49 protein-coding genes, 3 tRNA genes and 2 pseudogenes (2 of these 54 only partly in view) are annotated in these 57,671 nt (G+C 40.2%); 27 read left to right on the forward strand and 27 right to left on the reverse strand.

All coding sequences use genetic code 11. The features are described 5' to 3' along the window. Together clpA and N5852_RS07740 are read left to right on the forward strand one after the other, a co-directional pair. On the forward strand, positions 1-688 hold the 3' end of the coding sequence (gene clpA / locus N5852_RS07735) for an ATP-dependent Clp protease ATP-binding subunit ClpA (protein ID WP_262097257.1). It extends 1,673 nt beyond the left edge of the window; the window shows 688 of its 2,361 coding nt (coding positions 1,674-2,361); its start codon lies beyond the left edge, outside the window; the stop codon is at positions 686-688. A gap of 145 nt (positions 689-833) precedes the next feature. Continuing rightward, positions 834-2,231, forward strand: coding sequence for an FAD-binding oxidoreductase (locus tag N5852_RS07740; protein WP_262097259.1), 1,398 nt, complete (start codon positions 834-836; stop codon positions 2,229-2,231). Positions 2,232-2,379: 148 nt separating this feature from the next. Here the strand turns inward: N5852_RS07740 and N5852_RS07745 are convergent, their stop codons facing one another. The 8 genes from N5852_RS07745 to cobU all read right to left on the reverse strand — a co-directional run bounded on the left by N5852_RS07745 (position 2,380) and on the right by cobU (position 11,588). Beyond that, entirely contained in the window at positions 2,380-2,919 is a 540-nt protein-coding gene (locus tag N5852_RS07745) for a GNAT family N-acetyltransferase (RefSeq protein WP_262097260.1), read from the reverse strand. A gap of 15 nt (positions 2,920-2,934) precedes the next feature. Further along, positions 2,935-3,783, reverse strand: coding sequence for a 3-mercaptopyruvate sulfurtransferase (gene sseA, locus N5852_RS07750; protein ID WP_262097261.1), 849 nt, complete (start codon positions 3,781-3,783; stop codon positions 2,935-2,937). 133 nt (positions 3,784-3,916) lie between these two features. Further along, positions 3,917-4,945: a cysteine synthase A gene (locus N5852_RS07755; RefSeq protein ID WP_262097262.1), complete on the reverse strand. Its 1,029-nt coding sequence runs from the start codon at positions 4,943-4,945 to the stop codon at positions 3,917-3,919. A gap of 256 nt (positions 4,946-5,201) precedes the next feature. Continuing rightward, positions 5,202-5,630: an EamA family transporter gene (locus N5852_RS07760; protein ID WP_262097263.1), complete on the reverse strand. Its 429-nt coding sequence runs from the start codon at positions 5,628-5,630 to the stop codon at positions 5,202-5,204. A 1-nt stretch (position 5,631) separates the two neighbouring features. Next, positions 5,632-6,255 (reverse strand): cob(I)yrinic acid a,c-diamide adenosyltransferase, encoded by a 624-nt coding sequence (cobO, locus tag N5852_RS07765; RefSeq protein ID WP_262080459.1) that lies wholly within the window; start codon positions 6,253-6,255, stop codon positions 5,632-5,634. A gap of 1 nt (position 6,256) precedes the next feature. After that, positions 6,257-10,003, reverse strand: coding sequence for a cobaltochelatase subunit CobN (gene cobN / locus N5852_RS07770; protein ID WP_262097264.1), 3,747 nt, complete (start codon positions 10,001-10,003; stop codon positions 6,257-6,259). 2 nt (positions 10,004-10,005) lie between these two features. Next, complete coding sequence (cobW, locus tag N5852_RS07775) at positions 10,006-11,070, reverse strand: cobalamin biosynthesis protein CobW (RefSeq protein ID WP_262097265.1); 1,065 nt, start codon at positions 11,068-11,070, stop codon at positions 10,006-10,008. 2 nt (positions 11,071-11,072) lie between these two features. Then, positions 11,073-11,588 carry a bifunctional adenosylcobinamide kinase/adenosylcobinamide-phosphate guanylyltransferase gene (gene cobU / locus N5852_RS07780; RefSeq protein ID WP_262097266.1) on the reverse strand — a complete coding sequence of 172 codons (516 nt, stop codon included), beginning with the start codon at positions 11,586-11,588 and terminating at the stop codon, positions 11,073-11,075. Between the two features lie 217 nt (positions 11,589-11,805). Here cobU and N5852_RS07785 point away from each other — a divergent pair, with 217 nt between their 5' ends. Both N5852_RS07785 and glpD read left to right on the forward strand, forming a co-directional pair. After that, a complete protein-coding gene (locus N5852_RS07785; RefSeq protein ID WP_262097267.1) occupies positions 11,806-12,351 on the forward strand; it encodes a flavin reductase family protein in 546 nt (181 codons plus the stop codon). Between the two features lie 574 nt (positions 12,352-12,925). Beyond that, positions 12,926-14,413 (forward strand): glycerol-3-phosphate dehydrogenase, encoded by a 1,488-nt coding sequence (gene glpD, locus N5852_RS07790; RefSeq protein ID WP_262097268.1) that lies wholly within the window; start codon positions 12,926-12,928, stop codon positions 14,411-14,413. A 105-nt stretch (positions 14,414-14,518) separates the two neighbouring features. On the opposite strand, the gene gltA is transcribed toward glpD, so the two are convergent. Together gltA and gltX are read right to left on the reverse strand one after the other, a co-directional pair. Then, positions 14,519-15,808, reverse strand: coding sequence for a citrate synthase (gene gltA, locus N5852_RS07795; protein WP_262097270.1), 1,290 nt, complete (start codon positions 15,806-15,808; stop codon positions 14,519-14,521). A 589-nt stretch (positions 15,809-16,397) separates the two neighbouring features. Then, positions 16,398-17,816, reverse strand: coding sequence for a glutamate--tRNA ligase (gltX, locus tag N5852_RS07800; RefSeq protein ID WP_262097271.1), 1,419 nt, complete (start codon positions 17,814-17,816; stop codon positions 16,398-16,400). A 363-nt stretch (positions 17,817-18,179) separates the two neighbouring features. Between gltX and N5852_RS07805 the strand changes: the two genes are divergently transcribed. The 10 genes and pseudogenes from N5852_RS07805 to N5852_RS07850 all read left to right on the forward strand — a co-directional run. Further along, positions 18,180-18,255: transfer RNA gene (locus N5852_RS07805), tRNA-Thr, on the forward strand. 100 nt (positions 18,256-18,355) lie between these two features. Further along, positions 18,356-19,738, forward strand: a complete 1,383-nt coding sequence (locus N5852_RS07810) for a site-specific integrase (RefSeq protein ID WP_262097272.1) — start codon at positions 18,356-18,358, stop codon at positions 19,736-19,738. Between the two features lie 65 nt (positions 19,739-19,803). Next, positions 19,804-20,403, forward strand: a pseudogene (locus N5852_RS07815) (terminase gpA endonuclease subunit); the annotation flags it as partial. Positions 20,404-20,415: 12 nt separating this feature from the next. After that, positions 20,416-20,811, forward strand: coding sequence for a phage portal protein (locus N5852_RS07820; RefSeq protein WP_262097274.1), 396 nt, complete (start codon positions 20,416-20,418; stop codon positions 20,809-20,811). Next, positions 20,768-21,994 (forward strand): phage portal protein, encoded by a 1,227-nt coding sequence (locus tag N5852_RS07825; protein ID WP_262097275.1) that lies wholly within the window; start codon positions 20,768-20,770, stop codon positions 21,992-21,994. The genes N5852_RS07820 and N5852_RS07825 overlap by 44 nt, the downstream gene beginning before the upstream one ends. Before the next feature lie 2 nt (positions 21,995-21,996). Beyond that, positions 21,997-22,251 carry a gpW family head-tail joining protein gene (locus N5852_RS07830; RefSeq protein ID WP_262097276.1) on the forward strand — a complete coding sequence of 85 codons (255 nt, stop codon included), beginning with the start codon at positions 21,997-21,999 and terminating at the stop codon, positions 22,249-22,251. Between the two features lie 9 nt (positions 22,252-22,260). Continuing rightward, on the forward strand, positions 22,261-23,580 hold the full coding sequence (locus tag N5852_RS07835; RefSeq protein WP_262097277.1) for a S49 family peptidase: 1,320 nt from the start codon (positions 22,261-22,263) through the stop codon (positions 23,578-23,580). Next, positions 23,573-23,797: a hypothetical protein gene (locus N5852_RS07840; protein WP_262097279.1), complete on the forward strand. Its 225-nt coding sequence runs from the start codon at positions 23,573-23,575 to the stop codon at positions 23,795-23,797. The genes N5852_RS07835 and N5852_RS07840 overlap by 8 nt, the downstream gene beginning before the upstream one ends. Positions 23,798-24,087: 290 nt before the next feature. Continuing rightward, positions 24,088-24,450 carry a major capsid protein gene (locus tag N5852_RS07845; RefSeq protein WP_262097280.1) on the forward strand — a complete coding sequence of 121 codons (363 nt, stop codon included), beginning with the start codon at positions 24,088-24,090 and terminating at the stop codon, positions 24,448-24,450. 522 nt (positions 24,451-24,972) lie between these two features. Beyond that, positions 24,973-25,252, forward strand: a pseudogene (locus tag N5852_RS07850) (transposase); the annotation flags it as partial. Positions 25,253-25,664: 412 nt separating this feature from the next. On the opposite strand, the gene N5852_RS07855 reads toward N5852_RS07850, so the two are convergent. From N5852_RS07855 to N5852_RS07885, 7 genes are all read right to left on the reverse strand, one after another. Beyond that, positions 25,665-26,798 (reverse strand): porin, encoded by a 1,134-nt coding sequence (locus tag N5852_RS07855; protein WP_262097282.1) that lies wholly within the window; start codon positions 26,796-26,798, stop codon positions 25,665-25,667. Between the two features lie 632 nt (positions 26,799-27,430). After that, the gene (locus N5852_RS07860) at positions 27,431-28,438 is read right to left on the reverse strand and encodes an ABC transporter permease (protein WP_262097283.1); all 1,008 of its coding nucleotides are present in this window, start codon (positions 28,436-28,438) and stop codon (positions 27,431-27,433) included. Further along, positions 28,438-29,424: an ABC transporter permease gene (locus N5852_RS07865; RefSeq protein ID WP_262097284.1), complete on the reverse strand. Its 987-nt coding sequence runs from the start codon at positions 29,422-29,424 to the stop codon at positions 28,438-28,440. Before N5852_RS07865 ends, N5852_RS07860 begins: the two co-directional genes overlap by 1 nt. Next, on the reverse strand, positions 29,417-30,931 hold the full coding sequence (locus N5852_RS07870; protein WP_262097285.1) for a sugar ABC transporter ATP-binding protein: 1,515 nt from the start codon (positions 30,929-30,931) through the stop codon (positions 29,417-29,419). Before N5852_RS07870 ends, N5852_RS07865 begins: the two co-directional genes overlap by 8 nt. Before the next feature lie 40 nt (positions 30,932-30,971). Continuing rightward, positions 30,972-31,523, reverse strand: a complete 552-nt coding sequence (gene hxlB, locus N5852_RS07875; RefSeq protein WP_262097286.1) for a 6-phospho-3-hexuloisomerase — start codon at positions 31,521-31,523, stop codon at positions 30,972-30,974. A 101-nt stretch (positions 31,524-31,624) separates the two neighbouring features. Beyond that, the gene (locus N5852_RS07880) at positions 31,625-32,614 is read right to left on the reverse strand and encodes a substrate-binding domain-containing protein (RefSeq protein WP_262097288.1); all 990 of its coding nucleotides are present in this window, start codon (positions 32,612-32,614) and stop codon (positions 31,625-31,627) included. A 1,092-nt stretch (positions 32,615-33,706) separates the two neighbouring features. Further along, positions 33,707-33,783, reverse strand: a tRNA-Ile gene (locus N5852_RS07885). 364 nt (positions 33,784-34,147) lie between these two features. On the opposite strand from N5852_RS07885, the gene N5852_RS07890 reads away from it, so the two are divergent. Beyond that, positions 34,148-34,224, forward strand: a tRNA-Arg gene (locus N5852_RS07890). Between the two features lie 212 nt (positions 34,225-34,436). Here N5852_RS07890 and N5852_RS07895 read toward each other — a convergent pair. Continuing rightward, positions 34,437-37,202, reverse strand: a complete 2,766-nt coding sequence (locus N5852_RS07895; protein ID WP_262097289.1) for a [protein-PII] uridylyltransferase — start codon at positions 37,200-37,202, stop codon at positions 34,437-34,439. 420 nt (positions 37,203-37,622) lie between these two features. Here N5852_RS07895 and N5852_RS07900 point away from each other — a divergent pair, with 420 nt between their 5' ends. The 8 genes from N5852_RS07900 to lpxB all read left to right on the forward strand — a co-directional run bounded on the left by N5852_RS07900 (position 37,623) and on the right by lpxB (position 44,993). Next, the gene (locus N5852_RS07900; protein ID WP_262097290.1) at positions 37,623-38,480 is read left to right on the forward strand and encodes a 23S rRNA (adenine(2030)-N(6))-methyltransferase RlmJ; all 858 of its coding nucleotides are present in this window, start codon (positions 37,623-37,625) and stop codon (positions 38,478-38,480) included. 664 nt (positions 38,481-39,144) lie between these two features. Next, positions 39,145-39,528, forward strand: coding sequence for a hypothetical protein (locus N5852_RS07905; protein ID WP_262097292.1), 384 nt, complete (start codon positions 39,145-39,147; stop codon positions 39,526-39,528). A gap of 331 nt (positions 39,529-39,859) precedes the next feature. Beyond that, the gene (pyrH, locus tag N5852_RS07910) at positions 39,860-40,585 is read left to right on the forward strand and encodes a UMP kinase (protein ID WP_262097293.1); all 726 of its coding nucleotides are present in this window, start codon (positions 39,860-39,862) and stop codon (positions 40,583-40,585) included. A gap of 30 nt (positions 40,586-40,615) precedes the next feature. After that, positions 40,616-41,176, forward strand: a complete 561-nt coding sequence (gene frr, locus N5852_RS07915; RefSeq protein ID WP_262097294.1) for a ribosome recycling factor — start codon at positions 40,616-40,618, stop codon at positions 41,174-41,176. A 483-nt stretch (positions 41,177-41,659) separates the two neighbouring features. Then, positions 41,660-42,379 carry an isoprenyl transferase gene (locus N5852_RS07920; RefSeq protein WP_262097295.1) on the forward strand — a complete coding sequence of 240 codons (720 nt, stop codon included), beginning with the start codon at positions 41,660-41,662 and terminating at the stop codon, positions 42,377-42,379. A 165-nt stretch (positions 42,380-42,544) separates the two neighbouring features. Then, positions 42,545-43,378 carry a phosphatidate cytidylyltransferase gene (locus N5852_RS07925; RefSeq protein WP_262097296.1) on the forward strand — a complete coding sequence of 278 codons (834 nt, stop codon included), beginning with the start codon at positions 42,545-42,547 and terminating at the stop codon, positions 43,376-43,378. 74 nt (positions 43,379-43,452) lie between these two features. After that, positions 43,453-43,695, forward strand: a complete 243-nt coding sequence (locus N5852_RS07930; RefSeq protein ID WP_262097297.1) for a hypothetical protein — start codon at positions 43,453-43,455, stop codon at positions 43,693-43,695. Positions 43,696-43,829: 134 nt separating this feature from the next. Next, positions 43,830-44,993, forward strand: a complete 1,164-nt coding sequence (gene lpxB / locus N5852_RS07935) for a lipid-A-disaccharide synthase (protein ID WP_262097298.1) — start codon at positions 43,830-43,832, stop codon at positions 44,991-44,993. Positions 44,994-45,334: 341 nt separating this feature from the next. Here the strand turns inward: lpxB and N5852_RS07940 are convergent, their stop codons facing one another. The 6 genes from N5852_RS07940 to N5852_RS07965 form a co-directional block, all read right to left on the reverse strand. Then, entirely contained in the window at positions 45,335-46,027 is a 693-nt protein-coding gene (locus N5852_RS07940) for a uracil-DNA glycosylase family protein (RefSeq protein ID WP_262097299.1), read from the reverse strand. Positions 46,028-46,043: 16 nt separating this feature from the next. After that, positions 46,044-46,610, reverse strand: coding sequence for a thermonuclease family protein (locus N5852_RS07945; protein ID WP_262097300.1), 567 nt, complete (start codon positions 46,608-46,610; stop codon positions 46,044-46,046). Between the two features lie 46 nt (positions 46,611-46,656). Continuing rightward, positions 46,657-47,280: a glutathione S-transferase family protein gene (locus N5852_RS07950; protein WP_262097301.1), complete on the reverse strand. Its 624-nt coding sequence runs from the start codon at positions 47,278-47,280 to the stop codon at positions 46,657-46,659. A gap of 1 nt (position 47,281) precedes the next feature. Next, positions 47,282-47,806, reverse strand: a complete 525-nt coding sequence (mobB, locus tag N5852_RS07955) for a molybdopterin-guanine dinucleotide biosynthesis protein B (protein WP_262097302.1) — start codon at positions 47,804-47,806, stop codon at positions 47,282-47,284. A gap of 15 nt (positions 47,807-47,821) precedes the next feature. Next, the gene (locus N5852_RS07960) at positions 47,822-48,463 is read right to left on the reverse strand and encodes a molybdenum cofactor guanylyltransferase (RefSeq protein ID WP_262097303.1); all 642 of its coding nucleotides are present in this window, start codon (positions 48,461-48,463) and stop codon (positions 47,822-47,824) included. A 119-nt stretch (positions 48,464-48,582) separates the two neighbouring features. Beyond that, positions 48,583-49,449 (reverse strand): ATP-binding protein, encoded by an 867-nt coding sequence (locus N5852_RS07965; RefSeq protein ID WP_262097304.1) that lies wholly within the window; start codon positions 49,447-49,449, stop codon positions 48,583-48,585. A gap of 172 nt (positions 49,450-49,621) precedes the next feature. Between N5852_RS07965 and yajC the strand changes: the two genes are divergently transcribed. The 4 genes from yajC to N5852_RS07985 all read left to right on the forward strand — a co-directional run bounded on the left by yajC (position 49,622) and on the right by N5852_RS07985 (position 53,742). Further along, the gene (yajC, locus tag N5852_RS07970) at positions 49,622-50,077 is read left to right on the forward strand and encodes a preprotein translocase subunit YajC (RefSeq protein WP_262097305.1); all 456 of its coding nucleotides are present in this window, start codon (positions 49,622-49,624) and stop codon (positions 50,075-50,077) included. 116 nt (positions 50,078-50,193) lie between these two features. Further along, the gene (gene secD / locus N5852_RS07975; RefSeq protein ID WP_262097306.1) at positions 50,194-52,452 is read left to right on the forward strand and encodes a protein translocase subunit SecD; all 2,259 of its coding nucleotides are present in this window, start codon (positions 50,194-50,196) and stop codon (positions 52,450-52,452) included. 55 nt (positions 52,453-52,507) lie between these two features. Further along, on the forward strand, positions 52,508-52,894 hold the full coding sequence (locus N5852_RS07980; RefSeq protein WP_262097307.1) for an Mth938-like domain-containing protein: 387 nt from the start codon (positions 52,508-52,510) through the stop codon (positions 52,892-52,894). Beyond that, positions 52,894-53,742 (forward strand): phytoene/squalene synthase family protein, encoded by an 849-nt coding sequence (locus tag N5852_RS07985; protein WP_262097308.1) that lies wholly within the window; start codon positions 52,894-52,896, stop codon positions 53,740-53,742. The genes N5852_RS07980 and N5852_RS07985 overlap by 1 nt, the downstream gene beginning before the upstream one ends. Positions 53,743-54,066: 324 nt before the next feature. Here the strand turns inward: N5852_RS07985 and N5852_RS07990 are convergent, their stop codons facing one another. The 3 genes from N5852_RS07990 to N5852_RS08000 form a co-directional block, all read right to left on the reverse strand. Next, positions 54,067-55,467, reverse strand: coding sequence for a sensor histidine kinase (locus tag N5852_RS07990; RefSeq protein WP_262099728.1), 1,401 nt, complete (start codon positions 55,465-55,467; stop codon positions 54,067-54,069). Positions 55,468-55,475: 8 nt separating this feature from the next. Further along, the gene (locus N5852_RS07995) at positions 55,476-56,150 is read right to left on the reverse strand and encodes a response regulator transcription factor (RefSeq protein WP_262097309.1); all 675 of its coding nucleotides are present in this window, start codon (positions 56,148-56,150) and stop codon (positions 55,476-55,478) included. Positions 56,151-56,520: 370 nt separating this feature from the next. Beyond that, positions 56,521-57,671: the 3' portion of a Do family serine endopeptidase gene (locus N5852_RS08000; RefSeq protein ID WP_262097310.1), read on the reverse strand. It continues 397 nt past the right edge of the window; 1,151 of the gene's 1,548 nt are visible here — the last part of the coding sequence; the start codon falls outside the window, past its right edge; its stop codon occupies positions 56,521-56,523.

The following is a 57,671-nucleotide window of genomic DNA, read 5'->3' on the forward strand; positions in this document are numbered from 1 at the left end:
TGCCGTTGATCAGCACCGTCATGCGGTTTTGCTGCTTGATGAAATTGAAAAAGCTCATCCCGATGTCTACAATGTGCTATTGCAGGTAATGGATAATGGCAAGCTTACTGATCATAATGGCAAGCAAATTGATTTTCGCAACATCATTTTGATCATGACCACTAATGCTGGCGCATCAGACCTTGAAAAGGCAGCTATTGGTTTTGGCGATACGAAACGCACCGGCGATGATATTGAAGCAATTAACCGGCAATTCACACCAGAATTTCGTAATCGCCTTGATGCGATCATTCCATTTGGCCCCTTGGCAATGCCGGTCATTTACCAAGTAGTTCAAAAATTTGTTATTCAACTTGAAGCACAACTTGCCGATCGTGGTATTACCTTTGACCTCACTGATGGCGCAATTAAATGGCTGGCTGAAAAAGGTTATGACTCTCGAATGGGCGCACGCCCTTTGGCTCGTATCATACAAGAACACATTAAAAAACCGCTTGCAGATGAAATTCTTTTTGGAAAGTTACGCAAAGGTGGTACCGTTCGCGTTGCGCTTAATAAGAATAATAACGGTATTGCACTTGATATCTTACCAGCTGACACACCTATTCGTGCCCCAAAGACAAATGATAAAAAGAATGAGGATGCCTATCTTGGTGATATATCAGATGAAAGCGAAAGCAGCATTTAATATGTGAGCTTAGATCATGGATAAAAACCAAAAGTTTTATTAAAAATTTATTACTAAAGCTGTGAGGTAAGTTAACATATAACTTTTAACTTACTGTAAATTTATCTTTTTTTAAAAAATATATTGATAATACGGGGCAATAGCAATGCGTGTAAAGATAATGGATGCCAACCTTGAAAAAGGTCTTAAAGCACTGTCGGACAAATTTGGCGTGAATTTTAGTAATAATGAATCAATACGCGCAAGTCATACTCACACAATTAGCACCCTTGAACATCAGCTTCCCGACTGTGTCATTTATGTTGAAAATGCTAGTGATGTACAAAGCTTAGTGTTGATTGCGCAGGAATATAATTTACCCATCATCGCTTTTAGTGCAGGCACGTCTTTAGAAGGCCAGTTAAACGCACCTTTTGGTGGCATCAGCGTTGATTTTTCTCGCATGAATAAAGTTATTGAGTTTAATCCTGACGACATGACGATAACTGTTGAACCGGGTATAACGCGAGAGGTATTAAACAGCTGGTTACGTGATAGCGGCCTGTTTTTCCCTGTTGATCCTGGTGCGAATGCCTCGATTGGTGGCATGGCATCAACTAGGGCATCCGGCACAAATGCAGTACGCTATGGCACGATGAAAGACTTGGTATTAAGTGCTGAAGCTGTTATGGCTGATGGTAGACTTATTCGAACCGCAAGCAAAGCTAAAAAAAGTGCAGCGGGCTATGATTTAACCCACTTACTTGTTGGCTCTGAAGGAACCTTAGGCCTATTCACCGCAATTACGTTAAAATTGCAACCAATTCCAGAGGTTATTGCCAGTGGGGTTTGCACATTTGAAAGCGTTAAGCATGCATGTGACGCAGTTATCGAAATGATCCAATGCGCCGTGCCGATTGCACGTGTTGAATTGATGGATCAAGTTCAGGTCGCTGCCTGTAATGCCTATTCAGGCTTGGATCTTGAAGCACGTCCAACTCTTTGCTTGGAATTTCATGGTGATAGTACGAGCGTGGATACGCAGATTGCCATATTTGATGAAATTGCCAAATCCCATGGCAGTTTAGATTTCACCTATTCACGTGATGCTGATCAGCGTGCCAAGCTTTGGAAGGCGCGCCATAACGCTTTTTGGGCAGGTGAAGCCTTAATGAAAAATTGTGAAATTTTCTCAACTGATGTCTGTGTGCCTATTTCAAAACTTGCAATTTGTGTGGAGGAAACACAAAAAGACCTGCAAGAAACAGGTTTAATGGGGCCAATTGTTGGCCATGTTGGTGATGGAAATTTTCATCTTCTGCTTGGATATGAAAAAGGAAATCCAAATGAAAGAGCCAAAGCTATGGCGTTTTCTGCCCGATTAAGCGAAAGAGCAATTTATTTTGATGGTACCTGTACGGGTGAACATGGCATTGGAGAGCGTAAAGCACCTTATTTGCGTAAGGAATTTGGGGATGGTGTGGATTTTATGCAAGTGATTAAACAAGCGCTGGATCCGAAAAATATTTTAAACCCTGGAAAATATGGTTTTGATAATTATTAAAACTAAATTTTGTGAGTGCCCTGTCTCGAATTATTTAGCTTTGAATGTTTTTATAAAATGCCGATAATATTTATTATTAATCGGCATTTTAAGTTAAAACCTCTATTTAAAGTTTCCCACTAATTCATTATAAAAGAACAAAATTCTATCAATCGTCCTTCCATGCCTCAATCATCACATCGCTGGTTGAAACGGGTTCAAAACCTAGTTTTTGATAAAGTTGCAAAGCGCGCGGGCTATCAAGTGTATTTGTCTGAATGATGAGTTTTTTTGGGTCTAAATCCCAAGCTGAAGATAGGACTTCATTTAGAAAAAATCGCGATAATCCGCGTCCTTGGTACTCCTTAATCAAGCCAAAATATAACACTTCGGCAATAGGCATATTACGCAGATTAAGCTCCGCAAAACCTGCAGGACAACCACTTATATATAAAATATAAATTACGGTTTGATCAGATTGGATAATATCCTTTATTTGTTGATCTTTTAACTTGCGTCGTACAGACCAGTGATGTTCTTTACCAATTTCACGATATAAATAACGATAAAAATGAGGAGGACATAGCTCAGCTTTCATTATAGCAAGCGCCATACCTATCGGCAATGGCACTTGATTATTGTTGCGTGCTTGCATTTCAAGGTGAGTAACACGAGCGGCGAGATATTGAGGTGATTTTTTGAAGCCCATTAAACGCATCTCCAATTATTCATCCGAAACAACAACAGTATCACTTAATGAGCCCCACTCGCTCCATGAACCGTCATAAAGTCGCACATTCTCATTTCCCAAGCCCTGCAAAGCCAACGTCAAAACAGCCGCAGTTACTCCAGAACCACAAGTCGTTACGATCGGGACCAGCGGATCGATGGAAGCATTTTTAAAAATCCCTATAATTTCTTCATTCGATTTGAATTTTCCATTATCAGCAAGCAGGGCATAGGGAATATTATGAGCATTCGGCATATGGCCAGAGCGCACACCTGCCCGCGGTTCCTTTTCTTCGCCAGAAAATCGTTTTTTTCCACGTGCATCAGCGATGGAAATGTCACCCCTAACAACGATATCGCGCATTTCATCAATAAAAACGACTTTGCTTAGATCAGCATTCGCGTTAAATATTTTTGGAGCAATAATTGTATCATTACTGGTTACAGGACGCCCTTCCTGTTGCCAAAATTTAAAGCCGCCATCAAGCACATAAACTTTTTCTGCGCCCATCAAGCGCAACAACCACCATGCACGCGGTGCAGAAAAGAGACCATCACCATCGTAAACAACTATGGTATTTTTTTCACTAACACCAAGTGCACCTAGTCCTTTTGCGAAATATTCGGCATCGGGCAATGTATGAGGTAGGGAAGACTGTGGGTCACTTAATAGATCATGGTCAAAAAACACAGCTTCTGGTATGTGCGACTTGCTATATTCTAAACGACCATTTCTATTGGCTTTTGGTAAATACCAAGATGCATCAATAATATGTATATCACTTGCACCTAATTGGCTTTCCAACCAGTCTGCAGACACGATAAAAGGATTGTTGTGAGACATTGCGTTTCCTTCCCTATTTATCCCTATATTACGCCTTTCTTGTTAAAAATCGAGAACAATTTAAGTGAGAATATGCAATTCATTCCCCCATTAATAAGGAAAGAGAAAAAACCTCGTATTATGATTTGAGAGATTATACAAAGGGAATATCATAATGTTGCGTTTTATCTAGCCATTGCGGGATTGGCAATGATTTTTCGCGCAAAAATTGTGGGTTATAGAGTTTTGATAGGTAGCGGTTACCATAATCACAAAGCATGGTAACAATGGTTTTTCCCTTCCCCAACTCGCGTGCTAAAGAAATAGCACCGGCAATATTTATACCCGATGACCCGCCAAGGCATAGGCCTTCATATTGAGCAAGATGAAACAACTCAATTAGCGCATCACTGTCACTTACCTGATAAGAAAAATCAGGCTGCAAACCATCAAGATTGGCGGTTATACGCCCTTGTCCTATCCCTTCAGTAATTGAGCTTCCTTGAGATTGCAATTGACCATTGGTGTAATAAGAATAAAGGGCTGCGCCAAAAGGATCGGCAAGACCGATTTTAATCGCTTTATTATGCTCTTTTAACCCAATAGCCGTACCAGCCAAAGTTCCGCCAGAGCCGACAGAGCAAATAAACCCATCAATATTGCCTTGTGTATCGCGCCAAATTTCTTTGGCTGTTGTCTTTATATGGGCTTCACGATTAGCAACATTATCAAATTGGTTAGCCCATAAGACGCCATTTTCAGTGGTCTTTTTCAAACTTTCGGCAAGGCGGCCTGATAATTTAACATAATTATTGTCATCACGATAAGGCACTGCTGGCACTTCAATAAGCTCGGCCCCCTGCAAGCGCAGCGCGTCTTTTTTTTCCTGTGATTGGGTGTTTGGAATAACGATAATTGTTTTATAGCCTAAAACCGCCCCCACAAGTGCAAGACCAATGCCGGTATTACCTGCTGTTCCTTCAACAATAATACCACCCTTCTTAAGTTCGCCCTTGCGTTCTACATCACGAATAATCGATAGAGCAGCCCGATCTTTAACCGATTGACCAGGGTTTAAAAATTCTGCTTTACCCCAAATTTCGCACCCAGTTAGCTCACTTGCGCGATTTAAACGGATAAGTGGCGTATTTCCAATCAGATCAAGCACAGATGTATCAGCCATGTTTTTTTCCTTTAATGTTGAGTTTTAAACATTTTGGCGACACAAATTTGCAACAGCGATTTATGTCTCTTTGGTAAACCCTGCCAACAATAAAAAGAAAACCTTACGCAATCAAAGAAAATTATACCTCTGATATATCAATATTTGATAAATTTCATTAAATATAGCGATCAATTAAAAATCTATTCTATTTAAAAAAGGGCATATCAATACCCTTTGTGAATTACGAATATCGCAAGTTATGAATTTAAAAAACTCATAACTTTAAAGATAACAATATGACGCCGCCAGCAATTAAAACAACGCCAAGCCAATTAATGCCAGATAGTTTTTCACCGAGAAACGCAACGCCAAAAATTGCGACTAAAATAACCGATAATTTATCAACCGGTGCAACTCTTGAAGCATCGCCAATTTGCAAAGCTCTAAAATAAGCAAGCCATGACGCCCCCGTTGCAAGCCCTGATAAAACGAGGAATAGCCAAGATTTAGCCGATACTTCACTTGGCTTATGCCATTGATCGGTAAGGGTTAAAAAAAGGCAGAGTGCTGCCACAATAACCAGCGTGCGTATAAACGTAGCAAAATCAGAATTAATGCCATGAATACCGACTTTTGCAAAAATTGCGGTTAATGCTGCAAAAACTGCTGATAAAACTGCCCAAAACTGCCAAGAAGCTGCCATTTTAAAACTCAACTCCCTTTTGTCCTTTTATGCCTGAGCGAAATGGATGCTTGATGAGTTCCATTTCAGTAACAAGGTCAGCTTCATCAATAAGCTCTTGCTTAGCATTGCGGCCAGTAATAATAACATGCTTCATGAATGGGCGTTCACGCACGGTTTCAAGCACTTCTTCCAAAGGCAAATAGTCATAACGCAGAACGATATTTAACTCGTCACAAAGCACCATATCGTAACTTTCATCCAAAATCATTGACTTGGCAACTTCCCAAGCTTCCCGTGCCATAGCAATGTCTTTTTCACGGTCTTGCGTTTCCCAAGTGAAGCCCTCGCCTGCCGCAAAAACGGTTACTTGATCACCAAATTTATCCAAGGCCAGACGCTCGCCAGTTGCGCGTGAACCTTTAACAAATTGAACAACACCAATTTTCATATTATGGCCAAGGGCACGAAAAACCATTCCAAAGCCAGCGGTTGATTTGCCCTTACCTTTACCGGTATTAACAATCAAAAGTCCTTTTTCACCGGTTTTTCCCTCATTCATTCGATCACGGGCGGCTTTTTTCTTCTTCATTTTTTCCGCGTGGCGGGCATTGATTTCCTCAGTTGTCATTGTGGTTTTATCCATGTCACTCACCCTTATTTTGTAATTCTTCCAGTTGAAATGCAGCTGAATTGGAGCGCCCAATCCAAAGACCACGATCTAAAGCCTCATTTAGCTTTTGTGCTATCTCACGCAGTGCTGCCGGATTTTGCTCAGTTAAAAATGATCGAACCATATCATCATTAATATAGGCATTATAAATTGCTTCAAAATGTTCGCTACGCACGGCATTTGTAGTTGCTGCAAACGCAAAAAGATAGTCAACACTCGCTGCCATTTCTACGCCCCCTTTAAAACCATGTCGCATGGCACTTGCAATCCATTTGGGATTGATAGCACGGCCACGCAATGTGCGGGCAATTTCTTCCTCCAAGGTTTTGATAAGGGGGCGTTCTGGCCTTGATAAATCATTATGATAAATTTGCGGCCATAGCCCTGATTGTGTTGCCGCTGCAGCAGCCATACCACCTTCAAAAGCATAATATTCACCAGAATCTAGTAAATCATGCTCTCTATTATCCTGATTTTGTACCACCAACTGCAAGGCAACCATTCTGGCATTTAATTCTGCGCTTGCCGTTTCCCCCTCACCTATGCCATAGGCATGATCAGAATTAGCAAGCCATGCTTTTCCAAGATCATCTCGCTTATCCCACTCGCCAGAATCAAGAAGCTCTTGTAACCCTGTGCCATAATGACCCGGTTTTGCACCAAAAATACGATAGCCCGCCTTTTGGATCGCTTGTTGATAGGTTAATCCATAACCTTCTTCCATGAAATGCGCTATATCTCCCTTCATATTAGCGGCGATCGGATTATAGGCCTCTTCTTCATCAAGCGCACCAACGGCTCTTATGGCTTGGTCAAGCAAAACCAATTGGTCAGGAAATGCGTCACGGAAAAAACCTGATATACGCAATGTGACATCAACACGCGGACGACATAATTTTTCTAAAGGTATAATTTCATATCCCGTCACCCGTCGTGATGCCATATCCCATAAAGGCTTAACGCCGATTAGGGCTAAAGCCTGCGCAATATCATCGCCACCCGTGCGCATATTGGACGTACCCCATACAGTAAGCCCTAAAGCTTTTGGCCATTCACCATGATCTTGAACATAGCGTTTTATCAACAATTCGGCAGAGCGAAAACCCAAATCCCATGCAGCAGGGGTTGGCACGGCGCGGTTATCAACTGAGTAAAAATTACGTCCCGTCGGTAAAACATCAAGTCGCCCCCGCGTTGGCGCTCCGGATGGCCCGGGGGCAACAAATTTGCCATTTAGTGCGGTAAGCAAAGCTTGCATTTCTGCATTACCGCAGCTTTCGACTAAAGGGCGCAAAAACGTATCAATTTTTTTTAAGATTATTTGAGTTTGAGGGAGCCAAGCTGGACAAATAATGGTTTTATCAACAAGACTTGCCGCTAATAATTCGATACGCTCAACACTATCACCAAAACTACGCCAAGGATCAACAGTCACATCTGCAAGGATTTGAGGCCGTTTACCTTGCCAAGGCGCTGCCATATCGCAATTTAACGGATCAAAACCTAATTCAAGATCATTAGCGATCGCACGATGCAAGCTACCATCTTCATTTTGACCACGCGGAACACGTACCAAAGCGACTAACAGATCCGTTAATTGCTTGCCCGTTGGCGCCGCACCAAAAACATGCAAACCATCTCTAATTTGCAATTCTTTCAAATCACATAAAAAAGCATCAAGTTTTTGCAAGGCAAGATCCTCATCATCTTGCCCTTTAATTCCTGCGTCACTGCCAATACCTGTTATGTCAACCAGTTGTAAAATTTGGTCTTTTAGCTTCAATAAGCGGCGGGGATCAACTCCAGATGCCTCATAATATTCATCCACCAAGATTTCTAAATCTTTAAGCGGCCCATAACTTTCAGCGCGGGTTAATGGCGGTGTCATGTGATCGATTATCACCGCACTTGATCGGCGTTTAGCTTGTGTCCCCTCACCTGGATCATTGACGATAAAGGGATAAATATGCGGTGTTGCACCAAGTGCTAATTCTGGATAACAATTGTGCGATAGTGCTAATGCTTTACCTGGTAACCATTCCAAATTGCCATGCTTACCCATATGCACAATGGCATCTGCCCCATAGACATGGCGCAGCCAAAAATAAAATGCCATATAGTGATGTGATGGCGCAATATCAGGGGCATGGTAAACTTGTTTGGCATCCATACCAAAAGCTCGCTCAGGCTGTAATGCAACCACTATTTTACCAAAGAACAGGACGGGAAGCGCAAAAGCATCATCAACAATAAATGCATCCCCCTGCGGGTCCCCCCAGCGCTCATTCATTTCAGCTTGTGTGTTCTGCGGTAATTGTGCAAATAATTGGCGATAATTCTCAAGAGACAGGGACACACAAATAATGCGGGCCTTTACGCCTTCATTGGTTGGCCCTTTGATCAGCTTTTCCATAAGAGCAAGTGGTGTTTCAGGAATATTTTCAACATCATAGCCATTATTTTGTAGAGCATTCAATACAAGATGGGTGGCTGCAGGTGTATCAAGACCAACGCCATGTCCCAAACGGCCATCCCCCCCCGGATAATTGGCCATAACTAATGCAATTTTTCGCTCAATTGGCGTTTTTTTGCCAAGTTTGATCCAATTTTTTGCTAAATCAGCAACAAAATCAACGCGATTCTGCTGTATCTGGTGGCGAATAATATTAGCTTCCACCTCTTCGTCGAAAAACTCTGCCGCTTTAAAGGATATAGCACGGGTTAAAACACGGCCGTCAACTTCCGGCAAAGAGACATTCATGGCAATGTCTCGTGCTGGCAAACCACGAGTTGATGATTGCCAAGTCGCCTTATCACTACCTGATAAAACCACTTGCAATACCATATTATGATATTTATCAAGCACTGTACCGGTTGCGTCGCCATTTAATGACGAAACTGCAAAACCCGTTGTATTGAGAATAAGCGCTGGTGGGCACTGGCTTAACAATTCTTCAAGGATAGCAACGCTTAAACTGTCTTTTAAACTGCTTAAAAAAAGTGGCAACGGTGCAACACCGCGCTGCTGTAAAGCTTCCACTATTGCTGCAATAGGCTCAGTTTGTCCACTTTGAACAAGAGCGCGGTAAAAAGTTATTGGCACAATAGGACTATTGGCAACTAACCCATTTCCTTGCCAATTTTTTTGAATTTCTGTCAAGCTAGGATTAGCAAGATTGGGCCACCAAAGTCCCGCTTTCATTAAAGGTTTTGCGTCAATTGGACGTTCATTTTTTCCTAATATAAAACCACAATATTTGAGAAAATTCTGGGCATTAAAGCTGCCACCTTCAATCAAATACTGCCATAAGGCATCGCAATCTTGGCGAGCAATGTTACAAAAACGCATCAAAGTTGGATCTGGTTTATCATCACCTGGCAAAACCACCAATTTAATATCATGCTCACAAGCGGCAGCGTAAAGCGTTTCCAAACCATAGGGCCAATAACTTACGCCGCCAATAACACGTACAACAATAAGGCGAGCGAATTTTGCGGTTCGCTCAACATACTGGTCCACCGACATCGGGTGTGAAAGAGCCATTAAATTTGCTAAGCGTAATGAATAAGCTTTATCTAAAAGCACAGATTTCGCTGCGGCTAAGCTGCATAACTCCGTATCAGCCGATGATAGAAAAATAACCTCACCTGCCGATTGGCCAAGATCAATTGCCTCATCAGCGTCGCTGATTGCACCTTTTTGCGCCAGTAAAAGATGCATTATTAGGTCTTATCAGCTAGTTGTTGAATGGAGTTTGTAATTTTTGTAGCATCCATATCATGCAATCCAATCACAACTAAGCGACTTAAACCCTTTTCACCTTCATTAAGTGGACGATCATAGTAATGTTGAATACGACTGCCAACAGCTTGAACAACAAGGCGCATGGCTTTGCCTTTAACCGCCATAAAACCCTTAAGGCGTAAAATATCATTGTCACTTATAATATTTTTTAATCTATCAACAAAAAGGCTTGGATTGGTGATTTCACCAAGCTCAACCACAAAACTCTCAAATTCATCATGACTATGGGCTTCCCCTTCTTCATGATGCATCTCATGATGGGATTTACGATTTTCAATGTCGCTTTCTGTGCCAATATTTAAACCAAGCAATATATCTGCACCAAGTTTGCCAAAATTAGCAGCAACCATATTAGCAACCCGTTCGCCATGGGCTGCAATAGTTTCTTTAACTTCTGCTAATTGCTGCTCATCAATTAAGTCAGTTTTATTCAAGACAATGAGGTCCGCAGCCTTTATTTGGTCTTCAAAGAGTTCTTCTAATGGGCTTTCATGGTCTAGCGATTCATCAGTTGCACGTTGGGCAGCAATCTTATCATGGTCATCGGCAAAGCGTCCCTCAGCAACCGCCGCACTATCAACAACGGTAATAACGCCATCAACGGTTACGGATGTTTTAATTTCAGGCCAATTAAAAGCTGCCACCAAGGGCTGAGGCAGGGCAAGCCCAGATGTTTCAATAATAATATGATCAGGCCGCTCACTACGTGCCAATATCTTGGTCATTGCAGGTATAAAATCATCAGCAACGGTACAACAAATACAACCATTATTTAGCTCGATAACATCTTCTTCCTTGCAATTTTCAATTCCACAACTTTTAAGCAGATTACCATCAACGCCAAAATCACCAAATTCATTAATAATCAAAGCTATCCGTTTACCATTCGCATTTTCAAGCAAATGACGGATCATAGTTGTTTTACCAGATCCCAAAAAACCTGTGATGACGGTGGTCGGAATTTTGGTTGTTAGTAATGTCATAACTAATTACCCTTTAATTGGATTGGAAGTCCTGCTGCAATAAAATAAACATTATCAGCATAGCTAGCAATTTTTTGATTGAGCTCACCGGCAAAGTCGCGAAACTGCCGGCCTAGTTTGTTGTCTGGCACTATACCCAAGCCTACTTCATTAGCAACAAAAACAAGATGGGATTGATTGTTTTCAAGTTGGTTTAACAAAGCATTTTGATAGGCTGCAATATCATAGCCATTAAGCATTAAATTGCTAAGCCATAATGTCAAGCAATCAACCAGAATAATATTATCCGGGCTATTCAAGTTTTTGAGTGCTACACCCAACTCTAATGGACATTCTAAAGTTTGCCAATAATCTTTTCGCCGTTCTTTGTGCAACTGAATTCGACTTTTCATCTCGTCATCGAAGGCTTGTGCTGTCGCTAAATAAACCGCTGTTAAATCTGTTTGTAAAACTAAATTTTCTGCGAATACTGATTTTCCAGAACGCGTTCCTCCTAGAACCAAATCAATGCGTGCCATATTACCTTCCCTATATTAAGATCTGCGTTATTTTATAAATGTTCTAAAAAGACCAATCTTTTTCTTTATGGTTGTATTCAAGCTCTTCACAAGCTTTATAAATTAAACTAGACCTTATCGGTGATTAAGCATGACTGCGGTAAAACTATATCATTATTTTTTCAAGGTATTCCTAAAAAACTCTTGATTAAAAGTGAAATTAATATGGACGTATTTTATGACTGACCCAATTAACACGATTGAATTAGAAAAAATGGAGCCAATTGCATCGCAATCTTATCGCGATGCGATGAGCCATTTTGCAGCTGCTGTCCATATTGTAACAACTGATGGACTTGCTGGAAAGCGAGCTACCACTATATCAGCTTGCTGCTCGTTATCAGATTCGCCGCCTACACTATTGGTGTGCTTAATGAAAACTCATTCAAATAATCGCTTTTTTATCGACAATGGTCGATTTTGTATAAATACACTCGCAAGTAATTCACAAAATCTTTCTGATATATTTGGCGGGCGCACCACTATTCCGCCAGAAGAGCGTTTTGAAAAGGCTAAATGGCAGACTTTAAAAACGGGAGCACCAGCTCTAATTGGCGCGCTCGCTTCATTTGATTGCCGACTTGTTGGTTGGCATGAACATGACACTCATTATGTGCTTTACGGTGCTGTCGTTGATATTCAAATAGCTGACGCCGATGATGCTTTAATCTATTTAAACCGAGCCTACCACTATCTGCCATTAAAAAGCGATAAAAACGTTTAATATCGGCACTTAATGTAAAAAATGCTTTATTGATCTTCCCAATATATATTATTGGTGATTAATTACAGCTAAATACACTCGCTTTAACTATAAAGTCTGCCCATACTCCAAGACTATTTTTCTTTTTTTTCCGTAACATTTATTCTACTGTATTGCTGTTATTGTAGATGCAAATACTGCCTAACTACCGCAGCAAGATTACCGCCCTCCTGCATTATTTCACTAAATATCCTTACAAAAATGTATTTTTCACGACAGTATTTTTAATATATAACAACAACTTATCAAAAAAGTGCATTTTTTTATGTATGAGTGTTTTTTTTATTTTTTTTCTTCATATTGTCATTTAAGCGTGAAACAATAGCGACAATTATAAAATATTTAAATTATATTTTATGTGAGTTAAATTTTTTTATTATAAATATAATATAGATTTTTATTACTTAATTTAAATCAAATTGTATTTCAATAATAATTATATCAAATTAATTCAATATAATTATAAGTAAAAACAATATCAATATTTATTTATATCAATTTACATCAATCTATGTAGTTTAAGCAAGGTACTTTAATGATAAAACATTTTGATGTGTTTATTATTGGTGGAGGAATTAATGGCTGCGGTTTAGCCCGTGATGCGGCTGGCCGTGGCTTTAGTGTTTGCCTTGCGGAAATGAATGACCTTGCATCCGGCGCATCATCGGCATCAACCAAGCTTATTCATGGTGGTTTGCGTTATCTTGAGCAAGGCGCCTTTAATTTGGTTCGCGATGGTTTAAAAGAACGCGAAACCATTTGGAAAATTGCACCCCATATTGTGCAGCCACTGCAATTTTTGTTACCCCACCATAGCAATATTAGGCCTAAATGGTTATTAAATATGGGTATGTTTATTTATGGTCGCTTGGCTGGACGCAGCGAACTTCACCACGCGCGATCAGTTAATTTGGCTGATTTGGCTCAAAATCCGTTAAAACCCAATTATGATAAAGGTTTTGAATATTATGATACGCAAGTTGATGATGCGCGCCTTGCTATTTTAAATGCCCGCCATGCGCAACAATTGGGGGCAGATATATGTGTACGGAGTAAAGTCATTGCCGTAAAAATTGAAAATGATAAATGGCACATCACCGTGCAACGTGAAGGACAAAGACAGGAACGCCATTTGACCGCAAGTTTTTTGGTAAATATGGCCGGAGCTTGGATGGATAGTATATTGAGCGACGTTGCAAATATAAAGAACCATTCGCCTATAAGGCTTGTGCAAGGCTCTCATATTGTTGTACCGCGCCTATATCAACATGATCAAGCTTATATGTTTCAAAATGCCGATAAACGCGTCCTTTTTGCAATACCCTTTCAGCAAGATTTCACCCTTATCGGCACAACCGATATAGATTATCACGGTGATCCTAGTAGAGTAAAAATTACACCTCACGAGATAGATTATTTATGTGCCGCATCAAACGAATATTTCATGCAGCAAATTGATCCAGAAAAGGTAATCTGGTCCTTTTCTGGAATTAGAGCTTTATATGATAGCGGAGAAAAAAATGCTCAGGAAACTAGCCGCGATTATCTTTTAAAACTTGCCGATGTCAAACTACCGCTCCTAACTTTATATGGCGGCAAAATGACGACTTTTCGCAAGCTTGCCGAAGATGCGATGGTGTTTATTGAAAAACATCTTGGAAAACGCAAAAGAAAATGGACTGCGAATGTTTGTTTACCAGGCGGAGATTTCCCCCATGGTGATTTTGATGGCTTAGAAAAAACTATAGCTAAAATGTTGCCGACGTTGGACGCTTTTACCATTCACCGTTTGACAAGTGGCTACGGGACTGATGTTTTCCATATTTTTAACAAGGAAAATAATAGTTTTGGCCATGATTTTGGTCATGGATTATTTGAGGTTGAAGTAGAGTGGCTAATCGCACAAGAATGGGCAAAAACCGCCAACGATATTTTATGGCGACGCACCAAGTTGGGCCTACGTTTTAATGATCAACAACGTGAAGCATTGGAAAATTATCTATCTGATCGTTTAGCCTCATAGGCTAAGTAATTAAATCATAGTGATATTTAAGCCAGAACGATCAAAAAGCCTCTTACAAAATTAATTGTAAGAGGCTTAATTTTAAATTAACTCGTCTTCACAAGTTTAGCGTTTATCAACAGCAACATAATCGCGTTCTGCTGCGCCCGTATATAACTGACGTGGACGGCCAATTTTTTGTGCTGGATCTTCAATCATTTCCATCCATTGCGCAACCCAGCCAACACTGCGAGCTAATGCAAATAGAACCGTAAACATATTGGTTGGGAAGCCGAGAGCCTTCAAAGTAATACCTGAATAAAAGTCAACATTGGGATAAAGCTTCTTTTCAACAAAATATGGATCATGCAGCGCGATTTTTTCAAGTTCCATAGCAATGTCAAGAAGTGGATCATCTTTAATGCCAAGTTCTGTAAGCACTTCGTGGCATGTTTGCTGCATGATGCGAGCACGAGGATCATAATTCTTATAAACACGATGACCAAAGCCCATAAGGCGGAACGGATCATCTTTATCTTTAGCGCGCGCAATAAATTCAGGGATACGATCTACAGAGCCAATTTCTTCAAGCATTTTCAAGCAAGCTTCATTGGCACCACCATGTGCAGGGCCCCAAAGGCAAGCAACGCCTGCAGCAATACAAGCAAATGGATTCGCACCCGAAGAACCAGCCAAACGCACTGTAGATGTTGAAGCATTTTGCTCATGATCGGCATGGAGCGTGAAAATACGATCCATAGCGCGGCCTAGTATGGGGTTAACCACATACTCCTCACAAGGCACAGCAAAGCACATATGAAGGAAGTTTGATGCGTAATCAAGCGAATTGCGTGGATAGACAAAAGGCTGGCCTATTGAATATTTATAAGCCATGGCAGCAAGGGTTGGCACTTTCGCAACAAGGCGGATTGACGCCACCATGCGTTGATGTGGATCAGTGATATCAATTGAATCGTGGTAGAATGCCGACATAGCGCCAAGACATGCAACCATTACAGCCATTGGGTGGGAATCACGACGGAATCCTTGGAAAAAACGAGCAAATTGCTCATGCATCATATTGTGGTGTTGCACACGATAATCAAAATCAGCTTTTTGTGCGGCCGTTGGTAATTCGCCATAAAGAAGAAGATAGCATGTTTCTAAAAAGTCGCCCTGCTCTGCTAATTGCTCGATTGGATAGCCGCGATAAAGAAGAACACCTGCATCGCCATCAATATACGTAATTTTCGATTCGCATGATGCGGTAGATGTGAAACCTGGATCATAGGTAAAAGTACCCGTTTCCTTATAAAGGGGGGCAATTTCAATAACATCGGGTCCCAAAGTACCCTTTCGCACTGGTAATTCGATCGATTTTCCTTCGACCATAATATGAGCGCTATTATCAGACATGATTTTCCCTTTCAAATCCTCATCCCATTGGAATGGAGTATGCAATTTCATTGCTAATAAAAATTTTTTATTAATTGAGTATCACGGACAGCCTACTCAAAATCATTTTAGTTGCAACGTCAAATTTATATTATTTACGTGATATGTGTCACAGCTCCGTGATAAAATCTTTTAATTAGTAATAGATCCAATTGAAGCTTATATTAAAATGATAATTAAGTGATCAACAAAACTTTTTAGGTAGCGTTTAGTTGATTTAACCACCAAATCTATCTATTTCACGCAACTTATAGTCTATTAAAATAAAGAATTTTCACCTGTGCCCCCATGCGCAATGAGTACCAAATTATTGGGGGATTTTAATTTATAACAACTCAATGCATGATTATAAAAACTCCTCCTGTTTTTACAATAACAGCTTCCACGCACATTTAAAGCACTTTAAATAAAATAATAGCTTAGTTTTTACACGCTCTAAATCTGCTATGCGAGATTATAAGTACAACTGATAGTAAAATTCTAATTTGCAGAATTTATAATCTCACATAATATTGGTTAAGTTCATTTGAATTTTTAAAAATTGAACTGATTATAACTGGTCTTTTACCCGCGCGATGGATTCATCTTTTCCAAGTACAGCTAATACGTCAAATACACCTGGAGATATTGCCCTACCGGTTAGTGCAGCGCGCAAAGGTTGAGCAATCTTACCAAGCTTCAAACCACTTGCTTCGCTATGAGCATTAATTGCAGCATGCAGAGCCTCGTCGCTCCATTCATTGCAATTTTCCAATACTGGCAAAGTAGCTGCAAGAATAGCTTTTCCTTCGTTATTAAGAAGAGATCCAGCTTTTTCATCAAGTTTTAATGGGCGTTCGGCAAAAATAAATGCCGCACCATCAATTAATTCAACCAATGTTTTAGCTCTTGCTTTTAATCCCGGCATAGCGGCGAGAAACTGCGCGCGCTTATCATCGTCGAGCTTTGCGAGAATATCGGCACCACCTTCAACCTCAGGCAAAATGTCAATCGCGCTTTCAAGCAAAAATAGATCATCGCTTGCCCTAATATATTGACCATTAATTGCTTCAAGCTTTTTAAAGTCAAAACGTGATGCACCTTTATTGATATCACCAATATCAAACCAAGAGATCATTTCATCCATTGTCATAATTTCATCATCGCCATGGCTCCACCCCAAGCGAACGAGATAATTGCGCAATGCAACTGGCAAATATCCCATAGCACGATAGGCTTCAACTCCAAGCGCACCGTGGCGCTTTGATAATTTAGCGCCATCAGCACCATGAATAAGTGGAATATGTGCCATTTGCGGAATATTCCAATCCATTGCTTTATAAATAATAGTTTGACGCGCTGAATTGGTTAAATGATCATCACCACGAATGATATGGGTAACGCCCATATCATGATCATCGACAACAACCGCATGCATATAAGTTGGTGTGCCGTCAGAACGCAGAATGATAAAATCATCAAGGTCTTTATTAGGAAAACGCACTTCACCCTGCACATGATCACGCACAACAGTTTCGCCATCAACAGGTGCTTTAATACGAATTACTGGCTTAACACCTTCAGGCGCTTCAGATACATCACGATCTCTCCAACGACCATCATAACGTGGTGGTTTGCCTTCTGCTCGCGCAGTTTCACGCATTTGCGTCAATTCTTCAGGGCTTGTATAGCAATAATAAGCTTTTCCCTTGGCAACCAATTCCTCAGCAACTTGGCGATGACGCTCAACACGGGCAAACTGCGATATGGCATCACCATCCCAGTCAAGACCAAGCCACGTTAATCCTTCTAAAATGGCATGGACGGCGGCATCTGTGGAGCGTTCGCGATCAGTATCTTCAATTCGCAATAGCATTTTACCATTGCAATGCTTAGCATATAGCCAATTAAATAAAGCAGTTCTTGCACCGCCAATATGTAGAAAACCAGTTGGGGATGGGGCAAAACGTGTGACCACCGGTGAAGACATCTTATTACTCCGAATTTCCTGCCCATTTAAAAGGGTAAGTTTTGGCAAGCCGATTGCGACTCTTTTGAACTTAAATGCTTATCATTTTAATTGGGCTATTCCAATGTAATAGGCAGAAAGAATTTTATTTTTATTGAATATGATAGTGCCCTTTAATCTGTTTGACAGATAGACAAAAGGGACATTGCGGCAATATGCTTGGCTCTAACTGTTCGATAATATTAGGTAAAATTATTAAAATGCAAATTTGATAAATTTATTCTTGTTATTATTTAAAATAAAATTCCACTTCAAGGCTTGCATTCATATCAAGATTTAGCTAATTGGATTGCCAATCATCCGTTTTGCCAAAAAGCAAAATTCGCCGCAGTAGCTCAGTCGGTAGAGCACATCATTCGTAATGATGGGGTCGGGGGTTCGATTCCCTTCTGCGGCACCACACAAAAAATCATAAACCATTGATTTTATTGTTTTTTTAAATTAAAAATTTTTCCTATCTTGATATTTACTCTATTTTGCCACACACTATGACATACTAAATGTCACACAATATGTTTGAAAAGAGTATGACCGTGGGGGCAAGGGCTACAAATCAAGACCGTTATCTTATGCTGCGCAATGGCAATTATGTCTATAAAAGACGGGTGCCAAAAACCATTATTGATCTAGATAAACGTAGCCCAATTATCCAAACAGCGCTTCATACCAGTTACCTTATTATTGCCCGCGCCAAGCGAGACATCCATGAAAAAGCTGACAATGCTTTATGGGCAGCCTTAATGCTTGGCACCGATAACCTGCAAGCAATGGAACAATATAACGTGGCCGTAAGGCAGGCTGAGGCTTTTGGCTTCGCTTATAAAACAGCTGGTGATCTTGCCAAGGCATCATTGGAAGAAATTATTAGCCGTTTTTCAGCTTTAACTGAAAAGCCAATGCCTACACAAATTGCACAAAGTTTGCTTGGCAAATACGCAGCGCCGCAAAATTCGCTGCAAGCAGCCGAAAAATTATATTTTTCAGATATCGTCCCCCATACATTGACTGGCAAAAGCCAAGGGCAAAAAGAGCGTTGGCTAAAAGAGCGCCGCGCCACCCTGCGCTTATTCCGCGATGCGGTTGGTGATAAAGAAATTAGCCAGGTCACACGCGAAGATGCTTTATTATTTTATAGAAAACTTTCAGAATCAGTAGTGCCTAAAGATCGCAAACCATCGCACTCTGCATCATGGGGCAACCGGCAAATTGGCAATGCCCGCGTTTTTCTAAGCTCATATTTTTCTCATCTTGGCCAACAAGACTATAATAACCCCTTGGCTAACCTATCCTTTAAAGAAGTAAAGAAATCACGCCCGCCGTTTTCTATCAATTGGATCAAAAGCAAGATTTACCAACCAAGTGCTTTGGCAAAGCTAAATGACGAAGCGCGTCACGTGGTTTTTATTTTAGCAGATACGGGCACGCGCCTTGGAGAAATTTGCAATCTTGGCGATGAGAATATTCATCTTGATGGCGAAGTACCCTTTATTGAAATAGCACCGCGAATAGACCCCGCAGATCCACGCGAGATAAAAACAAACTCCAGCGTTAGGCGCATTCCGCTTATTGGCCTAGCATTAGAGGCTATAAAGCTACATCACAACGGCTTTACACGATATAGAGATAAAGAAACAACCTTATCCAACACGCTTAATAAGTTTTTTAGAGAAAATGGCCTATTTGAAAATGAGAATCAAGTAATCTACTCATTTAGACATGCTTTTGAAGATAGAATGAAAGAGGCCGATGTCGATCATGAATTGCGTATGGCATTGATGGGGCATGCTAATAGCCGTCCGCGCTATGGCTCTGGCGGTGGTTTATGGTGGCAGTGGGAACAGCTCAATCGGATTGCCTTGCCGTTTGATCCTTCGATTCTTTAATCTTGGGTTGTTGTGCTTTTAACTTATTAGCCCGCGCATAAACAGCCGCAAGCCGCGCCAATGTTTATGCCCTTGATGGGCGCGCTCCCAAAGGTCTGCCTTGGCTTGGCACACCAGTGAAACGTGATGTAAGAGATCATAATCGGCGGCTCATTGCTAAAGTTCAGCTTTATCCCGTTGGCAATTATGACGTTAAAACAGAAGTTGTCGCATCGCTTGCCAATTTTATGCAAGGGCAAGATAGCAAAGGTGCATGGCCACGCAATGTGCTGCATTTGCCGCCAGATCTATGTGATGAAGGCTTTGCGCAGGAAATTACCGCTGAGCGTTTGGTTGACCCCGATGAAGAAGCGCGCGCATCCGTCAATCGCCGCTCACGTAAATTAATAAGTTCACGCGCACCGCGAGAATGGAAAAAGATCGTCGGGCGCGAAAATGACTGGTTTGACATGACTGTTTACGGCTTTGCCCTTGGTTGGCATTTAGAACATAAATTGCGCCTTACGCAAGAACGCTGGGCAGATTTACTATTGCAAGTGCATGGCCAGCCTGCAGAGCCCGATTTATTCAATAAACCGATTGATGGGCCATTTGCCAAACAACAAGTTAAGAAAAAGAAACAACGCAGTTCTTGGGCTGAAAAATCTGCAATTTTAAACAAATAGTTAGTGGGTAAAATGCAACAAGAAAAGCCAAGAATCCGCGTTAAAGCAGGCTCACGAAAGCTTAACTTAGAAACAAGAAATATGCCTAAGGCTGGCTATTTGCGTGGTGAACCCGGCTTTGCTCAGTCAATTGGGTCGTTTAAAGGCACGCCAGTCTTACGTGATCGCGCTGATGATATTTCGGTTGCTTGGTATGCAGCCAATGCAAGAGCGAATGACGCTAGTATAAATAGTGGTTGGATTGCTGGTGCTGTCGAACAAATTGTGACATCAATGATTGGCTCTGGTTTGCGTCTAAATGCCAAGCCAGACCTCACCTGTTTCAAATGGAATAAAGAAGAAACATCTAGCTGGGCAAGGCTTGTTGAAACAAGATGGGGCATGGGCTTCGGATTCTTACGAATGTGATCTTGCTGGCCGCTATACCATGGCGCAGTTGGAAGCTGCCGCTATCAGGCAGTGGATCGCCACTGGTGAAATAGTGGGGAGGGTCAAAGAAGTCAACCGCGAAGGCGCGCATAGCATTACCAAAGTACAGCTTATGCCAAGCCATTGGTTATCACAAAAAAGTAGTGCCAGTGAAAATTTAAAAGATGGTGTTTATACTGATGATAATGGCCTGCCCATTGGCTATGCCTTTAAAATAAAAGATGGTTACGGCATAGAGCATGAGCAACGCCGCGCAGCGCGCGATCAATATGGCCGCCCGCGCATTATCCATATTTTTGACGGTTCAGCGGGGCAGCTACGCGGTATTACACCATTGGCGCCAGCTTTAAAGATTGTCCGCCAATATGACCAATTGGCTGATGCAACCTTAACAGCTGCCATGATCCATGCAATTTTTGCAGCCACGATTGAAAGTGATTACCCAACCAATGAAGTCATGCAGGCACTGCAAGGCGAAAGTGAAATTATAGAGGGCGGCGAAGATTCTTTAGACGTGCTGCTTGATAAAAAAATGGCATGGTATGAGAATGTTAATATCGACCTAGGCCGCCACGGCAAAATTGCGCATCTATTAACCGGTGAAAAATTAAAGCTGCATGCAAGTGAACACCCAAACTCCACCTATGAGGCGTTTTCAAATTTCCTATTGCGTGAAGTTGCAGCTTGCCTTGGTGTTATGCCGTCCGATTTAACTGGTGATTTTCGTGGTGACACTTATTCATCGGTGCGCATGGGGATAGCTAAAAAGTGGCCGCTGATGGAATATCGTCGCCGTCACTTGCCTGGGCGTTTTTCACAAACCGTTTATGGTGCATGGTTAGAGGAAGAAATTGACGCAGGGCGCATACCATTGCCGGGCGGCATTGATACATTTGTTAAAAACCGCACCGCTTTAACGCGCAGCGATTGGCGCGGCCCACCAAAGCCACAAGCAGATGATTATAAGGCCGCCCGTGCCCATGAGACTTGGTACAAACTGGGCGTTATTAGCCAAGAAATGATTTGTAATGATCTTGGTGTCGACCATGAAGATGTGCACGAGCAACTGGCCCGCGAAAAAGCAAGCCGTATCAATAAGGGCTTAAGTGAGCCTTTTGCAGAAAACACAGCGCCAAGCTTAGCTGACGAAATAGAGGATTAAATATGGCATCACTTTTTGATGGCATTGATATGTCTGACCCCTGTGCGGTTTGGCCAAAGATGCAAAATGCGCTTGATCGTTTGCTGATTGGTGAAAAAGTCGTACGCAGCCGCTTTGGTGAAGATGAAGTGCAATTTACAGCGATTAATATCGCTTCCCTTAAAGCGCGGATCGCTGAGCTAAAAGCAGAGTGTATGGCAAAGCAAACACGCCGCTCACGTCGTCATGCTATTACCTCAGGTTGGCGCTCTTATTAGGATTGTTTGATGACACAATTTTTACATATTGCTGAGCGCATTTTAAATCGACCGCTATTGCTCACCCCAGATAAAGCGCAAGTTATTTTATCAGTAATAACAAATCGATCAAGCTTACCTGTAGCAAGCAGATTTGAAGGAGAGCCTATTGCGCGTGACGAGGAAGGACGCGTCATTGGGAAACCCTATAGCGTTACGCAAAACGGTATAGCTATTATTTCCATTTTAGGCTCACTCGTTAATCGCGGTGCATGGATTGGTGCTCAATCTGGACTTATTTCTTATGAAGGATTAGCGCACCAAATTAAAACCGCAATGAATGACGACAAGGTACAATCTATTGTGCTTGATATTCAATCACCTGGTGGTGAAGCAGTCGGCTGTTTTGAGCTTGCTGCACAAGTAAGGCAGTTGTCACTTAAAAAGAAAGTCATTGCTGTTGTCAATGGCATGGCTTGTTCTGCAGCTTATGCTATTGCCTCAGCTGCAAATGAAATTGTCACTACAGAAACGGGCATTTGTGGCTCAATTGGCGTTGTGTTACTCCATACCGATTTTAGCCGCCAGCTTGATTTAAACGGCATAACGCCAACACTTATCCATGCTGGAGAGCACAAGGCAGACGGTAATTCGCTAGAGCCGCTAACCGATACAGTAAAAGCTGACCTGCAAGCTGAAGTTGATATGTTTTATGGGCTGTTTTTGAAGCATGTTGCCAAAGGCCGTGGCAATCGCCTTACCATTGCGGCGGCTAAGAGAACTGAAGCACGCACCTTTATTGGTGAAGCCGCTGTTGAAGCTGGCCTTGCTGATCGCCTTGGCACGTTTGATAGCGTTATCGATGAATTGTCACGCGCAAAAGCATTAGTCTCAGCCAAAACCAAACAAATCCGAACAGGGAGTAAATTAATGGATGACGAAAACAACGCTGCGCTGAGCGGCGAGGTGCCGCAAGCTGATAAACAAATGTCGCTTGAGGCCCATATTCAAGCGCTCGCAAAAGCTCGTCAAGAAGGCGAAGCAATGGGCGAGAAAAAAGCCATGAGCCGCATTGAAGCAATTACCTCAGCCGATGGCATTAAAGGCAATGCAAAGCGTCTTGTTGCCGCCCTTGAGCTTGCTTGCCAATCGCCAACGATGAAAGCAAGCTCCGTCGTCAATTTTGTTGCAAGCAATATTGCCTCGGAACCATCATCTGCAACACTGGCTAATCGCCTTGCGGCCGATAGCAGCGCGAATGATAAAATATTCAATGGTGTAGCGTCACCTAACACCTCTGCGCCACTTACTGCGATTGCACAGCAAATAAATGGAGGCAAGCATGCCTGATGCAAATATTAAAGTTGCAAGTTTTAAGCCTGATAATTTGATTGAAGGCAATGAGCAAACCCAGCCTATTACCTTAACTATGGGTGAATATAAGCGCGGTGAAGTTTTGGGCCGCGTTGGCAATATTTATGGCAAGCTGTCAACTGCAAATAGTGTTGCCGCAGCGATCATGCCTTTCACGGTCAGTGTCACCGCGCAGACTACGAAGGCGGTGTAGGTTGGCGGCTCATTTAATCAAGATGCTATTTTGCTAGACAGCAAAGAGCTTGAAGATATCAAGACAGCTTTGCGCGATTGCGACATTTTCATTCGTCAATGGGGCGCTGCCCCTGATATTGCTTAAGGAGCAAATATATGGATCCGCTTTTTAATACGACTGACCTTTGCGGCGTGGTAGCAACTGTGTGCGTAGCACCGAGTTTCTTCCTTGACCGGTATTTCCGCAGCGCGCCTAAGTTCTCAACCTAAGAAAACATCATTTTTGATGCAATCTTGGTAGGCTTACCAATGATGGCGCCCTTTGTGTTGCCACTCGTTGTAGCTAAGCCGCAACAACGCACCGGCTATGGGGTAAAGTCTTTTCGTCCTGCTTATGTGAAGCCAAAACATCAAATCAAGCTAGGCGATTTTGTGAGCCGCCTACCCGGTGAAGCTTTGACCGGCGAATTATCCATGGAAGAGCGCCGCAACCGTGAAATTGTCCGCCTTATCGCTGAGCAAAAACGCCAGATCTTTGCGCGTTGGGAATGGATGGCAGCACAAGCAATTATCAATGGCAAAGTTGAAGTCTCAGGTGAAGACTATCCGGCTCAAATTGTTGATTTTGGCCGTCACCAGAATAATGAGATCATGATTTCAGCAGATGCCTAAAAAGACGCCAAAAAGCAACGGCGAAACACCAATGCATGACCTTGATAAATAGCAAAGGCACCAGTATAGTCAAGTTTACATTATGTGGGAATGTGTGATGGATGCAATAATACTGCCTATACTTAATTTAAGTCCAATTTTTGTTTTGGTTAGCATAATCTTGCTTATTATTAAACCCGCTCGTAAGCTAGGGATAAAACTAGTGATCCTTAGCGTTTTGATATTGATCGGATCATCAATCTATTTATACGCTAATAAAGATCGAATTTATAATGATATAAACAATAAAACCGAACAATTAGGCTTACTTAATGGTCGGTATAATCACATTATGGAAACGGCTACAAATCACGACTTCGCGAGCGCTAGACAAGTGATTTCAAATTGGGGATTTCATGTGACGCCTGAAGACGTAAACAAAATTGCGAGAGAAATAGGAGAGCAACCTATACATTCGCAAACTACAGAAAAATAGAAATTATCAAATACCATTACCTGCAAGGCAGCTTTTAGCTGCCTTTTTTATTGCCCATCATTAAACGCAAAGTTGTGCCTGACAGTATTGTCTATCGCGCCTGTTAACATGAATATAATGCTGTGGATGTATCAGATTTAAACATTATCACATCAACTATTCAAACTGATTGCAGACAAAGGCAATCACATCAACGGCATTGAGAATTTTTGGAACCAAGCCAAGCGCCATATGCGCAAATTTAATGGTATACCAATAACGAATTTTGGACTATTTTTGAAGGAGTGTGAGTGGCGTTTTACACCCCATCGCCTCAAACACAATTAAGGCAAACAAAACAATGAGTTAAACATTTTACAGGCTAATTATCTGGTACAGCCCCCACTTCATATTAAAAACAAGCTTTGGCCAAAAGCGTTCAAAAAATAGAAACCGCACTCAAAATATTTTCCAGCGCCAGTCTTAAAATGAGCCACTGTGTGCCGACAATTCACATTAACTCTAATGTAAAACGCCATGGCAGAATTTTGTGAGGCACGATCAGTATATAATATTATAAGTCATCCCAACCCAGATAAAGGCAATTTAAGCTTTCGTAGTTATGCTAGCGCTTTAATTATCGCAATTACATTCTAATAAATGGTCCGCGTTCGCATTCAAATATATCACGTTAGCCATAGAAACAAAAAAAGGCCCAGCTATAAGCTGGACCTTCTACAGACTTTTTAATTATATAAAATTAGAAATCACGTTGTAAACGTAAAGCTCCGCCGAATGCATCCTTACCTTTTAATTCTGACTTGCTATCATTCCACTTACGATAGTTAACTTCAGGAACAAGTGTTAAGCCTGGTACGAGTTGATAATTAACATTAGCTGCACCGTAAAAATTGCCTGCGCCTTCATAAGCAAGCTGAAGATTACCGGTAGCTTTTTCAGTAAAGCCGTAGGATGCACCTACCCAGCCAACCCATTTACCACCCCAAGTACCATAGAAGCTATCAATAGCACGGACACCGCGGATTGAGCGATCTGTAATAAGCGATGATGAATCATCTAAATCACCATAATAAGTATCTTTTAGATCCTTATAAGCAGCCATACCCCAAATGTTAAATTTGTCAGTAATATTGATGCTGACCTTTGCTTTACCAATCCATGTCTCATTAACTGAGTCATAAGCAGCAGCACCAGTTAGTGAACCCCAAGCTTGTTCATATTTTGCAGCTAAAACAACATGTGGCGTATAGTCGGTGATTTGGCCATTATAGTCATTATCTTCGGTATTTCCCTGTTCAAGGGAGATAAGAGCTGAAAAACCGTTATCGGCTGCATAGGTATAGCTAATAAGATTAGTTCTGTAACCGCCGCCAAGCACAACATCATCATTGATGAAATCGCCATAATACCCAAAGAAAGTATTGATTGCAGATTCATCAAGACCTACACGTAAACCACCAAGTTCAATGTAACCAAAGCGTAAGCCAGCTGCCTCGACCTGCTCACCATCAGTCCACTCGCCACGCAAACGAATAAATGTACGCAAAGTACCCAATTCTGTATCGCTAGCGGTAGAAAAATCAAGTTCAGCACGAGTAGAATAACGCCATCTCTTAGGATCACGGTCAGCTAACGTACGTGTATAAACATCAGCACCACCATAAACAGTACCAAAAACCATACCGCCAATGCTCATGCAGGTTTCTGTACCAGGAATATAGAAGTAGCCTTGACCATAGGCATCACAAACGCGCACATATTCAACTGGTTCTGGTTCAAGCGTCACAGCATCTGCAGCTGAAGCGCTATATTGTGTAAATCCCAAACTTGCTCCAGCTGCTAAAAGCGCTAAACAGAACTTTGAAGTTTTCATTGTTGATCCCTACTTTTAAAAGTCAATTATACTATACACAGATGAGAGAACCGAAACCCCAATTATCCAGCTTTAGTTTTGACTAATTACTTCAAAAAAATATAAATCCACACCAGAGGACCATAAATCGATGATTTATCTAATATATTTTTGAATAGTGACATTAATCAAACTATATTAACAAGGGATATAAAGGAGTATCTTTGTCATATTTTAGTCATATAGCCTTGTCTCAAAGCTCTGTAAATACGTCTAAGGGTATATATTCAATATATAGTGATATTTAGAAATACTCTATTTTAGATTATTGTATTTTTGCAACACGTAACATCTAGCTTAGTTATTTAGGACAGTTCCAAGAACTGAATCATGTTCATACTTAGTCAGATCTGTGCGAAATAAATAGCAAAACATAAAGACAAAGAAGTGAAAGCACACATTATCAATGATTGGGCACAACAACGCTGTTGATAGCGGCTATTTTGCACCATTTAAAGATTCAAGTCCTTTTTCATAATAACCTTATAAAAAAGTTTTGATAATACAAATATTTTCAAGCCTCTTTTCAAATATCAATTGCAGGTATTCCGGATTGTTTATACTAACTCGTCGAAATTAGTCGTTTACCCCTATCAATCATTACGGCTTCTAAATTTAAAATACCCCAAAGCAAGATTAGATCCAACACTACGTGAAATCATAACAAGAATTAAGAATAGCCCCCATATAGCCGTAGCTAGATGTTGGTTCGCGCCAATAAGATTAAGACCTGAAGACAAAGATTGCAATGAAATAAGAGCTATAACTACCGGCAAAACACGGCCAAAACCACCAAAGGGAGCTACTCCGCCTAAAAAGCAAGCTAAAACTGTTATTAATAGAAGTGCATCGCCATGTCCGATCCGTACAGAATTGAACCGTGTCAACATCAATATCCCCGCCAATGAGCACATAACTCCAGACAAGGTATAAATAAGCACTAAATTGCGCTTAGTATTCAACCCAGACCAAGTGGCAGCGACTATGTTTGAGCCGATCATACGAGCGGTAAAACCATGACGACTATGAGAAAGAAGAAGCGACCAAAGGAAAGCAGCGACAATGAAAATGATAAGCGGAATTGGAACACCTAAAAAAGATCCATGGCCAATTGTTGCTACAAAAGTTGGAAAACCAGAAATATCTGCTCCTCGTGTGATAAACTCACCAATGCCACGCAAAAATATCATTGCTGCAAGAGATGCTAATATCGGATGAACATCCAAAAATGACACGACTACGCCAATCAATGTGCCACAAAGCGCACCGACAATAATCGCAAGAACAATACCAATCAAAAAGCTTGCTACACTCGCATCTACTCCTCCATTCATTGCAAGGAAAGATGCTAAAGTCAGACCTGACACATTTGCTATTGCAATAATGGCAAGATTAAAACCACCCGATGTAATAGGAATGAGCATAGCTAAAGTAAGTAATCCAAGCTCTGGAAGCTGAAACGCAATTGAAAAAAGATTGGCAGTCGAAAGGAAAGTAGGTGTGAGTGATTGAAAGCCCAATACAACCAAAATGAGGAAACCACAAAGCCAAAGTGTCTCAGCCCCAATTTTGTTAGATAGAGTATGAAAAAAATGATTCATTACGCAGTCTCCGGTCGTCTTGAAGTTTTTAATAAACGTAGGCCAGGCAATGAAATTGCGAGAAGAATAACTGCCCCAATCACCATTTTAAAGGCATAAGGACTAACACCTAAGAGATTTAGACTGTTTTGTGTAACTGCAACGAGTAAAACTCCTAAAAAACATCCCAAAACAGTGCCACGCCCTCCACCAAGTCGCGCTCCACCCAAGACAACTGCCGCAAGAACATCAAGCTCACGACCAATTAAAGCATTGGGTACAACCTCTTGCACCAAATGTGCCTGCATAAGTCCACCAATTCCTGCCATCACACCGAGCCAACCAAAAGCAATTGCCTGGCAACGCCAAGGACTAATGCCCAACCTTCTGGCTCCTTCAGGATTATTTCCAAAAGCGTAGAGTTGGCGTCCAATATTGGTGTATCGTAATAAAAGCCACGTAAACAGCATAATTATAAACATTGTTACAGTAGGCAAGGTCAATTCTGCCCATGAACCTGTGCTGCTTTGATATTCTGCAAAGTTTATGCGATTAATAAGCCAGTCGGGAAGATCATAAAGAAATTTACCTCCGCTAAAAAACATTAACAGACCAAAAAATGCGTTAAATGTCGCAATGGTAATAACAATCGACGTTATATGAAAACGTTGTATCAAAAACGCATTTATCAGACCTAACGCTGCCCCTATGGCACTAGCACAGGCAATGCCAATAAACCAATTACTGGGTATAATACCAAATAATTTTACACATAAATATTGTACGACTGATGCGGCAACAGCAAATGAAACATCAATGCCACCAGCAATCAAAACAACAAGTAGACCAAAAGCCCATATCATTGAGACCGCATTATTATTGAGCAAAGAAGAAAAATTCGCGAGAGTAAAAAACGTATCAGTCGTAAAGGAAAGTATAACCCCAATAATAGTTAGCACTATAATCAAGGCAGACTCGGAGGGATAATTATTGATAATTTTACGCATATACAATACTTTCCAACTCTTGCAATGATATAGTATGCGGATTGTATTCCCCCAGCAATTGCCCATCTTTCATATGTAGAATACGATCGCAATTTGTGTGAACTTCAACCGGTTCATCAGAAATTAGTAAAATTGATAATCCGCTTTGGGATAAATCGCGCACAACCTTGAAAATACCTGCTCTTGCACCCACATCGACACCAACTGTTGGACTATCAAGAATAAGTACTTTGGGTTCGGTTGCTAACCACTTAGCTATACCGATCCTTTGCTGATTACCGCCGGATAAGGTCGATATGGCGTCTTGTGCTTTACCTATTTTAACGCTGAGTTTTTCTACCCAATAATCAACTAGATGATCTTCTTTTTGTAATGATAATAGGCCAAATCGATTGGTGAGTTTATCTAAAACAGAAATGATAGTATTACTTGAAATAGATTGCTCTTGGATCAACCCAACTGAAAGCCGGTCTTCGGAAAGATATGCAATACCAGCATCAATTGCATCACGATTGGAACGAAAATTACAGCTTTTCGTTTCAAGCATAATAGAACCGTCATCAGGTTTTGTCATACCAAATAAAGTACTGGCAAGCTCGGTACGCCCTGCCCCAATTAAGCCGGTTAGACCTAAAACTTCGCCTTTTTTCAGTTCAAAATTGATAGAGTTAAACTCACCTTGTCTTGAAAGACCTGTAACCTTTAGACAGGTAGGAAAACTACTTGTATCACGTCCCTTGGGGTCATAATCCAAACTTTTCCCAGTCATCAATTCTGCCAAATGGGATTGTGTCATGCCTTCAGTGGGATATACACCAACAAGTTTACCATCGCGCAACACAGTGACGCGGGATGATATTTCCAATACCTCAGCAAGCCTATGACTGACAAAAACAATCGCCACATTTTGTTGAGCGAGTATATTTACAATGTGAAGCAAGCTGTTAGTTTCTGATTGGGTTAATGAAGCTGTCGGCTCATCCATGAAGATTAATTTAGCATCGCCAGCAAGTGCGCGTGCAATCGCCACCATTTGTCGTTCAGCAATAGGAAGATCACCAACCTTTTTGTCAAGATCAAGGTTGAGGTTAAGTTTTCCTAATGCATCTTCAGCAATACCGCGCATAGTTTTGCGGCTTACCCATTTTGGCGCTGAACCTGCCAAAATCTCAAAAGCGATATTTTCAGCAACGCTCATTTCTGAAAATAGAGCTAAATCTTGCCAGATTACTGCAATGCCCATATCTCGCGCAATTGCAGGGCTAATCCGATTAAGATCTTGTCCAAAGCAGTTAATCTGCGCACCGTTTTCCGGTGTATAAACACCCGTTATAATCTTGATGAGTGTACTTTTGCCACAACCATTTTCACCAGCGAGACAATGGACTTCCCCTTGATTCACCTCAAATGAAACATCATTGAGAGCATGTATACCGCCAAAAATCTTAGAAATATGATGAAGACGTATCGCTGGTTCAACCAGTTTGTGCTGACTATGTTCTGACACCGGTGTATTCTTCCCCTAATACATACTTTAAGTTTAAAACCTATTCAAGATTGGTATGACGCGCACGCATATCGTCAAAACTAATACCTTTGACATCTTTCAATTTTAAAACCATGATTTCAAACAGTATAAATAAAGCTCCTTCAAAAGCAGACCCCATTGGCAGAATTGATTGTGCCTTAGGAAGGGTATCATCTGCCATAGTCTGAGCAGGAAGAAGAAGGCAAAAATCCGCTAGTCGCGCGGCTGTCCCATTAGGCTGTGCAGTTAAAACCATAATTTCAGCGCCAGCCCTTTTAGCAGTCTCCATCAAGGAAAGAACTGTAGGCACTTCGCCTGGACCATTTGTGGCTATCAATAAATCGCCTGTTTCCAAATGCGGTGTAGTCATATCACCAACGACGGCGACATCCAGCCCCATATGGAATAAACGCATGGCAAATCCCATGATTTGCAAGCGTTCACGACCACATCCAACCACAACTATACGCCTTGCATTTGCTATTTTTTGAACTGCTTTATCAACCTCTACATCATTTAATCTCTGAAAAATCAAACTTAGCTCATCAAGAGCACCTTGATAAAGTGACATTTAAAAACTCCATTCAAAATTTACTGATTGCTTTGGCCTTAAATAGGTCTTGTGCTAAAAGATTCGTAACACAAGACCAAATTACCGATAGCTTATGGGCATTAAAGACCCATTTGCGCATATTTATCGATTGATGCTTTATCAAAGAGCAGCAGATTATCGACTACTATATTTTTATTTTCGAAATTTGGTGAAACCTTCCCTAATACAGGGATATCCATACCGTCTTTAATTGCTACGCCATCATGAGCCAATTTGCCAAGAATAACAAATACTCGACCCGCATCTTCGGGGCTCCACGTATAGCCTGCAGTAATAGCGCCTGATTTCACCAAAGTCCGCCCTTGACCAGCCGAAAATGTGCCAATTACAATAACCTTGCCAATCTTCCGCTGTTCTGCAACAGCGCGTCCTGCACCAATAGGTCCCTGACTGCCAAAAGCCATAATTCCTGCAAGATCTGGGTGGGCTGCCATTAAATCAATTGTAGTTTTTCGGCTATCATCGACAGACTCAGCAACACCATAACGGTCGCCAACCATAATCATATCGGGGTAGTTTTCTTTTATATAGGCAATTGCAGCATCTGCCCATGCGTTATGAAGTGGTACGGTTAAAGAGCCAACATAAACCGCATATTTTCCTTTGCCTCCCAGCTTTTCTGCAAGCAATTTAGCATGCGCCTCTCCAAGCCCCTTTGAAGAAACAAGATCAAAATTCCAATCGATATTTTTAAGGTTTGGCCCCTCATTAGCAATGACCTTAATACCGGCTGCGCGAGCTTTTTGAAGTACTGGCTCAATTGCAGAAGAATCATTTGGAACAATACCGATAACGTCAACTTTACGCGCAATAAGATCTTCAATTGCGCGCACTTGTAAAGAGGGATCGCTACTAACAGGGCCAATTAATTCAGCCTTAACACCCATTTCATCGGCCTGTTTTTTCATTCCCGTTTCAATTGAGTTTGTCCATGGAATACCACCAATTTTACCAACAATACCCATGGAAATTGAATCTTGCGCTGTAGCCAAACCAGAAAATAGGCCCCAAACTGCAATTCCAGCAAGGGCACTCTTAAAATACTTCATTAATAAATCCTCCTATTGTGCAGCTCTCCCTATAACTACACTGTATATCCCATCACTTTATTATCGAAATTTTAAAACATTAAATAAAGTTTATTTATATTTAGATTTATTATCCAGTTTTAAATATGTCAAGTTATATGTACACACTACACTTTAGCAAAACTTAATATTTTATATTAATTCTAATTTAGAAAATCTGATAAATATTAAAACTATTACATAAACAATATAAGACTTTTCAACTTTTTAGCAATCATATGAAATGTATGACCCAATTTTTGTTATGATCTTGCTCTTTGATCAACGGTAAGCTTTAAAGCAACCGCGTTACTTTGTGCAGCAACGCGACCATTTGAGAGCAACTATATTAGCAATAAAGGTTTCAAAAACTGAACAAAAAAAATCGCTCACCGCGCAGTGATTTTTTTTTGAAACTCTAGTAAAGGATAGACATTCAAGCATTCCAACCCTCAATTAAAACCAGCACCTAGGGTTAGGATTTATTATTTTGAATGAAATAGTATTAGGAAATATTTGCGAGAACCCAAAGAGTAAATATGGAAAAAACCGCGCAGTAATATGAATATTTTCAAGGTTCTTCGACAAAGTTAGTACGAAATTTGCATGCTTTCTTAAAAGACAGAAAAGCATTTAACGACAGCTTTTTACAGCTCACTCCAGTATATATTTCACTTGTTTAACCGTTTAAGGTGTTTTTTTTATTTAGATTAATAGCTTTTGCCCCTAAACAGAAGACAACAAAGCGTTAGCTTCAATACACTTTTTCAAAAGGGGATTAAAACTAAAAATCACCCCGTCTATATTTATGATCGATATTAGTGAAAATACAAATTAGCCATATCGCTGGCCCCACCCGTGCTGCGTGACGCCAACATAGCCGTCAATCTTATAGCTTGGGCAGAAAGCCCCTCAAATTCATACCCATATTGGAAGTATTGTAAGTCGCGAAACGCCTTTAGCAAGACCTACATTAAAATATTCTTGTTTATAGTTATCTATAATATTATAAATGATAACTATATAATATAATTGCGGACTTTTTAATCATCGATAATATTACATAAAATCGAATGGTAGGCCCGGAGGGACTTGAACCCCCAACCAAGCGGTTATGAGCCGCCTACTCTAACCAATTGAGCTACAGGCCCGCGTAGGATTGCTTCTAACGGAATGTTTTCAGAGTTACAAGCCTTTTTTTCTATTTTATTACTTTTTAATTCGGCTGTGGATAAATAAATAGCTGAGCACACTTATATTACCTAAATCTAATGTTAGAAAATAGAAAAATTGGATCTTTTTGCCGTTCAAAAGAGTGGAAATACGAGTAATTAAAATGTGTAATTTCACCACGAATTTGTTTCGTTATAGAGTATTATATCTATAATCTCAATTAAACCGTTATTTTACCAAGGCATTGTAATAGTGGATAGGATTAATTTATTTTTATTAACTGCTTGATTTGCCGCACAAGCTTTTCTATAAGGCGATAGTTATTAAAACATTATCAAAAACGGCTCCGTAGCTCAACAGGATAGAGCGGCGGTCTTCTAAACCGCAGGTTGCGTGTTCGAGTCACGCCGGAGTCGCCATAAAATCCAATTAAATCAATTAAATAAGCAAATCGAAAAAACAGAAAAATAAGAACAAACGGTGTTTATATAACGCATAATAGTAGGTGCCATCTTCTCTGCTTACATTTTAGACCCTTAATCAAAGCTTAATTTTTGGCACTCCCTATTTAACGCAGCGCAGATTTTAATTCGGGATTATGCGGTGAGATATAAAAACGTCTATAAAATGCTTAACTATTTTCATTGCCAAACAATTGATTTAACTTTCTCTTTATCGTTTTTTGCCTGGATATATTATCAATTTTATGACCAACCAAATCAGTTACATAAAATGTGTCCATGATTTTTTCGCCAAAAGTCGTAATATGAGCAGAGGCAATATCGAGGGATAAATTAGATATTGTACCTGTCAACTCAGATAGTAATCCAGGCCTATCCAAGCCCTTTACCTCGATAACACTAAACTTGTCAGATAGCGTGTTGTTGATCTCAATGCGTGGCGCCACAGAAAAAGCATTTGCCATTTTTTTTGGCTTGGCGCGTGCTGCAATAAACTCAGTAAGTCGGGCTTCTCCTCTTAAAAGCGAAGAAATAGCGTCCGCTATCTTTTGTGCTCGACGTTCTTCATCACTAGCCAATTCAAATTCGCGACTAAGTAAAATTGTATCAAGAGCACGCCCATCCGAAGTGGTAAAAATTTGCGCATCAACAATATTAGCCCCTGCTGCTGCACAAGCACCAGTGATTATTGACAAAAGCCTTGGATGATCTGGCGCAAGAATGGTAAGTTCGGTCACTGCTTCAAAATTATGCAATTTTGCCATAAAGGCAAAGCTTTGTTTGTTTTCGTCTGCCTGCGTTATAAAATTAGCATGTCTTATCTTGTCTTCCAAGGACACGGTCAGCCAATAATTAGGATATAAAAGCTCTATATAGGCATTAAGTTTTTCTTCTTCCCAGTCCCGTAGCGCAGCCGCTAATTCGGCTCGCGCTTCCAAAATTCGCTCGAAACGAGTTTCTTTTGAAAAGCCGCCAGTTAAAACAATTTCAGTTTCATGATAAAGGGTACGTAACAGCTGACCTTTCCATCCATTCCAAACGCCAGGCCCTACCCCCTTAATATCGCAAATTGTCAAAATAAGCAGTAACTTAAGCCTATCCATTGTTTGTACCACATCGGCAAAATCATTGATCGTCTTACGATCATTCAAATCGCGTGACTGCGCAACAATACTCATGGTTAGATGTTCGCGAATAAGCCAAGCAACGGTTTCGCAATCTGTAGCGGACAAACCAAATCTTTTACATAGTTTACGCGCAATTTTTTCACCAGCGATAGAGTGATCTTCCAGCCGGCCTTTAGCAATATCATGCAAGAACACCGCAATATATAAAAGCCGTCTTTCATCTTTCAATTGTGGGATCAAGCTGGTTGCTAAGGGGTGCTCAGCAAGGTTATTGCCTTTATATATTTCACTTAAATAATAAAGACATAGCAATAAATGTTCATCTACAGTGTAATGATGATACATGCTAAATTGCATCATTGCGACAATCTTGCCAAAATCAGGTATAAATTTACCTAACACACCTGATTCATTCATCCGCCGCAGCATAAGCGAGGGATTACGCGGCGAGGTCAAAACATCAAGAAATAGGCCATTGGCAATTTTATTTTCACGAACTTCATTGGTAATTAATTTCAAAGATCGTGTCATTTGTTGCATCGCATGGGGATGCAATTCAAAACCATATTGATCAGCGATTTGAAAAATACGGATCAAATTAACTGGATCAGTTGAAAAGACATCGCTATGCGCAATATTAATACGTTGATGATCAATTATAAAATCATCACTGCCTTTTATTTTTTTCTTCCGCTTGGAAAATGTTAAAAAGATTTGGTTGATACCCGGCACTGCCTTAGCATGATCTTCTTCAAGTGCGGCTGAAATAATACGCGTTAAATCACCTACCTGTTTGGCCACCAGAAAATAATGCTTCATAAATCGTTCAACATCTTCTTGGCCTGGATGGGCCGTATAGCCAAGTCGATGGGCAATATCACGCTGAATATCAAAGGATAGTCTCTCATTGGCTTTGCCAGCTAAAAAATGCATATGACAGCGTACCGCCCATAAAAAATCATCAGCCTTTTTAAATATATTAGCTTCTTGACGCGACAATACCCCTATTTTAACCAATTGTTCGGGGGTTTTAACTTCATAAAAATATCTGGTTATCCAATAAAGCGTTTGTAAATCACGTTGCCCGCCCTTACTTTCTTTAACATTTGGTTCAACCAAATAACGTGTTTGCCCTGCTTTTTTATGTCGTTCATCACGCTCAATCAATTTGGCACGAATAAATTGTGTTGCTGTTCCTTTCACTATCTCCGTATTAAAACGATCAGATAATTGTTGAAACAGTGGTTGATTGCCGTTTAAAAAGCGCATTTCCAAAAGTGCGGTGCGCACTGTCATATCTTCACGTGCCATGCGTATTGTTTCATCAATATTGCGCGTTGCATGCCCCACCTTCAAGCCTATATCCCATAACATGTAAAGGATAAATTCCATGACTTGTTCACCCCAAGGTGTTTGTTTATAGGGAAGCAAAAACAACAAATCAATATCGGAACTAGGAGCTAGCGTACCACGTCCGTATCCGCCAACAGCGATCAAAGCGATACGCTCACCATTCGATGGATTTTGTAACTTAAATATCTTTTTAATAACAACATCATAAAGAGCATCTATAACAATATCGATTAACAAGCTTAAGCGTTTAGCGCATAAACGACCATGACCATCGAGCAAAAGCTGAATTTCACATCCCTTTTGGCCAGCAACAAGAGCCTGTTTTAACTCACATCTCACAGCTTCACGCTTTTGCATATCTGTACAATTGGACTTATCATTGCAGACAACTTCATAAAGCCGCTTTTTCAGCTCTGATGAATTAACAATATCTTCAATATTCGCCAACTTTACCATCGCAATACATTCCCTTTTTAAATTGAGTATAAAGGATTTTTTACGCGCAGCAATGAAAAATAGTAAATGCATTTTGAATCGCGTTAGCAAGACTGACATTAAAAAAGTGAGCCTTTTATTGGTAGGAAGCATTGTAAAAAAAATAGATTTCAGACCTACTTTTTCACCTTTAACGTTAAAAACATCCACTCATTCTTTGCGTCCCATCTAGGGCATCATTAAAGAACACAGCGAAATAGCTTTCTTTATGAAAAAAAATATCCTAAAAGATTTAAGTATCCATGAGCAGTGCATGCGAAAATTAATTGTACCGCTTAATCAGAACCTTACTGCACAATATCAAAGCCTTACGGCACAACATAGTTGATAACAATTAATGTTTTTAACGTTAAATTTAATTTAAATTTTAGATGAGTAAAAATGAATTATCGCCATATTTATCATGCAGGCAATTTTGCCGATGTGTTTAAGCATATTATCGTAACACGAATTATCGAATACCTAAAAAATAAAGATCAGGCTTTCCGTGTAATAGATACACATGCAGGCATAGGTTTATATAATCTAGGGGATCAGCGCGCACAAAAAACAGGTGAATGGAAAGATGGCGTAGGGCAGATAATTGGTAAAAATCTCGATGCCGATGTTTTATCCTTGATTGCACCTTGGCTCGATATTATTGCAGATCTTAATGATCACCAATCGGTATTAAAAAAATACCCTGGATCACCAATATTAATTCGCAAACTTTTGCGATTACAAGATCGTTTGACTGCGATGGAGCTGCATCCAGATGATTATAAAATATTAAGATCTCATCTTGAAGGCGATTTTCAAACAAAAGTAATAAATTTAAATGGTTGGCTTGCTCTTTCAGCCCAATTACCACCAAAAGAAAAACGCGGTCTGGTACTCGTTGATCCTCCTTTTGAAATTGAGGGAGAGTTCGATCGTTTAGTTGAGGGGCTAGTAAAGGCCCATAAGCGATTTTCCTATGGAGTTTACGCCTTTTGGTATCCCGTAAAGCATTTTGATGCGGTGAAGAAATTTTGCAACCAGCTTTATGAAACAGGAATACCCAAAATATTGCGTTTAGAGTTACATATTCGCAAGCAATCATCGATTGCCAGTTTAGATGGCAACGGAATGATAATCGTAAACCCACCCTATACTTTGGAAAGTGAAATGAAATCACTCAGCCCGTTTTTGGTGAATACACTCGGCCGCGATGCTGGCGCTCATATGATCAATCAATGGATAAGACAAGAAAATAATTAAAGCAATTTGACGCTGGAAGCAAAACGGGCACATAGCCTAGCATTGGGGAAAATTGATTTGGGTAGAGACTGTCGATTATGGCATTGCATGGTGTAAAATGGTTAATCATCAATATTATTGGATCAAGATAGGAGGTCTAATTTCAAGTTTTGCCAATAGCACATTAAACTTATAGCAGTGTCTGCTCTGTCCAAATGGTCTTTGATGATTTAGATGTTTTTTAGTGAACTTTAGGCTTTTGTCTTTATTGTGTATGGATGTTTAAAACCAACAGGCATTCAACAACCTTGGTCAGCAATGAATTCTTAATTCGTAACGTAGAACCAACAAAATGTGATAAGCACTCTTACTCTTATCGTACGTTGGCTGCGCTGGTCATCAAGTGCATTTAATAAATGTGCTTAAATCTTGAGCTATGGCGATCTAATTCGCATTGTCATAGATTTCATGGTGCTATTGAATTTGCGCTGCATAATTAAGATGAAAATTTTCAATAGCTATGTTTAATATCTTATTTAAGTTAATAATTTTAGTGTATAAATTGCCTTAAAAAAAACTTAACGATAGAAATGTAATTTCGTTGAATTGCTTTATATAATTATTTAAATTACACAATTATTTTTCAGGACCTTTTAAGGCCATTTTAGAGACAAGGTTTTTAAAAATGTACAATTTTACGCGCCTCTTCACATTTGGAGCTACTGTTTTATCGTTAGGTATTTTGGGTGGTTGTGTGACAACCAATGGCGATGGTTCAGCTAAACCGATTAAACCTTTTGCCCCAAAAGCTACATTAACAACGCCATCGGCCCAAGCCTGTATTAATGCCGCAGCAAATAAATACTATCTTCCAACCAAAGTTATAAAAGCAACTGATTCCGCAAAAGCGCAAGATGGATCAACTGTTATTACTCTAAAAGTAGATTTACGGGATGCACGATGTGTTATTAACAGCAATGGGTCGGTTCGTTTAGTTGCAGATACCAGTCCTAAAAGTGCAGATCAAATAGAAGCGGAAAAGGCGGCAGCTGAAGGGCGTACATTATAAAATATTAAAACGAAGCGATACCTGACAATAGGCACCCTCAAAAATTTTAGATATTTTAAAACATTTAACATTTAGTTTTGCAGGCATTGAATAATGGCAGTATCAATAATGTTTTGGTGAAACACGATGGTTCGTATGAAATCTATATGATTTTCATTTCCATATTTAAAGCAAAACTAGAAATAATGCTTGATTGCAGGATATCTAACTGAGTTATGGTGGAAAAGCTTTGCTCTCAACCACCAAAATGGTTTAATTTGCGTGTTGATTGGTGACAAATGGTCCTTGTTGGTGTATCGACTGCAAAAATTATATGCTGGAGAATTTTAATATGACACATAGCCCTCGATATAAACGGATTTTGCTAAAAGCATCTGGCGAGGCGCTGATGGGGGGACAGAGTTTTGGTATTGATGTTTCAGTAGCCGATCGAATTGCTGCAGATATCAAGGACGCGCGCGATTTAGGGGTAGAGGTCGGTATTGTTATTGGCGGCGGAAATATTTTCCGCGGTGTTGCGGTTGCTTCACGTGGTGGAGATCGTGTTACCGGCGATCACATGGGGATGCTTGCTACCGCAATCAACTCATTGGCTTTGCGCACCTCATTGACGAAAATTGGAGTTGACGCGGTAGTTTTATCTGCAATTGCTATGCCGCAGATTTCAGAAAGCTTTTCACAGCGCAAAGCTATGGCTTATTTAAACATGGGCAAAGTTGTGATTTTCGCTGGGGGAACTGGCAATCCATTTTTCACAACAGACACCGCTGCAGCCCTTCGTGCGGCAGAGATCGGCGCCGATGTACTTTTAAAGGGTACACAAGTTGATGGCATTTATACAGCAGATCCAAAAATCGATCAAAATGCAACTCGCTTTGATCAATTATCCCATGATGAAGTTTTACAACGTGGTTTATCGGTTATGGATACGACAGCTGTTGCTTTGGCACGTGAAAACAATATTCCAATTATCGTTTACTCAATCCACAATCGGGGTGGCCTTGCCGATGTGCTCAATGGACAAGGCCAGTATACATTAGTCTCAGATGACGTTTAATACATCTCGTTTAAATTTAAGGAGAGTGAAATGAGTGACGCTATAAATATTGACGACCTTAAACGTCGTATGGAAGGGGCTATATCCTCTTTTAAGCACGAGTTAGGTGGTTTACGAACAGGCCGCGCATCTGCTAGCCTCTTAGAACCTATTACAGTTATTGCCTATGGTTCTGCAGTTCCAATCAATCAAGTTGCCAATATTTCTGTACCCGAACCACGCATGCTATCGGTATCAGTTTGGGATAAAACCATGGTCGGTGCTGTTGAACGTGCAATCCGCGATTCTGGTCTTGGTCTCAATCCAATTACCGACGGAACAAACCTACGCATTCCTTTACCCGAGCTTAATGAAGAGCGCCGCCGTGAATTGGTAAAAATTGCGCATCAATATGCCGAACAAGCAAAAGTTGCTACGCGTCACGTTCGTCGCGATGGTATGGATGCTTTAAAAAAGGCTGAAAAAGATGGTACAATCGGTCAGGATGATACACGTGCCTTATCTGAACGCGTCCAAAAAATGACTGATGAGACAATTACTGAAGTAGATAAGGTTTTGGTCGCTAAAGAAGCGGAAATTATGCAAGTTTAGTTTTAACTAATTAGTTTTTTAAATCAAAATATTGACCAAAAAAACTATTTTAATATTGGCTATGGTTGAAATTACCTTATATTTTGACCATAGCAATATTTTAGGTTGATTACAGCATAATCTTTTGAATCTTTTATCCAAACTATGCCAAATGGCTCAACATTAATTTTATGCAGCTCATTTGATTATTTAAAAGATTAAGTGTTCTTTGAATATGGCCTAGTTATTATTGAAATATTAATTATTCAATATGTGCGATTATCTCTTCAAAATAGTATTTTTGCTATTTGCGTTTATTTTGAATATATTTATTTCAAACAAGACCTATGCTATATTGTGTTTTCTGCTCAACTTGAATTTAAACAGTAGATAGTTTTTCGTTAGAACATATTGCTATCTATATGATTTTACTTAAAAAGTAATTATTAATTACTGTATTGTTAATACGTGTCCTGTTGCGTATTTACCCAAAAAGGTTAAACTGTGTCTCAGCCCAAACATATAGCGATTATAATGGATGGAAATGGCCGGTGGGCTAAGAAAAGGCAACTTCCTCGCGTTGCTGGACATAAGGCCGGAGCGGAAGCCCTTCGCAAAATTGTTGATCATGGCAACAAAATTGGCATAAAGTGGTTAACTTTTTTTGCATTTTCATCTGAAAATTGGGCGCGGCCCAAGGATGAGGTTAGCCACCTCCTCTCCCTTTTAAAATATTTTATCCGTAGTGATATCAATAAGCTAAAAGCTAATAATGTACGCGTTAGAATTATTGGTTGCCGCCAAGGTCTTAGCGACGATATATTAAGCCTTTTAGAAGATGCTGAAAAAACTACGGCTGCTAATGATGGATTGAATTTTATAGTAGCCTTTAACTATGGTAGCCGTAATGAAATTACGCGTAGCGTCAAAACAATTGCAGAGCAAATAAGCCAAGGTGTTTTAAAACCAGAAGAAATTACCGAAGCACTTATATCTTCACACCTTGACACTTGCTTTATGCCTGATCCAGATCTGATTATCCGCACAAGTGGAGAAATGCGTTTATCGAACTTTTTACTTTGGCAAGCCGCATATGCAGAATTATGTTTTGTTCCGTGCTTTTGGCCAGATTTTTCAAGCGTGGATTTTGATAAGGCGATAGAAGCTTATCAAAAACGCGATCGCCGGTTTGGTGCTGTTTCACAAAATGATTTGATCCTTTGATTTAAATTGGCTACAAAAGATATAAAGCAGAATTATAACATTATATCCGAATATCATGATTGAGTTGCTTGGTCTAAAAGGAACCATTTATGATAGGTTATCATCGGATAAGGAAAGGCCAAAAGATAATATGAAAACTCAAGTTGTTTTATACGGTGGTAGTTAATGTCGAATTTGCAAACCCGAATTATTACGGCATTAATTTTAGCGCTTTTAACGCTTGTAGTCACCTTTTTAGGTGGCATTTGGTTTTCAATTCTTTCTTTTCTAATTGGTCTTGCGGTACTACATGAGTGGCAAACAATCAGTAAAGCAAAGCAAAATAATTTAACATTCTTTTTGGGATGGATATTCTATTTTTCGATTTTTGCTTTAGTATTATTTAAATTTGACATTTTTATTATTTTCACCGCTGTTATTCTATTTTCAGTAGTTTTGGCTTTTGCTTTTTTAAAAAATGCTGGTTGGGTCGCAGGCGGATTTCTATACGGCACCCTTCCCGCGCTTGCGCTCACGCTTCTACGTGGCGATGAACAAATGGGATTCGGCGCCATTGTTTTTCTATTTGCAATTGTTTGGGGAACCGATATTGCCGCCTACTTCAATGGACGTGCGCTTGGCGGCCCCAAACTTGCTCCCAAATTTTCCCCTAACAAAACTTGGTCTGGAGCAATAGGTGGAGCAGCTATTGGCGTTGCCGGCGGTGTACTGGTTGTACTGCTGTTGATGAAAAATTCACTTGTTGTAAGTATTACTCCAACCGATATTTGGGTACCGTTGCTTGCTCTTGTTCTTTCAATTGCGTCACAAGCAGGTGATATTGGAGAATCTTGGGTGAAGCGTTACTTTGGGGTTAAGGATTCAAGTAACCTACTTCCAGGACATGGGGGGGTAATGGATCGGGTTGACGGCTTGGTTGCTGCAGCTGTCTTACTATATATTATTGCAGCTATTTTCGCGGATCCAAGAGCGCCTGCTAACCTTTTCAATTTACTTTAGCAACCAGATAATATTATAATTTTTCAGTTTTCCATACACCTGAAATACTTATACGTCACAAAAGAGGAACCTTAATGAAATTATCCATTCTTTTAGCAATTTGCAGCGGGGTTGTTGTGCTTAGCGGTTGCAGTTCAAATTCGTCATCCTTGGTTAAGAATGAAGGCGTAACGGAAACAACAGGTTATTGGTATCTTGGAGACAATGGGCAGCGCCAGTGGCGGACTTTCACCAGCGAGACAAATAACAAAGAAGATGCCTTTCAAAAAGGCTCTAATATAGGCGTCAGCCCTTTTGGAAGCGGCTCGGGACATTAATTTGTCCAGTATCTTTTGAGGTACTTATTTTAGCTTAGTAAAGTTAAATGTGAGAAACATTAAGGTTAAAATAAAGCACTTTTCGTTTTTTCGATTAAATCAATGATCATGCATTTTAAGGCATATTTCGCTCGATGACAAAAAAATTAAAAATTGCCATTGTTGCAGGTGAAGAATCTGGCGACTTACTTGGCGCGGATCTCATGGAAGTATTGACAAAGAAGTCTAGTGTGCCCATTGAATTGATTGGCGTTGGTGGTCAACACCTAGAAAGATATGGTTTAAAAAGTTTTTTTGACCCAGAGGACATCGCGCTTATGGGCATTAGTGCTGTATTGAAACGGTTACCTAAACTCTATTCGCACATAAAAAATCTTGCACAATTTATAGCAGACCAGAATCCTGACTGTCTTATTATTATTGATAGCCCAGATTTTACCCATCGCGTTGCTAAACGTGTGCGTGCATTAAATCCATCAATCCCAATTATTAAATATATTGCCCCCTCTGTTTGGGCTTGGCGGCCGCAACGCGCGAAAGAAATGCGCGGCTATATTGACCACGTCCTCGTTATTTTACCTTTTGAACCAAAAGTTATGGAAATGCTAGATGGCCCACCTTCAACCTATGTTGGTCATCGTTTGCTTGCATCCACTCCAATTGAGGACGTGCGTCATTTCCGGCAAAAGCGAATTGAGGTTGAAGAAAAGCGAGTTATTATTTTACCAGGCTCGCGTAGATCTGAAGTACGTGCTCTAATGCCGGACTTTGGTAGGGCGGTCAATGAACTGTCACAACGCGTAAAAAATGTTGACTTTATATTGCCAACTTTACCCAAAATTGAAAAGGAAGTGCGACAATTAGTGTCCGAGTGGGCTGTTAAACCCACTATTGTCGTCGGCGAGACTGAAAAATGGCAAGCATTTAAACAAGCTGATGTTGCACTGGCTGCATCTGGAACTGTGTCATTAGAGCTGGCTTTATGTAACATACCAACTGTTTTGGCATATCGTGCTGATTGGTTTACAAAATTAATTGTTTTATCCAAAATTACTATTTGGTCGGCGGCTCTACCCAATATAATCGCCGATGAACCTGTTGTTCCTGAATATTTTAATGAATATATCAATGTCGGCATGCTAGCCCGACAAGTAGAACGACTTAGCCATACAGGGCCAGCACAAAGTGCACAATTAGAAGGTTTTCAAAAAATTTATGATATTATGAAAACTGACCGGCCTTCTGGTGAAATTGCAGCTGACGTCATTATGGGGTTCTTAAATCCTCACAGCGTATAATAGCGTGCTTTGAGTTTTAGCCTGTTAGTTGTCTCAAGCTATGATTAGTTTACTTTAATATAATGCGTTATTTAGTAGCGAATCTCTTATTGAGCGTTAGTGGTATTTGTTTTCGACCGATTGCCTTTGCAAATGCCTGATAATATGCAGGCAATCACTCGATATGCTACAAATTACCCTATCGCAAAAAAATGCAATTTTTATCAATATAGCATTTTTAAAAAGGCAAATAGACAAGCTTCAGGCACACCAACCGTCAAGCGATCTATTTGCATTTCATAAATGGGTGAACCCTCTCATCTATATCGCCATAATGTAAAGTACCCACGACATAATGACGGCTAGCTTCCATTTGTTGTTAAAGCCATAAAATCGACATCTTGGTTCTTAACGATTTTTTGCAAAACTGGTAACAATTCATCGCTAAACCAAGAGTTCTTTTTAATCCAAGATGTATTGCGCCAAGATGGATGCGGTAGCGGTAAAACATGGTAGCCCATTGGTTGCTTTATTCTTAAAATATCGCGCCAGTTGCTAACTGTTTGGGTAAGATTTTTTCCCAATCCCTGTTTAATATGCCATTTTTGCGCATATTGACCAATGGCTAAAACAACCTTAATTTGTGGCATAAGGCAGAATAATTGCGCGTGCCATTGCTGTTGACATTCTTTTCTTGGCGGAAGGTCAGATCCTTTACTATCATAACCAGGAAAACAAAATCCCATTGGCACAATTGCAAAATTGTCTTTATTATAAAAATATTGCGCTGTTACATCAAGCCATTGTCGCAAACGGTTGCCCGATGCATCATTAAATGGAATTCCCGTTTCAAAGACTTTCAAACCAGGGGCCTGTCCTGCAATGGCAATTTGCGCTTTATTTGAACTTATACAGACTGGTCGGGGCTCAACGGGCAAAGCAGGAAAATATTTCGGGCAATCCTGACAAATTCGGCAGCTTTTAATATCTTCATCAAGCTTTGCTAATTGCGATTGAAAATTACCATAGGTGTTTTTCCTAATGCTTTCCTGCATTTTTAATCTCGATATTTCAATTTTTGCGTGGGTTATCTTTTCGCCATTGATTAGGGCGCTGTACTTGCCACACCCACATGCCAAGTTTATTGCTTTTAGCAAAACGTTCTTCTTTGGGGTAACTTGAATAGCTAACTGCCCAGCCATCTTCTACCATTTGGCGACTAATATCGATATTTTCAACCATACACTGCCCCAAAATACGTTTATATTTATCCCGCTCTATCCATCTGCATGATACTTTACGCCCATTAATCATTTTGATTAAATGTTGCTTTGACAATTCACCGCAGGCAAATTTTTCTTGTCCCTTAGTGCAATATTGCGCAAGCTCAGGTGCGTCCATCCCAAGCAATCTTATTCTCTCGCCATTAATGCGAATAGAATCACCATCGCTGATATGGGCAAAACCTGTAATTATATTGGCATTCGCTGTGTTAGTATTCAAACTATTCTGATCATTACTAAAGCCCTTTAGCAGCGCCAAGCAACCAATAATCAAAACAATAATGATAATGTCAGAAGGTTTACGCGCGCGCATTAATGAGCGCAGATTGATTGACGTCTTTTTTCTATGCAACACTTTATGCGCCTAAATGAACCTAGGTAAAACGAATGATAAAATAAAATTAAACAATTGGAACCATGATAATTTTTACATAAGATGGCCGCTTTTTTAACCTTTGATACCAATTTGAAATCTTCGGAAAATCTTTATACCGTTTGATATTAATTTCATAATAATAATAAATAAAAGTTCCAACAATAATATCGGCAACACCAAAATTCTTACCAGAAAGCCATAGGTTTAAACTGAGTTCATTTTCAATTATAGAAAGTTTATTCTCAAAATCATCTATTGCATCAGCTAAAATATGAGCATCACGTTTTTCTGGTGCTAAACGTACCGAGTTGAACAAAATAACTTTAAATAGCGGAAAAAGCTCTTCACTAGCCCAATCCATCCATTTTTCAGCAGCGCACTGTTGCTTTGGGTCGTCGATCCAAAAACTATCGCGACCATATTGTGCTGCAATATAGCGAACAATAGTGTTCGATTCCCATAAGATAAAACCATCATCATCAATAACTGGAATCATAGCATTAGGATTAAGTGTTAAAAACTTCGGTGTATCTAAACCGCCAAATTTGCCTCCAACTTCGATGTTTTCATAATTTAACCCAAGTTCCTCGGCGATCCAAAGAACTTTTTTTACATTTATAGAATTATTGCGCCCCCAGATTTTTAGCATTTTAATCCCCCAATTTATTTTTGTGCAAATCCATATGATTTTCGATAAAATCCGAAATAGCGATTATATCATCAATATCAAAAACCGGTAGCGTTTCATTGCTTTGATCCATATCACTTGCCACAGCAACAATATGAGGGTCATTCAAACTAAGGTTTTCCCCGCGTTTTCCTCCTTCACGGCGAATTTCCAGCTTGTCGTGGCCTTCTCGCTTATAGCCTTCAACAACTATAAGATCACACGGAGAAAAATGCGATAAAATTACTGCCATATGTGGTTCGTCTTCATCCAAATTTTCATGGATAAATGCCCAGCGATTAGCTGATACAACAGCAACTTCACCTGCTCCAGCTTGACGATGACGCCAAGAATCGGTGCCTTCAACATCGATATCAAAATCATGATGCGCATGTTTTATCGTTGCAATTTTATAACCTCGAGAGGTAAGCTCGGCAACAACACGTTCGGTCATTGTGGTTTTACCATTATTTTTCCAACCAGTTATACCAAATATCTTATGTTCCATGTTAATTTACCTTACCTAACACCATAATGACTTAGCAACCTCAAGGTCGTCTTTGGTATTGACATTAAAAAACGGATTAATGCTATTTTCAAGTTCATTGCCAAACTCATAGTTCTTAGCATCTACCTTTTGTGCAAATGAATAGATACTTCTTTTGCCTGCCTGTAAATGGCTTTTCAGATCATCAATTAAATTGACTGGCCAAAGACCAAAAGTTGGCTGGTATTCTCCGTTATAGGTTGACAATATTGCTCTATCCAAATCAGCTTTATAAAATGCTTGTAATCGTGCGATATAATTTTTTGGAAAAAATGGCGTATCAACTGCCACTGTTACAATGGCGCGATAATTATGATTTTGTGCATAGGCCGCTGCCGCATAAATACCAGATAGCGGTCCAAGATTACTAAACGCCTCCTTGTCCGCCATATAAATTCTATCCTTTTTGGCAAGCAATAATGGATTATTAGTGCTGACAATAACCTCACCTTTGGTAAGGTAAGGTTCCTGACTTTCTAACATCTGTAACGATAAGCGATTATATATATGGTCAAGTAAGGTGGTGTCACCAATAGCAATAAGGGCTTTATCGCTGCCCATTCGCTGCGAGCGACCACCAGAGAGAACCACTCCTAAAAGCTTTGAATTTTCAAACATAATTTTTATCTTTGCCAATTATTAAAATAAGCAAGATTGCCCATAAATAGTAAAATATTTAATTAAAACAATAAATCGCCGCATTAAATGAAAGTGGTTTATTAAATGCCACGAACTTATTAGCGGATATTCCTTCCAAGCCGTCCGGCAACATCTTGAATAAATTGCCATGCAACGCGTCCAGAACGATTACCACGGGTTGTCGCCCAACTAAGTGCTTCTTGGCGCAATTCATTGCGATCAATTGGTAAATTATAATGATCAGCATAACCATAAATCATGGCTAAATAATCATCTTGACTACATTTATGAAAACCAAGCCACAGGCCAAAACGATCCGAAAGCGAAACTTTCTCTTCAATGGCTTCTGAAGGATTGATGGCGCTTGAACGTTCATTATCAATCATATCACGCGGCATTAAATGGCGGCGATTGGAGGTTGCGTAAAATAAAACATTATTAGGACGGCCTTCAATACCGCCGTCAAGAGCTGCTTTTAAAGATTTATAGGATGTATCATCATGATCAAAAGATAAATCATCGCAAAAGAGAATGAAATTATAAGGCGTATTTTTTAAAAGATTCATCAACTGTGGTAAAGAATCAATATCCTCACGATGAATTTCTACTAATTTTAAACGTCCTTCGCCAAGTTTGTCTAAATTAACCGCAGCATGAGCAGATTTAATCAAAGATGACTTACCCATGCCGCGTGCGCCCCAAAGCAAAACATTGTTGGCTGCAAAGCCTTGCGCAAATCGCCGTGTATTTTCAACGAGCATGTCACGGGATTGATCAACGCCTTTAATCAGTGCAATATCCACGCGATTAACATTTTTTACTGGGTTGAGCTTTAGATTTGCAGCATCCCAAACAAAGCAATCGGCACTTTCTGCATCCATCGGTTTGGCAATTGGCGGTGCGATTTGTCTAAGTACGCTAATCAGTTCATCAAGTTTATGAAGCAGTTCGGGATTATCAGACATGAAAACTCTAACCTTTATGGCAATATTTTGATATTATTATTATGTTCTTGGTGAGAAAAATGCAATTCATTGTTTTTGCTAGTTGCTATAACCATCGCAACACATTATTTCATATTAACAACTGGTAGCGTTGATAACGCTATTTTTATCAAATTGCTTAAGGAGTTTTCCTATGTCATTTATTACACCAGCTTATGCGCAAGCTGCAGGTGGAGGTGCCGCATCATTTATGAATTTTGCACCATTGCTTCTCATTTTCGTCATTATGTATTTCCTTATGATACGCCCTCAAAGAGCGCAAATGAAAAGACATCAGGAAATGATCAATGCTGTTCGCCGCGGCGATAGTGTTGTGACTGGCGGTGGCTTTATTGGTAAGGTTACTAAAGTTTTTGATGCTGAGGGTGAAGTGGAAGTAGAACTTGCCGATAATGTGCGTGTTCGCGTGTTGCGTAGCACCTTATCAAATGTTCGCACCAAGAGTGAAGTTGCGACAGAAAAAACTGCCACCAAAGCTAATAATAAAGATCGTGGTAATAAAAACGACAAAAAAACTGATGAAAAAGTAGATAAAGATGACAGCAATGAAACAGCTGTTGACAATGATCAAGCATCAGAAAATAAATAATTAAAAAATAGCTAGAGCATTTTAAAATGATAATGTAAGCATTTATATGTTCTAGCTTTTTGCTTTGCCAAAAACAAAAATGATCACTGTAAACTCTTTAAATGGGAACTCAATAAATGCTATTTTTTTCTGTGTGGAAACGGGTTCTCATTTGGGCAGTAATCTTGTTTGGAATCGTCTTTGCGTTGCCCAACATTTTGCCAAGCAGCATTTTATCAAAATTACCGTCAAGTTATGCCAATTTGCATTTGCCTTTGGGCATTGATCTGCGCGGTGGCTCGCGGATTATTATGCAGTTGCCGAAAGATGATGGACAATTGCGCCTTGATACAATCGATGTCATTACTCGTCGTTTAGATCAATTTAACCAAGAATTTATGGATTATAGCGTAAATGCACAAAGCAGGCAGGCGATACGTGTTGAAGTGCCAGGCTTTTTTAATGTGCAAGAATTAAAAGATATTGTCAGCGTACCTGCGAATATAGCAATTTACCAAGAGGTGGATAATATCAAGGCGCAAGATGTTATAACAGGTAAGGTTTCAGCGCCCAAAAATAGCGAAATTTTTTATGATTTTTCAGATCCGCCAGTTGGTTATTTAATTAATGCCAATCCAGTTATTCTTGGAGAAAATCTTGTTGGTGCATCGGTTGAAACGAAAGCTGAAAGTGATGAAGCAGACGTTAGAATAACTCTTGATGAAGCTGGCGCACAAGCCTTAGATAATTTTACAAAATCATCACCCAACAAACGCTTATTTTTCATTATGGATGGTGATGTTATCTGGATTGAGAATAATGTAAAAAAAGTTGATGCTGGTTATCTTGATATTGGTCCTGTTGAAAAAGAGCGTGCAAGTAGTTTTGCAACCCTGATTTCAAGCGGCCCTCTTCCTACTGCAGTTACCTTGATTGAAGAGCGCACTATTGGTGCAGATCTAGGCAAGGACTATGCATCTTCAGGCTTTAAAGCGGCAATCGGTGCTTTATTAGTTGTTGCGATTTTTATGATTATTTCATACGGCTTTTTAGGCGTTGTAGCCGATATTGCATTAACTGCAAATTTGGCACTTGTCATAACAATTTTAAGTTTTATAGGCGTGCCGCTTTCACTCGCCGGCTTTGCGGGTCTTGTTTTAACTATTGGCGTTTCGGTTGATGCTATTATCCTGATATATGAACGTATACGGGAGGATCGTCGCAATGGCTATTCGGTCACGCAAGCATTAGAGGCTGGCTTTGCAAGAGCAAAAGGCACAATTATTGATGCCAATATTACCACTTTAATTGCGGCAGTTGTGTTATTTCTGCTTGGTATTGGACCAATTCATGGTTTCGCTTTGACGGTTACCGTTGGTATTATTGTATCGCTTTTCACAACGCTTACCTTTACCCGTTTAATGATCTCCACATGGGTGCGTTATTTCAAACCAGGCGAGGTGCCTGCCCGTATTTTCCGTATTGTTCCTGTTAATACGCGCATAGCCTTTATGCGCATTGGTAAGTGGACATTGAGTCTTGCTTGCGCATTAATCATTGCAACCTGCGGCTTAAGCCTAATGAGTGGTATTAATTATGGTATTGATTTTGCTGGAGGCTCTCTTGCCGTTTTAGAGGCTAAAGGTGATGAGGCTGATGCAAATGACGTGGCTGAGCGGGTGGAAAATCTCAATATTGGCGACGTTGTTATTACGCAATCTAAAAACGCAAAAATTCTCTATCTAACGGTTCCAAGTCAAGAAATGGGCGAAGACGCAGATCAATCTGTTGCTGTAAAACTTAGAAACGAATTTTCGCAAGATTATCAATTGCAACGTATGGATGTTGTAGGACCGCAAATATCAGAAAATCTTTCTTCTGCAAGTATGGTAGCAGTTATCATTTCACTTATTGCGATATTCGGCTATGTTTGGTTGCGTTTTGATTGGAAGTTTGCAATTGGTGCGGTCGTAACCACCATTCATGATGTTATCATCTTGTTATTCTTGTTTATTGTTTTCCAGTGGCAGTTTAATATTTGGAGCATTGCAGCAGTATTAGCAATCATTGGCTATTCGCTTAACGATACCATCGTCGTTTATGATCGTATAAGAGAATTATTACGTAAGGATGGATATATCCAAATAACTTCGCTTGTCGATATTGCTATTAATCGCACTTTATCGCGTACCCTTTTAACATCACTAGCAACATTAATAGCCCATATTCCACTTTATTATTTTGGTGGTACAGATATGCGTGATTTTGCATCAGTCTTATTGCTTGGCATTATAATTGGAACTTATTCATCTATCTTTATTGCCGGTCCCTTAGCTGTTTTATTAGGTATTGGGCGCAACAAGCAAATAGAATATGCCGAAGAACAAGTTGTATAGGTAAAATAGCTCTATTTTAAAATGACGCATTATAAGTACAAAATTGGAAGTTCTAATGGTTCAAGGAATTGAGATTCGTGACGCGCATTTCCCCGGCAGCGCCCCTATTGATGCCTATGGAAATGGTGGTTTTCGTTTTGCCGATATGTCTCATAAGGGCTCGATTATTTGTATACCAAGCGGTATTTATGGGATAGACCTCGGTGCTGCAACACCAACCATGGCGGATATTGATCGAGTTTTACAAGAGGCTGACGGCATTGAAATTTTATTAATTGGAACTGGGGAAAAGCTATTACGTCTAACAAAAGATGTCCGTTCTGCCTTGCAAGCACGAAATATTTCTACAGATACAATGAGTACAGGCGCAGCAGTGCGCACTTTTAATGTTTTGTTGGCGGAAAATCGTGCCGTAGCAGCTATTCTTTATGCGGTTGAATAATGGATAATACGCAATATTGTATGCAGCTCTTAAAGCAGGGCGATTTCGACCGTTATATTGCTTTGCTTTTTGCGCCACGTCAAAAGCGAGCTGGACTTGCTGCATTATTTGCCTTTAATCACGAAATTGCTCGTATCCGCAATGTCGTTAAAGAACCATTAGCCGGTGAAGTAAGGTTACGGTGGTGGGCTGATAATATTGAAAGAGCAAATAGCGAACCTACACAAAATCCGGTTCTTGATGCCTTACTGGAAGCAATTAATACTTACGACTTACCGAAAAAAGTTTTAATTGACGCCTGCGAAGCCCGTATTTTTGATCTTTACAATGATTCATTTTCAACTATTGCTGACTTTGAAGGCTATTGCGGCGAAACGCAATCAATCTTACTTAAGCTTGCCTGTCAAATAATTGATGAATTTGAAGCACAAAATAGCAATGATGCATGCGGTTATGGCGGCGTAACTGCAGTGTTGATGCAAATGATACAGTTCTTACCGATGATTACCGCCGAACATCAACTTTATATCCCAGATGAAATTTTAAACGCCGTTGGTGTTAAACGTGAAGATATTACTGCCGATAGCGAAAATAGCGAACAAAAGTCAAGACTAATTACAGCTATAACTGCTTTTTCTTTTGAACATTATAATGATTTTAAAGCGGCTGAACAAAAATTAAAACCGAGTTTAAGGCCTATATTCCTACCCTTAACATTGGCTCCACATTACATTAAACAGGCGCAAAGGGCGGATTATAAAGCGTTTACTGAGCATTTTGAGTTATCCCACCTAAAGCGTCAATGGTTGATTTTAAAAACAGCTATAACGGGTAATTTTGCGCGTTGATAAGAATAAAAAAGCAACTAGTGAAATAGTTGAAGCTTAGCAGTTAAAGCATTTTTTGCTTTATCGTTAGATTGACTACTCTTTCCTTATTTACATTTTGAGATAAAATGAAATATTTTACCTCAAATAGTTTTAATCTTAATAATTGAACTATCAATTAGGCCAAGTCTTACTAATATTAAAGTGGAAACACTCAATCAGTTCTGCATTCACTAAAACTTAGTTAAGCAAAATTTGCAACAGCTTTGCTAATTCTCTAAGGCTGGAAAAATGAATTTTGACGATATCCTAGTCTCCTCACCTTTTAATTAAAAGGATCAAAAACTAACTTTGCTTTTGAATAATTGGAAAAATAAGCACTGCCTTAAGACCCGGTTTTGCATCTTCAAATACAAGACTACCACCATGTAAGCGCATTACCGCTTTTGCAAGACTTAAACCAATACCTGACCCTTGTTGCGTGCGGCTTTTTTCTAAACGATAAAAGCGTTCTGTCACTTTTTCTCGCTCACTTTCGGGTATGCCTGGGCCATTATCAGAAACTATAACGCTTACATAATTGTCATCGTTCATTTCCATCGATAGCGTAATTTGCGGACAATGATTATCCAACACAGCATATTTAATTGCATTATCCGTAAGATTAAAAATCGTTTGGGCAACGAGCTCGCGACTAGCATCAATATTCACATCAAGGAGATGCTCCAATATCATATGAACACCAGCTTCCTCGGCAACTGGCTCGCAAAGCTCTGCAACATCCTCAACAATTTGTCGTAAATTAGCTTTTTTATGTTCAACACTGGTATTGCCTGCCTCAATACGCGAAATCATTAAAATAGCATTGAAGGTACGAATAAGCTGGTCGGATTCGTCTAATACCTGATTGAGTGCAGCACGATAATTTTCGCTATCATCATTGCTCAAAGCCTGCTCTGCTTTATTGCGTAGCCTTGTCAACGGCGTTTTTAAATCATGAGCAATGTTGTCGGACACATGGCGCAAGCCTGCATTCAACTCTTCAATTTTTTCAAGCATCACATTAAGATTGCTTGTTAGCCGGTCAAATTCATCACCTGAACCCGAAACAGGTAGACGGCCTGTTAAATCACCGCTCATTAACCTACGCGATGCAAGCGTAATAGTATCGATACGTTGCAATGCGCGTCGTCCTATAAAAAACCAAATTAAAAACGTACCTATTGCAACAGCGCTAAATGCAAAAAGCAAAGATTTATTCAAAACCTCAGCGAATTTTTTCGGATCGCCTAAATCACGGCCGATCATAACTTTCATGCCATTTGGTAAATTAATAAGCATGACAAGAGCCTGATGGTCATTAATCTTATTACCATCACCTAAACGGCCATAATAAATGGGTTCATTCAAGTGATCGGCATTTTTTAAAAGTCCTGGCTCAATGTTACTAACATTACCAGCCAAAATCCTCCCCACAGGATCCGTTACGAGGTATAAAAACGCACCGGGCTGGCGGGAACGCCGATCAATTGTGCGTACAAGTAGCGGAATACCGCCATGCTCATAGGCAGATTCAATCGAAGCAACCTCCTCCGCTAAAGCGAGTCTTGTTTCGTTTTGTACCATGGTAAAAGCAAGCTTGGTCATGTAAAATACAGTAGCAAACGCAACCAGCCCAAACAGCAAAATAAACAGTGCTGATAGACGTACTGCGGTCGTTCGAAAAATATTTCTAATACTTGACAACACTTAAATTACGCAGCCTTCAACATATAGCCAGCACCACGGATAGTATGCAATAGTGCGCTATCAAAATCCTTTTCGATTTTTGACCTCAACCGTGAAATATGCACATCAATAACATTTGTTTGCGGATCAAAATGATAATCCCAAACGTTTTCAAGCAACATAGTGCGGGTCACCACCTGCCCTGCATGGCGCATTAGATATTCAAGCAAACGAAATTCGCGCGGTTGTAGGGCAATTTCATGCCCTGCTCGCCTTGCTGAATGGGACAAACGATCAAGTTCTAGATCGCCGACACGATAAACAGTTTCACCGTCTTTAGGACTTTTTCTTCTTTGCAAAACTTCAATACGGGCCAACAACTCGGAAAAAGCATAAGGCTTAGTGAGATAATCATCACCACCAGCACGCAACCCAGTGACACGATCATCAACTTGGCCAAGTGCTGATAAAATTAAAACCGGTGTTTCAACCCCTTGAGCACGAAGACCAGCTATTACCGACAGACCATCGCGACGCGGCAACATACGGTCAACAACTAAAACATCATAATTGCCATGTTCTGCTAATGTATATCCGGTTTCACCGTCACCTGCAACATCAACCAAGTGCCCCATTTCATTCAAAGCTTTTTCAAGATAACGCGATGCCTCGCGATCGTCTTCGATAACTAGAATTTTCATAAAAGCCTCACATCAATTATAATGTTAATATTGACCACCCTATTGTGATTTTAATTAATAGGCAAATCAATAGATGATTGGAGCATTTTTGCAAAATCCATATTACAACTTTATTTTACAAAAATGCTTAAGAATGAAGGATTATAGCACCTTTTGGCTTCAACTTTAAGAGTATGTGCCATTGGATTAGATCTTATTAACTTAAATGAAAATTAGAATACCCTAAAAAAAAGCTGCGCTCTTCATTGTATTTTCTATTTATAATGCCATTTCATTTTTTATAATAGACGCTGGCTCTAGTCCTTCTTAAGCCAAAAAAACGTAATGCGGGATGAATCCCGCATTACAACAAATAAGATATTAAATAAACTTATTTAGCCTTTACGATGATCGGTACAAAGCGTGATTTATTATCGGTTTCAACACGCAATGCAACATTTAAGCGGCCAGCTTTTACAGCCTCGGTGATTGCCTTGACTATATCCTGTGCTGATGCGACATCCTGACTATTTACCTGACGGATGATATCACCTGGGCGAATACCTTTTTCTGCAGCATCACTATCACGATCAACATCGGTAACGACTACCCCACCCTTACCATCTTCGGCAGGCGTAACGGTTAATCCATAATCATTTAAGCTATCATCAGCTTCAGCATCCGGTTTTGCTGCAATAGCTCCACCATTTTCCTTGCTTGGCATAGCAGCAATAGTAACCTCAATATTTTCCTTCTTACCTTCACGCCATACGCCAAGTGTAACCTTTTCATTAGGTGCAATAGCCGCAATTTTACGCGCAAGATCTCTTGCGTCATTCACTGGCTCATCATTGACTGAAACAATCACGTCACTTGCCTTGATACCGGCCTTAGCTGCTGGACCATCCATTGGATCGGCAATCAACGCACCTTTGGCTTCCTTTAAACCAAGGGAATCGGCAATTTCTTTAGTAACCGGTTGAATTTGGACACCAAGCCATCCGCGTTGCACTTTTCCATGTTCAATAAGTTGATTAACTACTTGCTGTGCTGTTGTTGCAGGAATTGCAAAAGCTATACCAACATTACCACCTGATGGAGAAAATATCGCTGTATTAATACCCACGACCTGTCCATTGAGGTTAAAAGTTGGACCGCCAGAATTGCCCTTATTGACCGCCGCATCAATTTGAATAAAATCATCATAAACACTTGCGCCGATATCACGACCACGTGCAGATACGATGCCAGCTGTTACCGTGCCGCCAAGACCGAAGGGGTTTCCAACTGCAACCACCCAGTCACCGACGCGTGTCTTGTTGTCATCAGCAAATCCCACATAAGGAAATTTACGATCACTATCGACTTTAATAACCGCCAAATCGGTACGCGGATCTGTACCAATGAGCTTGGCATCAAGTTCAGTGCCATCATCAAGCACAACAACGTAAGCTGAACCATCGGATACAACATGATTATTGGTTACAACATAACCATCTTCCGAAATGAAAAAGCCAGATCCTTGCGATACAGGGCGCATAC

The sequence above is a fragment of the Bartonella sp. HY328 genome (assembly GCF_025449335.1).
Classification (GTDB): Bacteria; Pseudomonadota; Alphaproteobacteria; order Rhizobiales; family Rhizobiaceae; genus HY038.

What these genes read in the sequence shown, in the direction of transcription:
- N5852_RS07835 (WP_262097277.1), top strand. Translation starts at nt 22,261, where the DNA reads ATGACACAATTTTTACATATTGCTGAGCGCATTTTAAATCGACCGCTA.
- N5852_RS07855 (WP_262097282.1), bottom strand. Translation starts at nt 26,798, where the DNA reads ATGAAAACTTCAAAGTTCTGTTTAGCGCTTTTAGCAGCTGGAGCAAGT.
- N5852_RS07755 (WP_262097262.1), bottom strand. Translation starts at nt 4,945, where the DNA reads ATGGCTGATACATCTGTGCTTGATCTGATTGGAAATACGCCACTTATC.
- N5852_RS07865 (WP_262097284.1), bottom strand. Translation starts at nt 29,424, where the DNA reads ATGCGTAAAATTATCAATAATTATCCCTCCGAGTCTGCCTTGATTATA.
- N5852_RS07785 (WP_262097267.1), top strand. Translation starts at nt 11,806, where the DNA reads ATGACTGACCCAATTAACACGATTGAATTAGAAAAAATGGAGCCAATT.
- N5852_RS07980 (WP_262097307.1), top strand. Translation starts at nt 52,508, where the DNA reads ATGGTTCAAGGAATTGAGATTCGTGACGCGCATTTCCCCGGCAGCGCC.
- secD (WP_262097306.1), top strand. Translation starts at nt 50,194, where the DNA reads ATGCTATTTTTTTCTGTGTGGAAACGGGTTCTCATTTGGGCAGTAATC.
- N5852_RS07740 (WP_262097259.1), top strand. Translation starts at nt 834, where the DNA reads ATGCGTGTAAAGATAATGGATGCCAACCTTGAAAAAGGTCTTAAAGCA.
- N5852_RS07905 (WP_262097292.1), top strand. Translation starts at nt 39,145, where the DNA reads ATGTACAATTTTACGCGCCTCTTCACATTTGGAGCTACTGTTTTATCG.
- N5852_RS07965 (WP_262097304.1), bottom strand. Translation starts at nt 49,449, where the DNA reads ATGTCTGATAATCCCGAACTGCTTCATAAACTTGATGAACTGATTAGC.
- N5852_RS07995 (WP_262097309.1), bottom strand. Translation starts at nt 56,150, where the DNA reads ATGAAAATTCTAGTTATCGAAGACGATCGCGAGGCATCGCGTTATCTT.
- cobU (WP_262097266.1), bottom strand. Translation starts at nt 11,588, where the DNA reads ATGGCACGCATTGATTTGGTTCTAGGAGGAACGCGTTCTGGAAAATCA.
- mobB (WP_262097302.1), bottom strand. Translation starts at nt 47,806, where the DNA reads ATGGAACATAAGATATTTGGTATAACTGGTTGGAAAAATAATGGTAAA.
- N5852_RS07930 (WP_262097297.1), top strand. Translation starts at nt 43,453, where the DNA reads ATGAAATTATCCATTCTTTTAGCAATTTGCAGCGGGGTTGTTGTGCTT.
- N5852_RS07985 (WP_262097308.1), top strand. Translation starts at nt 52,894, where the DNA reads ATGGATAATACGCAATATTGTATGCAGCTCTTAAAGCAGGGCGATTTC.
- N5852_RS07820 (WP_262097274.1), top strand. Translation starts at nt 20,416, where the DNA reads ATGCAACAAGAAAAGCCAAGAATCCGCGTTAAAGCAGGCTCACGAAAG.
- cobN (WP_262097264.1), bottom strand. Translation starts at nt 10,003, where the DNA reads ATGCATCTTTTACTGGCGCAAAAAGGTGCAATCAGCGACGCTGATGAG.
- cobW (WP_262097265.1), bottom strand. Translation starts at nt 11,070, where the DNA reads ATGACATTACTAACAACCAAAATTCCGACCACCGTCATCACAGGTTTT.
- N5852_RS07845 (WP_262097280.1), top strand. Translation starts at nt 24,088, where the DNA reads ATGATGGCGCCCTTTGTGTTGCCACTCGTTGTAGCTAAGCCGCAACAA.
- sseA (WP_262097261.1), bottom strand. Translation starts at nt 3,783, where the DNA reads ATGTCTCACAACAATCCTTTTATCGTGTCTGCAGACTGGTTGGAAAGC.
- N5852_RS07900 (WP_262097290.1), top strand. Translation starts at nt 37,623, where the DNA reads ATGAATTATCGCCATATTTATCATGCAGGCAATTTTGCCGATGTGTTT.
- pyrH (WP_262097293.1), top strand. Translation starts at nt 39,860, where the DNA reads ATGACACATAGCCCTCGATATAAACGGATTTTGCTAAAAGCATCTGGC.
- N5852_RS07860 (WP_262097283.1), bottom strand. Translation starts at nt 28,438, where the DNA reads ATGAATCATTTTTTTCATACTCTATCTAACAAAATTGGGGCTGAGACA.
- cobO (WP_262080459.1), bottom strand. Translation starts at nt 6,255, where the DNA reads ATGGATAAAACCACAATGACAACTGAGGAAATCAATGCCCGCCACGCG.
- lpxB (WP_262097298.1), top strand. Translation starts at nt 43,830, where the DNA reads ATGACAAAAAAATTAAAAATTGCCATTGTTGCAGGTGAAGAATCTGGC.
- frr (WP_262097294.1), top strand. Translation starts at nt 40,616, where the DNA reads ATGAGTGACGCTATAAATATTGACGACCTTAAACGTCGTATGGAAGGG.
- N5852_RS07925 (WP_262097296.1), top strand. Translation starts at nt 42,545, where the DNA reads ATGTCGAATTTGCAAACCCGAATTATTACGGCATTAATTTTAGCGCTT.
- gltX (WP_262097271.1), bottom strand. Translation starts at nt 17,816, where the DNA reads ATGTCTTCACCGGTGGTCACACGTTTTGCCCCATCCCCAACTGGTTTT.
- N5852_RS07810 (WP_262097272.1), top strand. Translation starts at nt 18,356, where the DNA reads ATGTCACACAATATGTTTGAAAAGAGTATGACCGTGGGGGCAAGGGCT.
- glpD (WP_262097268.1), top strand. Translation starts at nt 12,926, where the DNA reads ATGATAAAACATTTTGATGTGTTTATTATTGGTGGAGGAATTAATGGC.
- N5852_RS07950 (WP_262097301.1), bottom strand. Translation starts at nt 47,280, where the DNA reads ATGCTAAAAATCTGGGGGCGCAATAATTCTATAAATGTAAAAAAAGTT.
- N5852_RS07840 (WP_262097279.1), top strand. Translation starts at nt 23,573, where the DNA reads ATGCCTGATGCAAATATTAAAGTTGCAAGTTTTAAGCCTGATAATTTG.
- N5852_RS07880 (WP_262097288.1), bottom strand. Translation starts at nt 32,614, where the DNA reads ATGAAGTATTTTAAGAGTGCCCTTGCTGGAATTGCAGTTTGGGGCCTA.
- N5852_RS07940 (WP_262097299.1), bottom strand. Translation starts at nt 46,027, where the DNA reads ATGCAGGAAAGCATTAGGAAAAACACCTATGGTAATTTTCAATCGCAA.
- N5852_RS07960 (WP_262097303.1), bottom strand. Translation starts at nt 48,463, where the DNA reads ATGTTTGAAAATTCAAAGCTTTTAGGAGTGGTTCTCTCTGGTGGTCGC.
- hxlB (WP_262097286.1), bottom strand. Translation starts at nt 31,523, where the DNA reads ATGTCACTTTATCAAGGTGCTCTTGATGAGCTAAGTTTGATTTTTCAG.
- N5852_RS07745 (WP_262097260.1), bottom strand. Translation starts at nt 2,919, where the DNA reads ATGGGCTTCAAAAAATCACCTCAATATCTCGCCGCTCGTGTTACTCAC.
- N5852_RS07895 (WP_262097289.1), bottom strand. Translation starts at nt 37,202, where the DNA reads ATGGTAAAGTTGGCGAATATTGAAGATATTGTTAATTCATCAGAGCTG.
- N5852_RS07760 (WP_262097263.1), bottom strand. Translation starts at nt 5,630, where the DNA reads ATGGCAGCTTCTTGGCAGTTTTGGGCAGTTTTATCAGCAGTTTTTGCA.
- N5852_RS07830 (WP_262097276.1), top strand. Translation starts at nt 21,997, where the DNA reads ATGGCATCACTTTTTGATGGCATTGATATGTCTGACCCCTGTGCGGTT.
- gltA (WP_262097270.1), bottom strand. Translation starts at nt 15,808, where the DNA reads ATGTCTGATAATAGCGCTCATATTATGGTCGAAGGAAAATCGATCGAA.
- yajC (WP_262097305.1), top strand. Translation starts at nt 49,622, where the DNA reads ATGTCATTTATTACACCAGCTTATGCGCAAGCTGCAGGTGGAGGTGCC.